Below are 57,671 nucleotides of genomic sequence, written 5' to 3'. Positions count from 1 at the left end.
GCCCAGGGTGACCCCATCTTTCAGCAGGCCCGCATCCGCCACCCGCTTTTCCAGCTCGGCCTGGTATGCGAACGGATTGGGGCCGCCGTCCACGATGTTGAGGTTCAGGGTGGCGGTGTAGGCCTTGTTCAGGCGGCTGAGGGTCGCCGGAGCCTGCGCAACCTGAAAGGTGCCCAGTCCCGAGAGCGGCAGGTTGGCTCCCAGCGCCTGGGAATACACCGTCTGGGACAGCAGGCTCTGCTCGTCACGAATCAGGGAGGGGTCCAGCCGCACCACGATGTCCACGCTGCGGTCGCCGTCACGCACGCTGCCCGCCACGGTGCCGTCGTTGTAGGTGCGCAGGGCCTGGGCCACATCGCTGGCACTCAGGCCGGTGCCCGAGAGTCGGGAGGTGTCGGGCACGAAGGTCCGTTCCTGGCGGGTGTCGCTCAGGCTGCTGTCCACCGAGCGCAGGTTGGAATCGCGCCGCAGCAGCTGCACGACCTCGCGGTTGCGCTCGATCAGCAGGGCCTGATTGGGGGCCGTAAGCGCCAGCGTGATGTCGGCGCTGCCGCCGGGTCCGCCCTGCTGCGAGGCCACAAGCAGGTCGGTGTCGGGCACGCGGTCCACGAGGGGCTGAAGGTCTTTGAGGTAGCGCGTGGTCAGGGTATCAATGTCCGGGCGCTCCTCTTTGGGCACCAGCGTGACGGTCAGGCTCGCGGCGTTGGCGCTGCTGCCCCCCGTCAGGCTGCCGCTGCCCACGCTGGTCTGCACCAGCCGCACCTCCTCGCGGGACAGCAACCGGTCCTCTATCTGCCGGGTCAGGGCGTTGGTGGTGGCGAGGTCCGTGCCCACCGGCAGATTCAGGTCCACGTTGAGGATGCCGCTGTCGGTCTGCGGCGTGAAGGCAAAGCCCAGCCGGGGCGCGATGAGCACCACGCTGCCCATGAAGGCGGCGGCCACGAGCATCACGGCCCACGGTCGCCTGAGCGCCACCGACAGGCTGCGGGCATACGCCCGGGCGGTGGCCATCACGGCGCGCAGGGTCAGGCCGTGCAGCGTGCCGGTCAGGGCCTCCAGCACGGCGTACAGCACAGTCAGGACGTAGCGCACCACCGTCAACACCACCGGAGCGAGCAGCACGGCGAGCACCAGGGCCGCCGCCAGGGGCAGTCCGCCACGCGACAGGCCAAAGGCCGTGGCCGCGCCCGCCAGCGCCAGACCCAGCAGGCCCGGCAGGGTGTGGACCCCCAGCAGCGAGTGCCGGAACAGGGCGGGCAGGCGGGCCAGGATGCGCGGCAGGTCACTCCACGCCACCGCCCTGGTCTCGGTGGTGTAGGCCATGCGGACCGTCAGAAACAGCAGGCTTTCGAGCCAGCTGAGCACGATGGCCGCCGCGATGCCCAGCCCGAACTGGCTGAAAAACTGACCCAGGATGCCCGGCATCAGGCTCAGGGGAATCAGCACGGCGAGCAATGAGAAGCTGGCGGCGGTCACGGCAGAGAAGACCTCGCTGGCCCCCAGCAGCACGCTGCGGACCGGGCTGTAGCCCAGGTCGCGGTAGCGCTGCACGTTCTCGGCCACCACGATGGAATCGTCCACGACGATGCCGATGGCGACGATGATGGCGAGCAGCGAGATGATGTTGAAGGTAAAGCCAAGCACCCCGAAGAGCAGCGGCGCGGCGCTGATCGAGATCGGAATCGCCAGGATCACGGCGAAGACGGTGTTCAGCCGGCCCAGAAACAGCAGACAGATCACGCCCACCGCGCCGATGGCGATCAGGAACTCCTTGAAGGTGTCCGAGACGGTCGCGCGGGTTTCGCGGGTGGTGTCGCTGGCGAGCTTGAGGCTGTAGCCGGGGGGCAGCGGCTGTTCCTGCATGGCGGCGCGCACGTTGTCGGTCACGGCCACCGAATTCGTGCCCGAGGCCTTGCGCACCGAGAGCAGCACGGCGGGCTGGCCGTTGACGCGGGCGAACGAGCTGGCGGCCGCGCTGCCGTCGCGCACGCTCGCCACGTCCGCCACACGCAGCCCGGTGGCCGGGTCCACCGTGATGCGCGCCACGTCGGCGGCGCTGCGCGGCGTGTTGCGGGTGCTGAAGCCGGTGGTGCTGCCACCCTGGGTGACGTTGCCGGCAGGCAGGTCCAGCGCCGAGGCGCTGATGGCCCCGGTCACGCGGGCGGGGGTCAGGTCAAAGCTCTGCAGGCGGGCAGGATCGAGCAGCACCTGAATCTTGCGCTCGGGACCGCCCGAGAGACTCACGTCGGCCACGCCGTCCACGCGCTCCAGCCGGGGAACCAGGGTGTCCTCGGCAAAGGCGGTCACGTCCTCGGCACGGGCGCTGCCGCCGAGCAGGGCCAGCGACAGAATGGGCGTGGCGTTCGGGTCGAACTTCTGAACCACCGGCGCGTTGCTGCCATCGGGCAGCGCGGCGCGGATGGCCGCCACCGCCTGCGAAACGCTGTTGGCCGCCGAATCGATGTCTGTGCTGTCGGTGAAGGTGATGACCACCGCCGACTGGTTGCTCACCGAGGTGGTGTTGATGTCGACCACACCGGCCAGGGTGCTCACCGCGTCCTCGATCTTGCGGCTGACCTCGCGGTCCACCTGGTCGGGGTTCGCGCCGGGATATGACGTGCTGACCGCCAGGATCGGCACCTCGAAATTGGGCAGCAGTTCCACGCCCAGGCGGAACGCCGACACCAGCCCGAGCAGCGCCACGAGGATGAAGATGCCGATAGAAAAGACGTAGTTGCGCACGCTGAAGCGCACGAAAGGATTGACGGCAGGTTCGGGCGTGCCGTCGGGCAGGGTGCCGCGCGGAGCGCTGAGCTCGGCCGGATCGTGGGTGCTCATGGCGCCTGTCCTTCCGGCGGGGCCGGCGAAGTGGATTCAGGCGCTGACGTGGAGTCGGGAGCCGTGTCCACACGCACGCCCGCCCCGTCTTGCAGGCTGGTGGGCAGCGGATTGATCACTGCTTCCCCGGCCTGCACCCCGGTCACGGCCAGTTGCCCGCCCGATTCGGCCACCACCGAGACCACCCGGCGCTCGGCCCGGCCACCCGCCGCAATGAACACCGCGTTCTCGCCGCCCTCGACCCGCACCGCGCTGCTCGGCACCAGCACACCCTGGCCGAGGCTGGCACGGTAGCGAACCTGCGCCGCCGCTCCCACCGGCAACTGCTCGCCGCCCTGCACACGCGCGGTGATGGGCACCAGCCGGTCGCCGCCCGCGATGCCCGGGCTGCCCTGCACGACCGCCACGTAGTTCACGCCGCCGTACCCCAGGTTCAGCCGGGTGCCGCCAGTGAGCGTGGAGGCGTCACTGCTCGGTACGTTGAACTTGGCGCGGATGCTGCCCGGATCGACCAGCCGGAACACCGGCGTGCCCTGGGCGGCGAACTCGCCCTCCCGGGCGCTGATGCTCGCCACCATTCCGGCAAAGGGGGCCTTGACCCCGGTGCGGGCCAGGTTCTCCTCGGCCTGACGCACGCTCGCCTGGGCACTTCGAAGCTGAGCTTGCTGCAGCGGCACACTGCCCTGGGCGCTGCGCCCGTTCTGCTCCAGATTGTTCCTGGCCGCCGCCAGCCCCGACTGGGCCTGGGCCAGCGTGGCCCGCGCGGACTGCAGGTCAGACAGACTGATGCCGCCGAGCTTGTACAGCGACTCGGCGCTCTGGGCTCCCTGCTGCGCCTGGGCCAGCGTGGCCTGCGCGGACTGCACGGCCGACTGAAGGGGCGAGCCGGCCTGCGAGGTGGTATCGCGGGTCTGCTGCAGGGTGATCTCGGCCTGCTGCACCTGCAGGCGGGCATTCTCCAGCGCCTGACGCGGCACGGTGTCGTCGAGCTGCACCACCACCTGCCCGGCGCTGACCTGCTCTCCCTCATCGGCGAGCACGCGCATTACCGTGCCGCCGCTCTGGGTGGCCACCTGGGAGTCCCTCTGCGCGGTGATGATGGCGCTGGCGCTGCGCTGCACGGTCAGTGTGCCCTGCCTCGCCGGAATGATCGTTACCCTCAGGACCGTGGTCTTGTCCGGCGCGGTGTCCAGATCATTGGCGACCGTATCGCCGCCCCCGCCCGGCGGCGTGCAGGCCACCAGAGAGACGCTCAGCGCCACCACACACATCAGCGGCTTCATTTTGCGAGTCCCGTCACGTCCACCCCGGACGCCACGCCCAGCGCCGCGAGCGCCCGCCACAGGCCCCCCTGCGCCTGGGTCACGCCAAAGGCGGCCTGCTGGGCCTGCACCTCGGCCTGCTGCACCTCCACGGCGGCGGCGGTCCCGGCCTTGAGACGCGCGCGCGTCTGGGCCAGCGTCGTCTGGGCGTTGGCGAGCTGCTGGCGGGCGATGTCCACCTGCTCCTGCGCGTTCTGTACGGCGCGGTAGGCGTCGCGCACGCCGGTGCCGGCGGCTTTCGTGGCGTCGTCCAGGCTGCGCTGGGCGTTGGCCTGCGCCACCTGCGCGTCTTCCAGGGTGCGCGCCGGGGTGTAGTCGTTGTCGGCCAGCCGGACCTGCAGGGCGGCGAAGCTCAGGCCGTTGGCCGCCTGGCTCAGCGAGGGCAGACGTTTTTCCAGTCCGGCCTGCAGCGTGGCGAGGCTGCTGCCCAGCTTGGGCGGCGCCGGCGGGTCGGCCAGGGCCAGGTCGGTGCCGGTGGGCAGGCCCAGCGTGCGCGCCAGTTGAGCCTTGAGGACCGGAAACTGTGCCTGGGCATCGGCGAGCTCCTGGCGGTTGCTGTTCAGGCTGGTCTGGGCACGGTTCACGTCCAGGGCGGTGGCTACCTTGGCGGCGAGCCGCGCCCGGGCAATCTGCAGGTTGCGGGTGTCCAGGGCCACCTGGGCCGCGTTCAGGTCAATGCGTCCGCTGGCCTCGTAGGCCGCCAGATACTGCGCGATCACGGTCTGGGCAACGTTCAGCTTGGTGCCGTCCAGGGTGACCGCCGCCGCCGCGTTGTCCTGCTCGGCCTGGGTCAGCGTGGTGATGATGGAGGTGGGGTCCGAGCGCACGGCGCGCACATTGGCCTGGGCCTTTCGCAGGTTGGCGCGGGCGGTGGTCACGTCCGGTCCGCTGGCCAGGGCGCGGGTCACGGCCCCCTCCAGGGTCAGTCGAGTGGTCTGCGCGCCGGCGGTCTGGGCGGCAGCGACGCTCAGGGTCAGGGCCAGCACGGTCAGGGTGGGGTTCACTTTCATGGTCGTTCTCCGGTGGGGGGGGCGAGGTCGGGAAGGCGGGGCACAGCGCCCAGCAGAGCGGGATCAAGGTCAGCGGTGGCCTGGGCGAGTTGCAGCGCGGCCAGGGCCACCGCGGCGAGCTGGGTGTCCACGGCGTTGCGCGCCTGCACGACCCCCAGCTCGGCCTGCATCACTTCCCATGTCGTGCCCAGACCCGCTTCCAGGCGGGCACGGGCGCTGTTCACGGCCGTCTGGGCCCGGACCAGCGAGGTCTGCAGACTGGTCAGGCCCTCCTGCGCATCCTGAAAATCAGACAGACGGGTGCGCACTTCCAGCTCAATGGCCTGCCGGGCCGTGTCCAGGCCCAGCTGTGCCTGCTGCACCCCCAGACGGGCCTGGGTCAGGGCGTCACGCGCAGGACTACCCAACAGCGTGAAGGTGCCGCTCAGGGACAGCGCCACCCCGTTCGGCAGGGCGCTGGTGTCCTTGAGGGGCACGCTGAGCTGCGCTCCCAGCACGCCCGATTTGCTGTTGAGATTGCCACTCACCACCCGGCCCGCGCCGCCCTGACCGCCGCCGAGCTGGCCCGCGCGGACGCTGGCCGTCAGATCCGGCACACGGGCATCGAGTTCGGCGGCGCTCAGGCCCGCCCCAGCGTCGGCCAGGGCCACCTCCGCGCGCGCAATCTCGGGACGGGCGGCGAGGGCGCGGGCCAGCAGGGCGCTTAGGTCACCCGCCGGGGCGAGCAGGGGCAACGCCCCGAAAGCGGCGGGGTCTCCGGGCAGCGTGATGGGCTGGCCCAGCACCCGCGTCAGCTGAGCGGCGGCCAGCGCCACCCCGCGGGCGGCCCCGTCCCGGCTGGCCTGCGCCGACTGCAGCGCCGCCTGACGTTCCAGCAGGGCCTCGGCCGTGATCAGGTTCTGTGTGTGCTGGTCGGTGGCGATGGCCAGCAACCGGGTGTTCAGGGCCAGCTGCGCGTCGGCCAGGGCCAGCGTGGCGGCGGCGCTGCGCGCTCCTGCATAGGCCTGCACGGCCTGGACCGTCAGGCTAGCGCGGTCACTGCGCAGCGCGACCGCCGCCGCCGCCAGCGCCCGCTCAGCGGCGCGCACCGCCTCACGGGCCGCCGACCACGGCAGCACGGCCAGGGACGCCCCCACGGTCACGGTGGTGCTGCCCTGCCACTCCCCACCGCTCCACGGAACCTTGACGAGGCTGCTGTCCGCGCCCACGGTCAGCGACAGTCCGGCGCGGGTCCGGGCGCTGTCCAGAGCCAACTGGGCGGCGCGGTAGGTCAGGTCGGCGCCGCGCCATCCCGGCGACCCGCGCAGCGCCGTCAGGACGTCTTGCAATGACTCCGCCGGGGCCAGGGCAGGTGCGGACAAAGGGGCCGGGGCCACGGTGGACGGGCCGGGCGGCGTGACCTGCGCGGCGACCGGCGCACCCAGCAGGCCCAACGCCAGCAGCGCCGTGAGAAACAGGGAACAGGACCGATCAGGCATGAACAAACCTCGGGAGACTCGCAGGACGACTGGAATGGTGTTTTTGAAGTGGGCACTTACTTATGAGCAAAGGGGAGGGCAATCGCGTCGGTCCGGCCACTCCCCGAAACCGCGGATCTGACCGGACCACAGGAACGGTCATGGAGCCAGCCCCGGCCACAGCACGTCCAGCAGCCCACGCACGAAGCGGCCGGCCTCCAGCGGTTCCCGCCCGATCTTCACCATCATGTGCTCCTGATGCACATAGGTGGTGAGGGCGCCCATGATCATCAGGGCCGTGACCTCGGCGTCGAGCGGACGCACCCGGCCCAGATCCAGTTCGGCGCGCAGGTACTGGGCAATAGCCTCGGCATCCTGGCGCACCGGATTGCCCAGCCGCTCCAGAATGGGGTTATGTTCGGGGTTGTGCCCGCGCGAGAGAATGGTCATCAGGTTGGGAATAATGGCGGCGGCCTCCTTCAGGAATTCCATGAAGGCCCGCTCCAGATTGCGCCGGACCTCCCCCTGACCCAGCTGAGACAGCAGTTCGGAGCGCCAATGGGCATAATTGTGCAGCCCCACGGCCGCCTCGAAGAGGTCTTCCTTGCTGGCGTAACGTTTAAAAAGCGTGCCCTCCGAGACCCCGGCGCGGCGGGCAATCTCGGCGGTGGTGGCGGCAAATCCCTGCTGAAGAAAGATCTCGCGGGCCGCCTCGACAATCTGTTCATCGGTGATGGTGCGGGGGCGGGCCATAAGTGAGTATCTACTCTCTTATCTGGCCTCCTGTCTGTGGGGAGGGGCACACACGTCTGAAAACGCCCTCGCGGCGGACCCCAACGCGGGGCCCCGAGGGGTCTGCTGCCTCGCCCTCTGAAGTGGGCAGGATTAAGAGCGCAGCTCTCCCCCATCACCGCTCAGCCGGCCCCTGGTGGCAACACGGCAGACCAGCCTGCCCCAAACCTGAGCCTGGGGCGGCTGGAGCAGAAGACCGGCTGGAGGGGGTGGGCGGCGGGGCCCTCAGCCCTGGCCGGTCTTCACCTGGATCTTGCGGAAGGTCACTTCTGCCCCCCGCGCATACCGCTGGCCGTTCTGCTTGTCATGGCGCATGAAGGTCGGGGCCTCCACACGTACTGTGAGGTCATACTCACCGTCGCCGGGAACGCGGATGTTTTTGCCGTAATGGTACAGACCCGGATGCCACAGAAAAGGCACCTCGAAGGGCCCGACCGTTTCACCCTGACCGGTCAGGGTGGCATGGATGGTCAGCTGCGGAAGGAAACGGCCGTCGCTGGCATCACTGACGCTGACCTCTATGTGGCAGTTCTCGTCGGTGGGGGCCGTCCACTCCAGCGTTCCCTCTTCGCGCGGGGCATACATGCCCTCGGCTTTCTCCTGCGCGTAGCCGATCAGGTAGTCGCCGTCGCGCTGGACCGCGCCGCTGTCGGCAACCTCCTGGACCATGTAGTTCAGGGATTCCTGATAGGCGTCCCCCTCGCGGCGGGCGAGCTTCAGCTGGTGGGCGTCGGCCTCCTCACTGGGCTTCATGCTGTGGGTGGGCTGGGTCATCCTGATCCCTCCTGTGGTCTCAGAGCGGGTCTGATTGAGCTGGGTCAGCCGTCCTCGTTGTCGGGAATGATGCCAGAGGTCCGCTGCCGCTGCAGCCGGGCCGCCCGTTCGGTGGGCGTTTCGTTGTGCGGGTCCCCCTCCGGGATGTTCACGGCATCCGAATCCAGCTCCGGCACCGTGGTCTGCACGATCTCGCCGCGCTCCTGCTCGGTTTCCCCGGAATCTTGGGGGCGTCTGGAGTCTGAAGTCATAACTTCACCCTAGGCCCGGGGTCCCTTCCATGGATGGCAACCGGGGTCATGCGGCCTTAATCACAGCGAGAAATACAGCGATTCACCGGAAACCAAGCCTCTATGCTGCGCTCGTCGGCCTTCCACCCCACACACCGCGTTTCAACCCCTCAGGTGAACCCCTATTCCACCCACCACGCCGCTGCCAGACGATCCGGCCGAACTGCATTTCCGCCCCCAGGGGCGGACGGCCCGCCTGCGCTTTGAGCTTCTGGGGCGGCCCCTGCTGTGGTGGAGTATGCGCGGTGCCTCGCGGCTGCCGGCGCACCTGAATCCTGCGCAGAGGCAGCAATTTCAGCGGCGACTGGGCGAACGGTTTCTGCGGCACCTGGACGTGCATCTGCAGGTCCGGGGCACCGGGAACATCGGGGCCGGGCCGTATCTGGTGGCTTCGCTGCACGAGGGCATCGCGGACGTGCTGTGTCTGCTGCGGCTGCCGCTGCCGCTGCGCTTCGTGGCGCGGCGCGAGATCTTCGGCTGGCCCGCCATCGGCCCCGCGCTGCAGGGACTGGGACACGTCTCGATCAATCCTGAACACCCGCTGGGGGGCTTCCGGGGGCTGTGGCGCAGCGCCGAGACCATTCTGGCCGGGGGCGAGAGTCTGGTGGTCTTTCCGCAGGGCACCGTGGCGGGCATCCAGAGCGACTTCCAGCGTGGGGGGTTCGAGGTGGCCCGGCGGGTGGGGGTGCCGATCCTGCCGGTCGCGATCACGGGAACGCACCGCGTCTGGGAGCATCCGTTCTCGCCCACGCTGCGCTACGGACAGGCGGTCACGGTTCAGGTTCTGCCGGCCATCTCCGTCGAGGAGATCCGGGACGCATCCCTGGACGCCCTGCGCGTGCGGACCCGCCGGGCACTCAAGGCGGCGGCCCTGGCCCCGGGCATGCCGCCCGCCCGGTTCTTCGAGCCGGAACGCGACGGGTACTGGGACGGCTACCGCCTCGACATCGACCCGGATTTTCCGGAACTGGCCCGCCGGATGGCCGAACACCGCGCTGCCCTGCTCAGAGACGCCGGCTGAGTCGCTTCAGAAGCTTCTACCTTCCGGCCAGTGCTCTGAGCCGCTCACGCACCGTGTTCTGGTCATCACGCTGCCAGTAGGTTTGCGGCGTCAGGGTCAGGGCCGCCTCCAGCACCGTGCGGGCTTCCCGCCTCAGCGCGTCGGCGCGGCGCGGCTGGGACCCGGCGAGCAGCAGCAGGCTGTCGGCGTAGCTCAGCCGAAAAAAGACCTCGTTCGGCTCCAGGGTGATGGCGCGCTGATGGGCGGCACGCATGGCCGTCTCGCTGGCTCCGGAAGCCAGGGCGACCAACCCCCCCATGCCCAGCGCCTGCGCGTGCCAGGTGCCCAGACCCATCCACGCCCGCGCCTGCCCCGGATCGAGCGCGGTGGCCCGCTCGAACAGCCGCCGGATTTCCGGGCCGACCTGGGTGGCCCGCAGGAGGCCCGCGCCCGGCAACTGAAGCGCCAGCGCATTGGCGAGTTCCACGTGTGCGGAGGCCCACTGCGGATCGGCGGCCAGGGCGGTGCGCGCCGCCGCTTCCGAGCGGGCATAAAGCTGCCGCTTGCGCTCGGGCGTGGATGCGAACGCCGCCTGCCCGACATACACCCGGGCCAGCAGGGCCAGCGAGGGTGCGTCGGAGCGGCCCGCAAGCAGGGTGAAGGCCGCGTCGGGCTGGCCGCGCAGCAGGGCCGCCAGGGCGTCATCGGTGGCGGCCGAGAGGACACCCGGCAACAGCAGGCTCACGGCGAGCCACAGGGTCGTGGGGATTAGACGGCGCACGGCAATTCTCATTCCTCCGGAGGGCGGGCCAGGTAACGGTCAAGCTGCTCGGCAACCGCCCGGGCGTCCGGCCCAGCGGCGCGCACGGTTCCGGACGCGATGGTCCGCTGCCCGGGCAGGCCTACAAAATACAGCCCGGCCACCGTGGTGCTGGCCCCCAGGTGTTGCCGGGGCTCTCCCCGTTCATCCAGCGCCGCTCGCGGCAAGAACCCACCGTTCCAGCCGTAACCGGTGGCGAAGATCACCGTCTCGACCGCCTCCTCCTGGCCGTCGGCCCAGCGGACCCCCTCGGGCGTGAAGGCGGTGAACATGGGCCGCATGTCGGGGTTGCCCCCCCGCAGGGCCGCGCGCAATCCCGGCACGGCGATCACCGGCTGGGCATCGGGCACCCGCCCGAACACTCCCAGGGGCAGCCGCTCCACGCCGGACCAGGCCAGCCAGCCGGTGAGATCGTGGCCCAGTGGGCGCTGGGGAACCAGCCGCGGCGGACGCCGCACGGCCAGCGTAACCTGCGTGCGCTCCCCGGCCCGCAGTCCCAGTTCCGCCGCGATCTGCGCCGCCGAGTTGCCGGCTCCGACCACCACCACCCGCTGCCCGGCGAAGGGTTCCGGATGACGGTAGGCCGAGGAATGCAGGCGCGTGCCGCCAAAGTGTTCCTCACCCGGCAGCCGGGGACAGTGCGGCTGCCCGAAGGTGCCGGAAGCGGCCACCACGCTCCGGGCAGACCAGCGGCGGCCATCCCGGGCCACGACGGTCAGGCGGCCCTGGTCTGCCGTTACCCGGATCACCTGCGTCCCCGTCTGGACCGGCAGGTGAAAGTGCGCCGCGTAGGCCCGCAGGTAGGCGGCCATTTCGTCACGCGGGGGATAGTGGTCCGGATCGCCCGGATACGGCAGCCCGGGCAGGGCCGAGTGCCGCGCGGGCGTGAACAGGGTCAGGCTGCTGTAGTACGCAGGCCACGATCCCTCCGGAGAACGGCCCGCTTCCAGCACGGTGAAGGACAGCCCCCGCCGCTGCAACCAGTAGGCCGTCGCGAGTCCGGCAGAGCCCCCACCGATCACGACGGCGTCCAGCATGTGACTGGGTTCCATCTAGGTGGTCGCCGGACGGGCCAGACCCGCTTGCTGGCCGGAGGCTGCGCGGCCCGCCCGGCGCCGACCGAAGGCCGGGCCGTCGGTAAACAGCCCCAGATAGGTCTGCCGGACCGCCTCGGCGTAGGTGGGGTAAGAGACCGGCAACAGCGCCAGCCGCAGCGGATGGATGTTCAGCCGGGCGGGCAGGCTCAGGGCCTGGATCAGTTCTCCGGCGCGGGGTCCCACAACCTGCGCTCCCACCACCTTCAGGCCCAGCGGCGTTCCGAAGACGCCGCCCACGGTGACGAGTTTGACGAACCCCGTCTCGTTCTCAGTGGCCGCCCGGTCCAGCTGGTGGAAGTCGTAGTCCACGACCACCACCCGGTCGCCGTGGCGTTCCACGGCCTGCACCTCGGTCAGGCCCCAGTGCGCCACCTCGGGATCGGTGTAGGTCACCCACGGAATGTCCTCGACGTGGGCGGCCGGGGCGCGCAGGGCCGCCGCCGCCCGGCCCCACCACGCCAGCGCTCCCAGCCCTGCCAGAATGCCGCGCTCGGTGGCTCCGTGAGTGAATTTGGGCCCACCCACCACGTCGCCCGCTCCCCACAGCCACGGGCAGCTCACCGACTGCATGTTCGCGCCTACTTTCAGGCCATGTCGGTCGTAATCTGCGCCAATCACGTCCAGCCCCAGCCCCTCGACCCGGGGACGCTTGCCGGTGGCGATCAGCAGGTGCGTGCCCTCCATGGACGTGCCAGACGCCAGATGCAGCCGCATCCCCCCGGCGGTGCCCTCCACCCGAGCAGCGGTGGCGTTCAGATGGACCGCCACGCCCTCCCGGCGCAGGGCCTCCAGCAGCGCCCCGGAGGCCTCGGGTTCATCCTGGGGCAGCAGCCGTGGACCTTCCTGCACGGTCGTCACGCGGCTGCCCAGGCGGGCGAAGGCCTGAGACAGCTCGCAGCCGATGGGCCCACCCCCCACGACCAGCAGGTGCTCCGGCCGCTCCGGCAGGTCAAAGACCGTCTCATGGGTCAGAAACGGTACGCGGTCCAGGCCAGCAATGTCGGGCAGGGCCACCTCCGAACCGGTGGCGAGAATGAACTGCCCCGCCATGACCGTCCGGGTTCCGTGGGCGTGCCGCACCTCCAGCACGTGCGGAGAAACGAACGTGGCCTCGCCGCCGATCACGGTGACCCCCCGGCGCTCCAGAGCCTGTGGACTGTCCACCTCCTCGAAGCTGTCGATGACCCCGCGCAGTTCACGCTGGACCACCGACCACTCGGGCAGCCCACCGACTTCCAGGCCCAGACCCCGGGCCGCGTGGGCGGTGTGAACCCGTTTTGCGAGGGACAGCAACGTCTTGGACGGCACGCACCCGGTGAACAGGCACTCGCCGCCGGTCCGGTCGCGCTCGACCAGGATGACCCGGCGCTTCATGGCCGCGGCCAGGGTCGCCGCCGTGAGCCCCGCCGACCCGCCGCCAATCACCACCACATCGGCCTTGAGGGGAGTGGTGCCCAGATCGGTCGGGTGGGCCCAGGCGGGCCGGCGGTCCGCCTGGGAAGAGCCGTCTGCAGAAACTGATGTCATGTGAACCTCCTGCTCCCAGTGTGCCGTTTCACCACAGCGGCCACATACCTGCGCCGACGCACGGCCTTCATCAAAAGTCAGGCGGGGCCTGCTTCCGCGGATGGCCCCGCCTCTCCCCTATCCTGAGACGCTCCCTGTTCTGGCACCTTCCCAGCCCCCCATCGCTCAGACCTCGATCCTCAGGGTCGCAGGCTGATCGGTGACTTCAAACAGCTCACTGTGCGGAGAGATGGTGATCTGTCCGAAGTTCTCCAGCAGATTGCGCTAGGCCCCGGCCACCGGATGGGGCTGGCGGTCCAGGTCATACAGGCCGTTGATATTGACGGTTCCCCTCTTCTCGGCCAGCTCTCAGTCGATCTGGTCGGTCAGGCTGTACCACGTGAAGCCCACCACGGGGGTGCCCTCCTGACGCAACCGCAGCACGTTCATCCACTGCTTCCACAGCCAGGTGGGGGCCTGCTCCGCGTCGGCGACGTTGGTCTCGGTATGAAAGACCGGCTTCTGATAGCGCTGGTAATAGCCCTTGACGATCTGATACCACCCGAAGACGTCCTCGGCCATCAGCATCTGATCGTCGGGCGTGATGATCTTCTCGTTGTGGCCGTAATAATCGCTTCCCATGATCTGGTGGCCCGGCGGTTCCCCGGCCATGAACCACTCGTATTCCTCCCGGGTCAGGCCGTTGTCCATCAGATACAGCAGAACGTCCGCGTCGGGAGCAACGGCGTAGTTGAGATCCAGTGCCAGAAAGCGCAGGCGGTTTTGCATCGAGATCTCGGGCCGGGGCTGGGGGCTGGCGTCGTGCAGGTATTCGGCACTTTCGGCCTGCACAATGATCGTATTGGACCGCACCCGGGCGATGGCCTGACAGGCCAGGATATTGGCCGCCACGCCATGTTTCAGGGCAGTTACGAAGCCGCGTTCGGATTTGAGCTGTTCGTTCCACAGCCCGTCCTGCGCGCTCGCCTTGGCCGTGACGTAGATCTCGTTGACCGGAGTGTAATGACGCACCCAGGGGTAACGCCGGGCCACGGCCTCGGCGTAGGCCGCAAAGTGGATGGGCAGTTCCGGGTTCTGGTAGTTGCCCAGCCAGTCGGGAACACCGAAGTGCATCAGGTCCAGAATCGGCGTGATGCCCAGGCGCTTCATCTCGGCCATGACCTGATCGGCAAATTCCCAGTCATATTTGCCAGGACCCTGATGAATCCGGTAGTACGGCAGCCCGTAGCGCAGGTACTGCAGGCCCAGATCCTTGACGAGGTGCAGGTCCTCCTGCCAGCGCTCGTAGTGGCGGCACTCTTCCAGCTCGTCGCGCCGGACCTTGCCCTGCTCAATGGTGGGGTACGAGCATTCGATGCCGGTGGCGAACATGAAGTTGCTGGGTTTACCGGTGGGCAACCCCTCGCCGCTGCTGCCGGCGGCGCCCCCGTACTCGTCTCCGGCGTAGTTACCGTCTCCCAGTTCCCTCTTGATGACCTCCAGAAAGCCCCGGCTCACCGGCGTCCCATCATGAATCGCTCGAGAGCTTGCCGCCGGTCACGTGCAGCAGCGAACCGGTCACGAACGAGCTGTCCTGGCACGCCAGGTATACGTAGGCCGGGGCCAGTTCCTCGGGTTGTCCGGGACGGCCCAGCGCGACCTCGTGGCCGAACTTCTGGACCTCCTCCAGCGGCATGGTGCCGGGGATGTTGGGGGTCCAGACCGGCCCGGGCAGCACAGCATTAACGCGCACGCCGTTGCCCAGCTGACCGAACTGCAGGGCCAGCGATTTGGTCAGCGCGTGGATGCCGCCCTTGGACGCCGTGTAATCCACCAGGATCGGGTTGCCGGTTTCACCCACGATCGAACCTGTATTGACGATCGCGTCGCCGTCCCCGAGGTGTGGCAGCGCCGCCTGCACCATGAACACATATCCGAACAAGTTGGTCTCCACGGTGCGCCGCAGCTGCTCCTCGGTGATGTCCAGAATGCTGTCCTGGGTTGCCTGAAAGGCCGCGTTGTTGACGAGCACGTTCAGGCCCCCGTACGCGTCTACCGTCTGCTTCACCGCGTCCACACACGCGGCCTTCTGGCGCACATCCGCCCTGATCACCAGGCACTGGCCGCCGCGCTCCTCGACCATCTGCCGGGTGGTCTGGGCATCGTCATCATTCTCGTTGTAGACGATGGCGACCCGCGCCCCTTCCAGCGCGAAGGCCAGCGCCACCGCCCGGCCAATGCCGCTGTCGGCCCCGGTGATCAGCGCCACCTTGTCCTTCAGCTTGTCGGCGGCGCGGTACCCACGCAGTTCAGTCTGAGGCTGAATGTCCATTTCAGACTGCTTGCCCGGGTAGGGAATCTTCCTGGCGTCCTTGAAGTCCTTCGAGGTGGGTCTGTCGCTCATGGCTTCCTCCTGAGGTCCATCCTGGCCATGTGGCCGGCGCGAGTATGTTGCCCGGCCCACCGGCCCGCCTGCGTCAAGGAAAGATCAAGGAACAGGCGTGGCCCCCGTGGACGGCCCGGTTTCGACCTGCTGGTGGGACGATCAGTCTCCTTCCACCCCGCCTCTTCCAGAGAGGCTTTAGCCAACCGGCTCATGGAGCTCATCTGCCGGCCGTTTGCTGGGATATGGCTCCCAATCCCTGGCTGCGCGCGCTTGGAACTTCCCTGGCCCTGCTGACGGCCCTGACCTCATGTGCCATCATGCGTGGTCCCAACACGGCGGCCCCCAACCTGGGACTGACGCTGCCTCCGGGCTTTCACGCGGAGATCTATGCAGAGGGCTTCAAGAAACCCCGCCTGATGGCTCTGGCCCCCAATGGCGACATCTTTGTCAGCGACGAGAAGGGCGGCACCGTCACGGCGTTGCTCGACCGGGATGGCGACGGTCGGCTGGACCGCCAGCAGGTGTTTGCCTCGGGCCTGAATACGCCCCACGGATTGGCCTTTCATGACGGCGCACTGTACGTGGCCGTTACCGATGCCGTGCTGCGTTTTCCCTACAGCAGCGGAGATGTGACGGCGAGTGCCCCGCCGCTGGTGGTCACGGCCCTACCGGGTGGGGGCCGGCATTATTCGCGCACGGTGGTCTTCGGACCGGACGACCGTATGTATGTGGCGGCGGGCAGCACCTGCAACGTCTGCGAGGAGCAAGACCCCCGCCGCGCCGCTGTGTGGGTCTACGACGCCGACGGACAGAATGCCCGCCCCTTTGCTACCGGACTGCGCAATGCGGTCGGTCTGGAATGGTTCGGGGACGCGCTGTATGCCACCGCCAACGGCCGCGACCTGGCCGGCAATGACCTGCCTCCCGAGGCCTTTTACGTTCTGAAAGAAGGCCAGAACTATGGCTGGCCCTACTGCTATCCGGTGGCTCCAAACACCCCGCAGGTATGGGACCAGGACTTTGGCAAGAAAGGTCCGGCGTACTGTGACCAGGCTCAGCCCGCCTTCGCCACCACCACCGCCCACGCCGCACCCCTGGGCCTGGCCTTCTACACGGGTACGGCCTTTCCCACCGAATACCGCAACCTGATGTTCGTGGCCCTCCACGGATCATGGAACCGCGAGCCGAAATCCGGCTACAAAGTCATCACCGTCCACCCCCAGACGGGAGAGGTCAGAGACTTCGTCAGCGGATTCCAGAGCGGTCCAGTCACCACCGCCCGGCCGGTGGATCTGCAGGTTACCCCCGACGGCGCCCTGCTCCTGACCGACGACGGCAACGGCCTGATCTACCGACTAAGCTACCGCGCTCCCTGAGGCCAGGCCCTATACGCCTTTCCTCGTCCAGACCGCCAAACCGTGTGGGCCTGCAGAACTCCACGTTCCCGTTTCACCCCTGTCGCCTCCGGCCCGGGCAGAGGCGGCACCGCCGGGAATCCATACACCTGCCGGCCGAGCGCCATCCCACGGCCACCGCCTGAGCCCGGAGTTCAGCAGCGACGCAAAGTTCAGCGTCACCGCCAGACACCACATCGTTATCTCAGGGGCCGTCGCAAATTGCTGCGACGCCAGATCCAGTCCGTACCATTCGGTCAGGCACAGGAACCCCACAGGGGCCAAGTGCCGGAATGAGTGAATCTGTTTCCTCCTGCCTGGCGCAGGTGTCCGGTCAAAGGTGCGGGTCTGCCGCCGTCTCCCCTTGCGTGTCCAGCTCGCGCTGCAACCGGCGCAGCAGGGCCACCACACGTTCCCGGCGGCGGGGATCGAGGCGGTCGAGTTGCCGGACCCCCAGGCGGCCACGCACATCGGCGGCCAGCCCCCGCCACGCCTGACCCTGGTGCAGGTCCACCACACGGGTCAGTTCCTTGAGGGGCGCTCCCCCCAGGGCCCGCTTCAGCAGCTCGGCGCGCAACACCTCATCGTCCTGACGGTGAATCAGCAGGGCGCTGCGGCCGGCCATCTTGCCGTCACGGACCGCTCCCAGCAGTTCGTCGGGAAGCTGAAGCAGCGGCAGGTGGTTGGTGGCGAACGATTCCCAGCTCAGCGTGCCCAGCTGACCGAACAGCCGGCGCAGCGTCTCCACCTCGTCCCGGGCGGAGTCCGGCGCGTTGCGCAGGGCGTGCAGGCGCCGGCCCACCTCCTGTGCCAGACGCGACAGGCTGGTGCCCTCCCGGACCTGCAGGCCCAGGGCGTCCTGCACCAGCAACAGCCGGTAGCTCGCTTCATCGACCGGGTCCAGATTCTCACGCTGCAGGTTCTCGACCGCACTCAGGCGCCGGGCATCCACGTCGTCGATGTTCAGAATCAGGCACGGCAGGCTGGCCGACACCTCGCCACCCAGGGTGGCCTGCTCCTCCTCGCTCAGCCCCAGTTGTGCGGCCACTCCCGGATCGGCGGCCCGCCAGCGCCGTTCCCCGGCGATGATCTCGTAGTGTCCGCTGCGCTGCGGATGCGGGCGCACCAGCAGGTTCTGACGTACCCCCTCTGCGCGGATGCTGCGCGCCAGGGCCAGCAGGCCCGCACGGTCAAAACTGCGGCGCGGCTGCCACGCCGCAGGAATCAGCAGGTCCCGGCGCACGGCCCGCACGGTGCCCTGGGCCGCCACCTGCGCCAGCCCGCTGCCCAGCAGGTCCTCACGCGCCACGGGGCACTCCCGCGACAGGAGCCGTGCCTGTGACTTCCAGAAAACGCCCGGCCACCGCCATTACCTCGGCGCGGCCCTCCCCCCGGTTGAGGTGGGGCACCGGGATCGAGCGTTCCATGGCCGCTGGATACAGTCCCGGACGGTGCTTGATCACCCCGAGCGTGCCCCCGAACAATTCCTCGATCTCGGCGAGGTACTGCCGGGCCAGCACGGTGTTGGGAGCCTGGGTAACCACCGGCGGCAGCACCTGCAGGCCCGGATTCAGCCGCTGATAATGCCCCTTTTCGACCCGCGAGCGAATGAACGATCCGGCCCGCAGGCCCTTGCGGTTGGGTGGCATGGGCAACAGCACCCGGTCGGCGGCGAGCAGCGCCAGCGTCGCCATGTCCCCCAGCGTCGGGTTGGTGTCGATGATGACGTGATCGTAGGTTCCTGAGGCACGCACCTCGTCGAGCGCGTAGCGCAGGCCCACCACCATGCTGATGTCTGCCTTCAACTCCTTTTCCAGGTTGTAGAGGGTGATGGAGCTGGGAATCAGGTCGACGCCGAACACGGACAGTGGAGTGGGCAGTGGTCCGGTTCCCAGCACCGCCGGTCCGATGGTCTGGGCAAAGGAGTCCTCGGCCCGCTCGTACTGCTCGTCCATGTCGGCTCCCAGGCTGACACTCAGGTCCGCCTGATGGTCGGCGTCTATGAGCAGGACGCGTTGCCCCAGCAGGGCCAGCGCGGCGCTGAGGTCGCGCGCCGTCGCGCTTTTCGCCACACCTCCGGCATAACTGTGGACTGTGGTGATCAAGGTCATGGACCCTCCTGACGTTCTAGAATCACGTGATTCTAACCCGATGCGTTCTCTGGATGCGGCGGCGGCGTGCCGCTCCCCAGGGCGCCTCACTGTTGCGCTGCGGAGCGTGCGGCACACTTCAGCCCTATGACCGACCTGAAACAGCGGGGCCCGCCCGGCGTGCCCTCCCCCACCGGCTCCGTCGAGGAGGCGGTGGGCCTGCGGCGGCGCCTGGGCGACCTGCGGTCCACCCTGACGCTGGTGTGGCGGGCCAGCCCGGGACACGGCGCAGCCTACGTGCTGAGCAGCCTGAGCGCCAGCGGCCTGCCCGCCGCCAACCTGTATGTCGGCAAACTGCTGCTCGATGAGGTGGCCCGCGCAGCCGGGGGCAACGTGACCTATCTGGCCCTGCTGACCCTGCTGGGCATTCAGGTGGCCCTGGGCATCCTGGGCAATGTTCTGTCCACTGTACAAAACGCGTCTCAGCAGCTGCTGGGAGACAGCCTGCAGTACACCGTCAGCCAGCGCATCCTGAACAAGGCGGCGGGGTTGAGTGTGGAGGCCTTCGAGAACGCCGAGACCTACGACCGCCTTCAGCAGGCCTACCGCGAGGTGGGCTCACGGCCCCTGGGGGTGGCCACCCAGCTTGTGGCGCTGGCAGGGGCGGTCGTCACGCTGGTGTCGGTGGGGGCGCTGATGGCCCGGCTGGGGCTATGGGTTCTGCCGCTGGTGCTGCTGGCGAGCGTGCCGGGGGTGATTGTCAGCAACCGCTTTGGCGTCGAGGGCTACCGCATGCTGCGCCGTCAGACGCATGACGCGCGCGTACAGAACTACCTGGGCAGCCTGCTGACGTCCGACACGCTGGTCAAGGAGGTGCGGCTGTTCGGCTTCGAGGGCCATCTGTTGGCCCGCTGGCAAAGCTATTATCAGGGCTTCCGGCGACAGCTCGTGCAGCTGGTGCGGCGCCGCTCGGCGTGGGGACTGGCGGCCTCGCTGTCATCAGCGCTGCTGATCGGACTCGCCAGCGCCCTGATCCTGCGCCGCGCCGCCGCCGGACAGATCAGCGTGGGAGATTTCAGCATCTTTGTTCTCGGCATCGCACAGGTCCAGGGCACGGTGGGCAGCCTGCTCAACGGCGTCAGCGGCATCTACCAGAACCTGCTGTACATGCGCAACCTCTACAGCTTTCTGGAACTGCCCAGCCGCGATCTGGACGCCGGCGACCCCTGGGAGGGGGCCATCGAGACCATTGAGTTCCGCAACGTGGGCTTTCGCTACCCACTCACCGACCGCGACGTCCTGCGCGACGTCAGCTTCACGGTCCGGCGCGGCGAAGCGCTGGCGCTGGTGGGGGAGAACGGAGCGGGCAAGACCACCCTGGTCAAGCTGCTGACCCGGCTGTTCGAGCCGAGCAGCGGCACGATTTTGCTCAACGGCCTGGACGCCGCCCGCTTCAGTCCGCGCAGTGTTCAGAAGCAGATGAGCATCATTTTTCAGGATTTCGGGCAGTACCAGATGAGCGCCCGCGAGAATGTAGCGCTGGCCGAGGCCGACCGGCTGACCGACGAGGACGGGGTTCAGGCGGCGGTCCAGCAGGCGGGCGCAGGTTTTGTGGACGGCCTGCCCGCCGGTCTGAACACCCCGCTGGGCCGGCTGTTTCAGGGAGGACGGCAGCTGTCGGGCGGCCAGTGGCAGCGTCTGGCCCTCGCCCGGCTGTACTTCCGGGACGCCTCGGTCCTCGTCTTCGATGAACCCACCGCCGCCCTGGACGCCCGCGCCGAGGCCGAGACCATCGAGGCGCTGCGTGCCCAGACCGGGGACCGCATCACCCTGCTGATCTCGCACCGCTTTTCCACCGTCCGCCTGGCCGATCAGATCGTGGTGCTGGAGGGCGGCGTGGTGGTGGAGGCCGGCAGCCACGCTGAACTCATGGCGCGGCGCGGCCAGTACGCGGCGCTGTACGAGTTGCAGGCGCGGGGCTACGCGGCCCCATCATGACCCTGGCGAAGGGCGTTCGGCCGCGGTCCCCTGGGAGGATGCCAGCGCTGGGTCGCCGGTAGGGGCCTGAAGCGACGGCAGGGTGAAATGAACGGCCGTGCCGCCCCCGGCCCCGGGGACCGCCTCGATCCAGATGCGGCCCCCGTGCCGTTCCACGATCCGGCGGCATACCGCCAGACCAATGCCGTTGCCACCGACCGATTTGCGCGAATGCAGGCGCTGAAACAGCACGAAGACCTTGTCGGCATGCTGGGGTGCAATACCGATCCCGTTGTCGCGCAGCACGAAGTGAACCCGGTCCTGCTCGGGGTTGCCGGAAAGCTGCACGTGCAGGGGGGCGGCCGAGCGGAACTTGAGGGCGTTGCCCAGCAGGTTCGCCAGCAACTGCCGGACCTGGGCCGGGTTGGCCGACGCCTGCGGCAGGTCCGCGCCGCATTCCACGCGGCCGTCGGACGGCCACGGCAGCGAGTCCCGGACCTCACAGCAGATGGCCGCGAGGTCGGTGGGCTCGCGCGGCGGATTGGGGGCCACGTCGGAGAGGGTCAGCACGTCGCGGACCAGCTGCCGGGCACGGTCGACCTGCTGGGTGATGCGCAGTAGATAGGTGTCGGCCCGCTCATCGAGCTGCTGACCCCGGTAACGGTGCCGCAGGATATCGGCGTAGGCTCCCAGGATTCTCAACGGCTCTTGCAGATCGTGCGAGGCAACGTACACGAATTGCGAGAGCTCATCGTTGCGCTTTATCAACTCGGCATTGGTGCGCTGCAGGGCCTGCTCGCTGGCCTCCAGCGCCACGGTCCGCTCACGCACCCGGGCCTCCAGGGTGACGTTCAGCGAGATCACTTCCAGCTCGGCCAGCTTGCGCCGGGTGATGTTCTCGTGGGCGACCAGGGCGTAGCACTCTCCATCTTGCCGAAAAGCGGTCACGCGGGCAACGTAATACCGCTGCTCGGTCTCGGAATGACACGGATATTCCAGCTCGAACATCGCCTGCCCCGCGAGCACTGCTCGGATGCCCGCAGCGACGGCGTGGGCGTGGGCGGCGCCGTCTCCCACAGCCGCGTCGCACAGGTGCAGGTAATTGGTCCCCACGTCATCGCCGCCGCCGTTCGCTCCGGCAAACTCCACCCAGGCCCGGTTGACCGTGACGATCACGCCGTTCTCGTTCAGGATCGCGAGGTTGGCCGAGAGAGCGTCCAGGGCCGCAGACGCGAAGTGAACGGGCGGCGGACGACGGGACATGCCCGCACGTTAACATCCCGTGCCCGACCATCCGGCGAGCGAAACGACAGTCTCGCTGGCCGCCGCACCCTCCCTTATGCCCTGTTTTCATAAAGACGGCTAGGCCTTTATAATCGGGCCAATGGACCGACCGCCCTTTCATTTGCTGCTGGTGGAGGACGAGCCGGCAGACGCCGCGCTGTTCGAGGACATGCTGGCCGAGCAGGACCAGGAGATCATGGTGCACCATGTAGAGAACGGTCAGGAAGCCCTGGACTACCTGCTGGGGCCCGTTCCCGGTCCGCGGCCGCAGCTCGTGGTGCTGGACCTGAACATGCCGGTCATGGACGGCCACGAGTTTCTGGAACGGGTCAAGGGGGCGGCCGAAGTTCGGACCATTCCGGTGCTGGTCCTGTCCACCTCCGAGCATCCTGACGACATCGTGCGGGCCTACGACGGACAGGTCAGCGGCTACGTGGTCAAACCCGGCAGCTATGAGGACTACACCCGGGTGCTGGAGACCATCCGGGCATACTGGCTCGGGCTGGTGCGCCTGCCGCGGCTGGAAGACCTGTCGCTGGACCGGATGCGCCATTGAACCTGCGTCCGGTCGCGCCTGTGCCCGACCGCTCTGTCCTGGACCGGCTGGCCGGGCAACTGGTGGTCTCGTGTCAGGCCGATCCCGGCAGTCCGCTGCGCGATTCCCAGACCATCGCCCGGATGGCTCTGGCGGCGCAGCGGGGCGGCGCGGCGGGGCTGCGGATTCAGGGCTTTGAGGATGTGGGTGCGGTGCGGGCCGCCTGCGCCCTGCCCATCATCGGTCTGACCAAGACCGACCGGGCAGACACCGACGTGTACATCACGCCCACCGCCGAGGAAGCCGCCCGCCTGGGTGAGCTGGGCTGCGCCCTCGTGGCCCTGGACGCCACCGGGCGGCCCCGGCCCCAGCCGCTGGCCGAACTGTTCGCCGCCGTCCACGCGGCGGGCGCGCTGGTCATGGCCGACATCAGCACCCTCGACGAGGCCCACACCGCCATGACGCTGGGCGCCGATGTGGTGGGCACCACGCTGGCGGGCTACACGCCCCACAGCCGGCAGCTCAGCACGCCCGACTGGCTCCTGATGGACGAGCTGCGGGCGGCCGGGGTGCCCTTCGTGGCTGAGGGCCGGATTCACACCCCACACGACGCGGCCCGGGCGCTGGACCACGGCGCGGCCTTTGTGGTGGTCGGTTCGGCCATCACGCGCCCGGATGTGATCACGTCGTGGTTTGCCGGGGCGCTGCGGGGCGAGTAGGGGAGAGGAGAAGAGGACCGGGCACGCCCGGGCGGTACAACATTTGCCCTTTCGGGCGGCCCCAGGCCTGAGGACGCCTGACCTTGTGTCGCCCGGTCCGGCAGCGCAGGCTGCGGCCATGGCATTCCAGACGCGGGTTCAGCGGGTCGGGATTCAGCGGGCGCCGCCCACGCGCCCGGCGCTGCGGGAGCTGGCAGTTTCTGCGGGGGTACGCCGCCGGTTGCTGCTCAGCGCCGCCTTCAGCACGCTGGGTCTGCTCTGCACGGCGCTGGCCTTCGTACAGATCGCCGGGGCCATCGCAGCGTCCCTGCTGGGCGGCTCCCTTCCGGCGCCGGACACCCTGGCCCTGATCGCGGCGCTGCTCGCGGGCCGCGCCCTGGGACGAACGGGCCGTGAGTGGACCGGACAGGCGCTGGCCGCGCAGGAGGTGCGGGTGTGGCGCGGGCGACTGACCTCCCGGGCCCTCGCGCTGGGACCGGTGGCGCTCTCGGGCCGGCGCGGCGCCGATCTGGCCGCACTGGACGCCGAGCTAAGCCCGCACCTGACCCCATACTATGCCCGCTACCTGCCGGGCGCGCTGCACGCGGCGCTCGCGTTCGTGGTGGTGCTGGCCTTCACCTTCCGGCTGGACCCGGCCACGGCTGGCCTGCTGCTGCTGACCGGGCCGCTCACGGTGGGCTTCCTGGCCCTCGTGGGGCTGGCGACCGGGACAGCCACCGAGCGGCAGTGGGTCGCCCATACCCGCCTCTCGGCACGGCTGCTGACCGTGACCCGGCATCTGCCCACCCTGCATGCCTTCGGAGCGGTGGCGGCGTACCGGGAGGTGCTGGCGCAGTCCGCGGCCCGGCAGCGTGCCACCACCCTGGGCGTCCTGAAGGTGGCGTTTCTCAGCGGCTTCGTGATGGACTTTGCGGCCACCCTGGCCACCGCGCTGGTCGCCGTATGGACCGGCGTGCGGCTGTTCGGCGGAGAGGCGGCGCTGGCTCCCACGCTCGCGGCGCTGATGCTGGTGCCCGAGTTCTTCGGACCGCTGCGGCAACTGGGCGCCGACCGGCACGCAGCGCTGGACGCCGAACCGCTTGCAGGACGACTGTGTGACCTGATGGCCGCCCCGGTCGCGCCGTCGGGGACCGCGCAGGTCGGACCGTCCGTTCCCCATCTTCAGCTGGTGTCGGCCCGCGCCGAACTGACCCGCCCCACCGCGGCGCTGACCCTGGACCTTCCCCCCGGAACCCACGCCGCCCTGCGCGGCCCCAGCGGCAGCGGCAAGACCACCCTGCTGCACGCCCTGCGCAAGCATGTGCCGTATGCCGGCACGGTGCAGGTGGACGGCACGCCGCTCGACGCCCTGGAGGCCGCCGGCTGGCAGGCCCGGGTGGCCTTTGTGCCGCAGTATCCGCGCCTGATCGCGGCCAGCGTGACTGAGAACCTGAAGCTGTGGAACCCGGACGCCACCGAGGCCGAGGTCCGCCGCGCGGCCCAGGCCGTCGGGCTGGCCGAGGTGCTGGACGCCCTGTCTGCCGGCTGGAACACCCCGCTGGGCGAGGGAGGCGTGCAGCTCTCGGGCGGCGAGACGGCCCGGCTGGCCCTGGCCCGCGCGCTGCTCTCGGGGGCCTGCCTGATTCTGCTGGACGAGGTGACCGCCCACCTCGACGCCGGCAGCGAGGCGGAGGTGCTGGCGGCGGTCGGATCGGCCTTCGCGGACCGCACCGTGGTGCTGGCCACCCACCGCCGCGCTCCGGCGGAGTGGCTGGACGTGGCCCTGCAGCCCGCGCATGCGGGGGCCGCCGCGTGAGGGCCCTGAATCTGCCCACCGTGCTGGGCGTGCTGGCCGCATGTGCGGGCGTCGGGCTGGCCGCGACCTCGGGCGTGCTGATCTCGCGCGCCGCGCTGCGTCCGGCCGATTTCCTGAGCCTCACGCTGCTCGTCACGGCGGTGCGGGCGCTGGGCCTGGGCCGGGCGGGCCTGCGCTACGCCGAGCGCCTGACCGGCCACGCGGCGGCCCTGAAAGCCGGCGAAGGACTGCGGCTGCGCCTGTTCGATACCGTCTCGCGCTTCGGGCGCGACCTGCTCGCCTTCGAGCGCGGCGGCGACCTGCTGTCGCGTGCGGGACCCGATGTGGACGCTGCCCAGTTCCGGTTCCTGCGCGTGATCCTGCCGCTCGCCGCCCTGGCGGGGGTGCTCACGGTGCTGCTCGCCGGGCTGGTAGGTCTGGATCCGGGCCTGGCGCTGCTCGCAGTGGGGCCGCTGGGGCTCGCGGCCGGAGCGGTCTGGGCGGTGCGTCCCCGGGTGGCCCGGCTGGCGCGTGAGGAGGTCACCCTGTCACGCGAGCACGCCGCCCGCCTGCTGGACGCTCTGGCCGGGGGCGGCGACAACGCGGCCACCCACCACGCGCCCGAACTCGCCCGGCTCTCGGAACGGCTGGCCGGGGTGGCCCTCCGCCTGGGCCGGGTGAATGCCGGGCTGGCGCTGGCCCAGGAAGCGGCCTTCGCCCTCGCCGTCACGGGGGTGCTGTGGCGTGGGGCCGCGCTGGTGGGGGCGGGCGAGCTGAGTGGGGTGTGGCTCGCCGGCGTCGTGCTGGCCGCCGCCGCCGCCTTCGACGCCGCCGCGCCGCTCTCGGCCGTGCCCGCCGCTGACGCCGTGGCGGGGGCCGCCGGGCAGCGCCGCCTCGCGTTGGAGGCCCTGGCTCCAGCCGTGACCTCGCCCGACACCCCGGCGACCGTGCCCACCGGTCCCCTGCACCTGCGGCTGGAGAACGTCACGGTGCGCCGGGCGGGGCGCACCGTGCTGGACAGCCTGAACCTCGATCTGCGGGCGGGCGAGACGCTGGCGATCTCTGGCCCCAGCGGCGGCGGCAAGACCACCCTGGCGCGGCTGCTGTCCCGCGACCTCGATCCGGACGGGGGCCGCGTGACGCTGAACGGAGCCGATCTGCGCACCCTCGACCTCGCCGGGCTGCGTGCCCGCCTGAGCCTGCACGAGCAGGACGCCCCCCTGCTGGACGGTACCCTGCGCGAGAACCTGCACCTGGGCGACCATCGGGCCAGCGATGAACGCCTGCGCGCCGTGCTGGACGGGCTGGGCCTGGGCCACCTGGACCTCAACGCCTGGGTGGGCGAGGGCGGTACCCGGCTGAGCGGCGGCGAACGGGCACGGGTCAGCGTGGCGCGCGCGCTGCTGCGGCCCGCCGAGATGCTGCTGCTGGACGAACCCACCGCCCACCTCGACCCGGAAACCGAGCAGCGGGTGCTCGCCTTCATCGCCCGGGAATGGTCCGGGCGTGGTCTGCTGATCGTGACCCACCGCACGGCTCCGCTCGGGCTGGCCCAGCGGCACCTGATCCTGCGGGCCGGTCAGCTTGTGCCCGCGCCTGAATGCCCCGCTCAGACGCCCCCCACCCGGAGGCAAGCGATATGAACGAGATTTTTGGCCTGTCCACCCTGGATCTGTCGCGCTTTCAGTTCGCCACCACCAGCATCTTTCATTACTTCTTCGTGCCCTTCACGGTGGGGTTCGCGCTGATCATCGCCATCCTCCAGACCATGGCCTACCGCTCGGGCGACCTCCGGCTGGAGAACCTGACCCGCTTTTTCGGCCACCTGTTCTTTATCAATTTCGCCGTGGGTGTGGTTACCGGCATCGTGCAGGAATTCCAGTTCGGCATGAACTGGCAGGGCTTTTCCAACTTCGTGGGCAACATCTTCGGCGTGCCGCTGGCGCTGGAAGTGCTGATGGCCTTCTTTCTGGAAAGCACCTTTCTGGGGCTATGGTGGTTCGGCAAGGACCGGATTCCCGCTTGGGCGTCCCTGGCAAGCATCTGGATCGTGGCGGTCGGCACGGCCATCAGCGCCTTCTGGATCATCATCGCCAACGCGTGGATGCAAAACCCCGTGGGCTTCGAGCTTCAGGGGGGCCGCGCCGTGCTCACCGATTTTTCGGCGGTGGTCTTCAATCCCAAGGGGCTGCAGTGGTTCTCGCACATCTTCACCGGCGGCCTGACGGTGGCGGCCTTCTTCGTGCTCGCGGTCAGCGCCTACCACCTGCGGCGCAGGCACAACCCCGGGGCCTTCCGCACCAGTTTCAAGGTCGCCCTGCTCGTCGCCTCGGTGGGGTCGCTGGGCGTGCTGGCCTCCGGGCACGTGCAGGGGCAAACCGCCATTCAGGACCAGCCCATGAAGTACGCCGCCTTCAGCGCCCTGTGGGATACCCCGAAGGGCGTGGGCATGCCCGAGAGTCTGGTGGCCCTGCCCAGCAACGCCCTGCGCGAGAACCGCTTTGAGATCAGCCTGCCGTATCTGGGCTCGTTTCTGGCCTTCAACAACTTCACGGAAAAGGCCAGAGGCATCAACGAGTTGCAGGCCGAGTACGAGGCCCGCTACGGCCCTGGCAACTACATTCCCTGGGTCTGGCCGGTGTACTGGGCCTTCCGGGTAATGATCGGGCTGGGAGTGATCATGCTGCTCGTCAGTCTGATTTACGTCTTTCGCTGGCGACAGGGCAAGCTGGATGATCCGGGCCGGCTGTATCCGGTGCTGCTCGTCATGCCGCTCGTGCCGCATCTGGCGAATTTCAGCGGCTGGATCACCACCGAGATGGGCCGTCAGCCGTGGATCGTGCAGGGCCTGCTGCGCACCCAGGACGCGGTCAGCCCCCTGAATCCGCTGTGGGTGTTCGTGTCGCTCACCGCCTTCTGGGTGGTGTACCTCACCCTGATCGGCCTGGACATCTTTCTGCTCACCCGCACGGCCCGCGCCGGCATGCACGAGCCGGAAGTGGAGGCCCCCTCGCTGCCGTCGCCGCACTACCTGTCGGAAGGAGCGCGGCCATGAGCGCCGACCTGCCGGGCACGCTCGCCTCGGTATGGTTCTTCCTGATTGGGCTGACCTTCACCATCTACTTCTTTCTGGACGGTTTCACCTTCGGCGAGGGGCTGCTGCAGCCGTTTCTGGCGAAGAACGAGGCCCAGCGCCGCGCCATGATCGGCACGGTGGGGCCGTTCTGGGCGGCCAACGAGGTCTGGATCATCCTGGGGGCCGGAGCGATCTTCGCGGCCTTTCCGCTGTGGTACGGCACACTGCTGACCGCGCTGTACCCGATGTTCGCGCTGATCCTGCTCGCCCTGATCGGACGTGGGGTGGCCTTCGAATACCGCGCCGAGATGGACAATCCCCGCTGGCGCATCTTCTGGGACGTAACGGCCTTCGTGTGCAACGCGCTGCCCGCCTTTCTGTGGGGCATGATCATGGCAAACATGGTGCGGGGCCTGCCCATCGGTGCCGGTGGACGCTACGGCGGCGGCGTCAGCGAGACCATTGACCTGTTCAGCGTCATGGGCGGCCTAGCGACGCTGAGCCTGTTCGTGCTGCACGGCGCGACCTTCTTGCTGCTGCGGCTGGACCCGGCGGGCGACCTGCACCGCAAGGCCCGCCGCGCCGCCCTCACCTTCGGGGCGTTTGCCACGGTTCTGGTGCTGGGCTTCGTGCTGCTGGGCTTTGTGGGCCGGGAACTGTTCAATGCCTTTGGCCTCAGCGAGTGGCTGTTTCCGGCGCTGGCCGCCCTGAACCTGGGCCTGATCTGGTTGGCCCTGACGCTCAGGCGCGACGCGCTGGCCTTCGCTGCCACCGGCCTGACCATCGTGTTCTCCACCGCCACCATCTTCGTCAGCCTGTTTCCCAACGTGATGCCCAGCACCCTGGGCGCGGCCTATGACCTGACGGTGGTCAACGCCGCCTCTGAGCCGTATACGCTGCGGCTGCTGAGCTGGGCCTGCGGCATCTTCCTGCCACTGATCATCGCCTACCAGGGCTGGAACTTCTGGGTCTTCCGCCGCCGGATGCAGGGCAGGGACCACGCCGAGGACGGCCAGATGGTGTACGGCCAGGACGGACCCTAGAGCACCCCCAACAGCACGAGGGGGATCAGGACGTCCGTCCTGATCCCCCTCGTGTGATCCCCTGGCCTCAGTGAGGCAGCCGGTTCTGCAGGGCGCCGTACAGCCAGGTGCCCAGCAGCGCAAACCCCAGCACAATCAGCATGGGCCAGACGCCCGCCCCCAGCAGGGTGAGAATCGGGCCGGGGCATACGCCCGCCAGCCCCCAGCCCACGCCGAAGGTCAGGCCCCCGTACACGTACCGCTTCCAGCCCCGGGCCTTATCGGTCACCTTGATGGTCTGATGATCACGGCTCTTGACACCGCTGCGGCGCAGCAGCGCGGTGGTGATCATCCCGGTCACGACCGCCGCGCCGATCACCCCGAACATATGAAACGACTCGAAGCGGAACATCTCCTGGATGCGGTACCAGCTCGCCGCCTCGCTCTTGACGAGCACGACCCCGAAATACAGCCCAACGAGCAGGTAGACCGGTAGGGCCGTCGCGGAGCGGGGGGTGGACGCTTCCGAGTGAACGCCCGGAATGTCGGACATGGATTTCGTGGTCACAGGATTACCGCCAGGAACAGGGGAAGAATGAAATTCGCGCTGAGGATGCCGCCCACAAAAAAGGACACGGTGGCAACCAGGGAGGGAAGTTGCAGGGTACTCAGGCCCGTGATGGCATGACCGCTGGTGCAGCCGCCCCCATAGCGGGTTCCGAAGCCCACGAGCAGCCCCGAGACCGCCAGCAGCAGCCACACGCCGGGCCGGGACAGGTCGCTGAGTTCAGCGGGCACCAGGCCGGGCCGCACCTGCACGCCCAGGTCCTGAATGGACTGCACGCCCGCCGCGCTGAGCTGTGTCGGCTCCGGGTTGGCGAGCAGGCCGCCGGCCACCAGACCGCCCAGAAGCAGACCGGCGGCGAACACCAGGTTCCACTTCTCGGCACGCCAGTTGTAACGGAAGAAGTTGGGCTTCACAGGATCCGGCAGCAGAATGGCGCAGGCGTGGCGCAGGTTGGCGCTGATGCCAAACCCCTTGTTGCCCAGCCACAACAGCAGCGGCACCATCAGGCCGATCAGGGGACCGGCGACATACCAGGGCCAGGGAGAACGCAGAACATCGAGAAATTCAGTCATAAATCACCTCAAAAAAGAAACCGGGACCCGGAAGGGCCCACGGTCAGGCACAGAAGGTCAGTGCGCGGAAGAGCCGGCGGGACGCGCCTCAATAGACGGAGCGGGGTGCAACACCTTCGGAACGTTGGTGGCCAGCACATACAGGCCCATCACGACCAGGAAGCCCGCAAAGCCGCGTTTCAGGCTCGCATTGGAAATGTTCTTGCCCACCCGGGCACCCAGGAAGCTGCCCGCGATCCCGATGGCCGTGAAGAGCCCAATCAGTCCCCAATTCATCGAAAGGTTCTGTTCAGCGAGCACATGCATGTACTTGTAGAACCCGGCAAAGCTCTTGGCAGCAATGATCAGCAGACTGGTACCCACCGCGAGACCCATGGGGAGCCCACCCAGCAGCACCAGGGCAGGAATGATTAGGAAGCCGCCACCAACGCCGACCAGGCCAGTCAGAATCCCGACACCGAGCCCCTCGAGCGCAATCTTCACAGGTGAGCGCTGGTGGGCGACGGCGTTCTCAGGTTCCACCGCCGTGGGGCGGAACATCATGACCGAGGCCAGCAGCATCACACCGGCGAACAGCAGCAGTTGCACCACACCGGAGAGGTAGACACTCAGCGCCGCGCCCCCGTAGGTCCCCAGCACGCCGGGAATCCCGAACCACAGCACCGAGCGCCAGTCAATCTTCTTCTTGAGCGCATAGGGAATGGCTCCAAACAGGCTGATGCCGCCCACTATGGCCAGACTCTCCGCAATGGCCAGTTTCTCCGGTTCTCCCACCAGATAGACCAGCACCGGTACAGTCAGAATGCTGCCGCCCGATCCCAGCAACCCCAGACTCAGTCCAATCAGGGCGGCCCCGATCCACGCGAAGATCACGGTTGCTCGCCTCCCGTCAGTTCGCGGCCCTCGCGGCTCCAGGCCACCGTACCGCCCGAGAGGTTCATCAGGCCGGTCTTGCCCAGGCTGACCAGGTAGGCCGCCGCCTGCGAGGAGCGGTTGCCGCTCGCGCAGATCAGCACCGTGCCGGGTTCGATCTCGTCTTCACGCCCCCGCAGTTCGCTCAGGGGCAGGTTCTGGGCCCCGGGAATGTGTCCCGCCACGTACTCGTCGCGCTCCCGCACGTCCACGAGGCGGGCGCCGTTGCGCTTGTTCTGCTCCAGTTCTGCAGTAAAAATATCCTGATAAGTCATGGGGTTCTCCTGACATGAAAACGGAGACGGCAATGTGGAGGCCGCCTCCGGAAAGAGTGTGTTATGCCGTCTGTGGGTTGCGCTGGCTGTTCGCCCAGGCTTCGTAGCCTCCGGCAAGCTCGGTCACGTTGAAGCCCTCGGCGCGCAGCAGGCTGGCGGCGGCCGCGCTGCGGGCTCCGCCCTGACAGTGCACGACGATCTCGCGGTCCTGCGGAAGCTGGCCCAGCTGCCACGCAAGGCGTCCGGCATGAAGCTGCTGGCTGCCCGGAATCGCGCCGTCATGGTGCTCGGTCTTGTTGCGGACGTCCAGGATCAGGGCACCCTGGTGGGCCGGCAGTTCGGCTGCCGGGAAGGGCAGGGCGGGGGCAGTGGGCAGCTCGGCGGCGCTGGGGATGAACCCCACGACCTGATCGAGGCCGACCATCCACAGCTTGCGGCGCAGCTCTGTGGCACGCTCAGGGCTCGCCAGCAGGATCAGCTCGCCCGGCTTCAGCAGCCATCCGGCCCAGGTCTCGAAAGTATTGCCGTCCGGGATGTTGACGCTGCCCACGGGTGCGGCGGCCTGATGTGCATCGCGGCTGCGGGTATCGACGAGGCGGGCACCCCCAGCGAGTTTCGCCTGTACGGCTCCGGCGTCCAGCTCCGGCAGCGCACCAACCTCGCCCAGCACGGCGGGGCCATCGCGGTTCTCGGTCTTCATACGTCCGTAGTACAGCGGGGCGTCAGGCTGCCCGGCGAGCAGTTCCTCGGTAAATGCCTTCTCGTCACCCTGCTCGACGAGCTTGCCCCACCAGCTCAGGGCCCGCTCGTAGCCGACGGTGGTGGTGGGCACCGCGCCCAGGGACTTGCCACACGCGCTGCCCGAGCCGTGACCGGGCCAGACCTGCACGTAATCGGGCAGGGTCAGAAACTGGTCGCGCAGGCTGGCAAACATCTGCCGCGCGCCCTCAAAGCGGGTGTCTGTGCCGCCGGCCGCCTCATCCAGCAGGTCCGGGCGGCCCAGGTCACCCACGAACACAAAGTCGCCGGTCAGCACCATGCTGGGCGTGTCGCCCCGGGGAGTGTCGGTGACCACAAAGCTCAGGTGTTCGGGGGTGTGGCCCGGGGTGTGCAGCACTCCCAGGCGGACATTGCCCACCATGAAGCTGTCGCCGCCGTGCAGGGTCTGCACGTTGCCGTCGTCGTAACCGTACTGCCAGCCCTCGCCGCCCTCGCCCGAGAGCAGCAGTTTGGCGCCGGTGGCCTGCGCGAGTTCGCGGCTGCCGGACAGGAAGTCGGCGTGAATGTGCGTCTCGGTGACGTGGGTGACGCGCAGCTTCTGGGCCCGCGCCTCTTCCAGATACTGGGCAATGTCACGCACCGGATCGACCACCAAGCATTCACCGGTTTTCTGGCAACCCACCATGTACGAGGCCTGTGCGAGGTCCGTGTCGTAGAAGCGTTTGAAGTACATGGCGACAGCATATACCCCCTCCCCCTATTCTGTCAAATACCCCAGGGGGTATACTGAAGCGTGACCATGACCGTTCCCGTCAGTGACCGTGAAGCCGAGAAGACGAAGATCCTCAACCGTCTGCGCCGCCTGGAAGGACAGATCCGGGGCCTTCAGAAGATGGTGGAGGAGGAGAAGGGCTGTGTGGAGGTGATGACGGTGTATGCCAGCGCCAAGAGTGCTTTCCAGGCCAGCGGAGATGTGATCCTGGAAACGTATGTGGAGATGTGCCGCGCCCGCGGGGACGAGCCCACCGAGCTGGTGCGGCTGCTCAAGCTGGCGCGCTAGAGGCGGGGGCCGGGGAGGCCACCGGAAGCCCCCCGCCCGCTGTTCTTCTGCCTCGGGTACCCACGGCCAGCTGCCCTCAGGGGGCCGACTCCCGTTGGATCCTGTCCGCTGGGACCACTTCCTCGTGTTGACTCCCGGATTCCAGAGCGCTGGCCCAGACCTGTACCCGGTTGCGTCCGGCCCGTTTGGCCGCATACAGCGCTTCATCGGCCCGCTGGACGGTCTCTGCCGCCGTCACCTCGCCGCAGGCCGACACCCCCACCGACACGGTGATGCCCCGGTCGCCCAGATTGGCAAAGCGCTGGGCCGCGAGGTGGCGCCGGATGCGCTCTGCCACGTCCTGCGGTCGGCCCGATACCCGCCGCACGATGGCGGTGAATTCCTCACCGCCGTAGCGGTAGGCCACATCATGCTGGCGCAGCGCCGACTGCAGGGCCTGACCCACCCCGACGAGAACGCGGTCGCCTTCGGCATGACCGTAGGTATCATTGACGCTCTTGAAATGATCGATATCGATCATCAACAGCAGGTCGCCCGGCCCGGCCCGGCAGATGTCGCGGTCAAACTGCCGGCGGTTGGCCAGTCCGGAAAGCTGGTCCTGATGGGCCTGCTCGCGGAAACTGGCGGTCAGCCGCAGCAGCCGCAGGCGGCTTTGCACAATCGAGTTGGCCGTGAAGAATCCGGCCAGATTCAGTGTCAGGAGGGGCAGGTAGATCTGGTTAAACAACGTCAGGCTGCTGGTGAGCAGCGGCAGGGACAGCAGATTGGGCGCAAACATGGTGGCCGCCAGAGCCAGGGTCCTGGGCACGTCGCCGGCAGCCTCCGCGAGATGCCACCGGCGGCGCAGCACAGACACCACCACGATGACGCTCAGGAGACTGATCACCGCCACCGGCACACCCACCCCGCCCAGCACGGCCCGGTACAGCAGCACCGGCAACGCGACGAGCAGCCCGGCCCCCGGGCCATAGCGCAGGGTCGCCATCACCACTGGAACGGTCCTCAGGTCAATGATGACTCCCGTTTGCAGATGCGCGGGAAAACTCAGCAGAATCAGCGCCATGACGGCCTTGAACGCGAGACGCAGCAGCATGGGGCGGCCACACCTCGGCTCTGTCCAACTCCGGTAGGTCACGCTGAGCAGATAACTCAGCGTGACCAGCAGACAGAAGTTGAGCAGCAGCTCTTGGTTCACAGGTTTTTCCCCACATCCTTCCAGTGACCCAGAGTTCGAATCGCGCTTCCACGCTGACAAAACCGGCCTGTCGCAACTCTGACACCCTGTGTGGGGCCCGCACATGAAGTGCCGGAGCCGCGCGGCCCGGCAGCGTTGACAGCCCGGCGGCAGACGCCCGAAGATGGCGGGCGATTCTCTGCCGCCGCGAATGTCCGTGCCCCCGTTTCTGTCGCCCTGCACCGCCCGATTGGAGGCCTTGCGCTGTCATGTCCCATACGCCTGAATCCCTGTCCGATGCCTCCCTGCCCGAAGAGGCCTACGCCGCCGTGTTCGACGCGGCCATCAACCAGGAGTACATGCCCAGCCAGCGTGTGCCGCAGGCCGCCGCCTACTTTAAGGCGTGGGCGCAGGACAGCGCCGCAGCGCGGGCCGCGCATCCGCCACAGGTGCTCGCCTATGGCCCGGGGGCGCAGGAGCGGCTCGACATCTTCGCGGAGGAGGGCGCACGCGCCACGGTGCTGTTCATTCACGGCGGCTACTGGCAGGCTTTCCACCGGGACCACTTTTCCTACCTGGCCCCACCCCTGCTGGCGGCAGGACTCCGGGTGGCGGTCATGGATTATGACCTGATGCCCGCCGTCACGCTGGACCACATCGTGGATCAGGCCCGGCGGGCCACGGTCCGGGTGGCGCAGGAGTTCCCGGAGCCACTGATCGTGGCCGGTCATTCCGCCGGCGGCCACCTCGCTGCCATGGTGCATGCCACCCGCTGGGCCGAGCACGGCCTGCCGCCCGTGGCCCTGGCGGGCGGCATCGGCATCAGCGGGCTGTATGATCTGGGGCCGCTGCGCCTGACCGAACTGCAACCGGTTCTTCAGCTTTCAGCGGCGCAGGCCACCTCGCTCAGCCCAGCCTTCACGCCGCCCACCAGCCCCGCACCGTTTGTGGTGGCGGTGGGTGAACTGGAATCGGCCGCTTTTCATCAGCAGTCGCTGGTATTGACGCAGCAGTGGCCCGGCGTCGCCCACGGCGTACCGCCCCTTGTGGGCCGGCACCACTTCGATGCGCCCGATGAGCTGCTCGCACTGGCCCTGCCTCTGCTTGCCGGACATTAACCTGCTGCCCGGCCGCTCCCACCCCCGGGGCGGCCCGGGTCCCGCAACGGGCGTGGGCGTTGTTCTGGCTCCGGACAGCGGCGTTGAGCCTGCCGGGCCGGGCCGTCACCACACACACCAGACAGGAGTCGCCCGGAACAGGAACATCGTCCGAATCTGGGGGGGGTGGGTGAACCACCCCGGAGTGAAAAATCCCGGAGTGGTCCGCCGTCCACGGCTGTTAGGCTGGCGAATCTGGCGGTTTGTGCAGACCTCCCCATGCTGACCCTGCTGATCATCCACCTCGGCCTCGTGACGCTGCTGGCGTTTGCGGGCAGCCTGCTGTTCCGGGACTGGCCGCCCCGCCATCAGCTGGTGAACAGGGTGGGACGCAGCGTGGCCGGCGGGGTGGCGGGCCTGATGCTGATCACGGTTCCGTCCGTGCCTACTGCGGAGTTGCCGCTGGACCTGCGCCTCGTTCCGGTTGCCCTGATGGCCACCACCTACGGCCCGTGGTGGGGCGCGCTGGCGGCCCTGCCCGTTCTCCTGTGGCTGTTTCTGGTGCAGGGAAGCGGGGTGGAGGCGGCGCCCCTGCTGTCCACCGCCGGCGTGCTCGTGACCTCGGCGCTGGTGGGCCGGGTGTCGCGTCGGTCGGCCGGCCATGACCGCCGGCTGTGGTGGACGGTGCCCCTGCTGTTCTCGCCGGTGATGCTGGAGCCCCTGCTGACGGGCGGAGCGGCGCTGGAGCGTTCGGCGGGGTCGCTCCGCGAGGCCCTGCTTTTGCTCGTCGCCAACAGCCTGGGCTTCGTGCTGGCGCTGCTGGTCATCCAGTCGCGCCTGCGCCTGCTGCAGGCCAGCCACATCTACCGCGAGCAGGCCCAGACCGACGCCCTGACGGGTCTGGGCAACCGCCGGCAGTTCGATCAGGCGCTGGCCGGCCTCGCGCCGGGTGACCACCTGCTGGTCATGGACATCGACCACTTCAAGAAGGTCAATGACCGGCTGGGACACGCCATCGGTGACCTCGTCCTCAAACGGGTCGCCGGGGCGCTGGGCGGAGCGGCGCAGCCCGGCGACGCGGTGTTCCGCATCGGTGGCGAGGAATTCGCCGTGCTGATGCGTTTTCTCTCCCCTGATCAGGCGCAGCAGATCGCTGCACGCTGCCTGAACGCCGTGCGCATCCTGGACAGGGGACCGGCGGGAGAACCGAAAGTCACCCTTTCGGGCGGCCTCAGCGCCCATCTGGCCGGAGAATCCCCCCTGCAGACCCTGGCGCGGGCCGACACCGGACTGTACGCCGCCAAGGCCGCGGGCCGCGACCGGTTGGTGATTCAGTCGGACGCTCTGCGCACCCAGGGAGCGGAGGCCGACCCCTGGACGGCCGTCCGGGAGACCCTCGAACTGCTGTCCATGAACCATGAACCGCAGGCCGAGGACTGGCACACCCTGCTGCGCGTCGCCATCAGCAGCGTGCCCGAGGCGGAGGCAGGCACGCTGTACGTGGAGGAGGACGGCGACTTCGTGCTGCGGGCGCAGGTGGGGTTCGACGATTTGTTGCTGGGCCGGCGCCATTCTCCCGCCGCGCAACAGGCATGGTATGCCCGTTCTGAAGCCGCCTGGACCAGTGGGCAAGCCCGCGTGCTGCGCGGCGCCGAGGTGATCCAGGCCACCCGCGCTTCCAGCGCCATCGACCACAATTCGGCAGAGCAGGAGACCTACGAACAGGCCGGGCGCATCACAGAGCTCGGGGCCAGCCTGGGAGTTCCGGTGGCGGTGGACGGCCACGTCGTCGCCTTCCTCAACGTGGACCGTCTGTCGGATGCGGGGGGGATGGGCGCGCGGGCGCAGGCCACCGCCACGGCCTTCGGGGCGCAGGCCGCCGTCCTCCTCGCGGCCCACGCACGCCACCAGCGGGAAGCGCAGCGGCGGCGCGAGCTGGAGGCCCTGGCACGCATCACGGTGGCGCTGCGCGACGCCCCGGACCAGGCCGCCATCATCTCGGCCATCACCCACATGACCTGCACGCTGCTGGACGCCGAGCAGGTGGTCTTCCTGGCCCACGACGCTCAGCTCGGGCAGCTCGCCTCACGCGACATCCTGGGTCTGCCCGAGGGAGAAGGCCAGATTGTTCTGCCCAGGGGCCAGGGACTGGCCTGGGCCGCCGCAAATGCCGGAGATGTCATGCGGGTTTCGGACATTACCCAGGACTCCAGGGTCTACCGGCCCGTGTACCTCACGGGCGGCTCGATGCTGGCCGCCCCACTGATCGGTCAGCGCGGGCTCCTGGGTGTTCTGACCATGATCCGCCCGCGGCCCTTTGGGGAGGACGATGCCCACCTCGCCCGCAGTCTGGTGGCTCACAGCGCGACTGCACTGGAACGGGTCGCGTACATCCAGGAACTTGAACGCGCCCGCGAGGGTACCCTGCTGGCCCTGGGACTGATTCTGGAGGCCAGAGATTTCGAGACCAGCGGCCACACGCAGCGGGTCGTGCAGCTGGCGGCGCGGCTGGCCCAGCACCTGAACCTGACCGGGCCGCAGCAGCTGGCCCTGCGTGAGGGAGCCTACCTGCACGACCTGGGCAAGGTGCACATTCCCGATACCGTGCTGCTCAAGCCCGGCCGGCTGACGGACACCGAATGGATCCTCATGCGCCAGCACACCGTGACCGGTGAAGTGCTCGCGCGGCACATTCCCGGTGTGTCCAACGAGGCGCTGCAGGTCGTCCGTTCCCACCACGAACGCTGGGATGGTACAGGCTATCCAGATGCGCTGCGCGGTGCAGATATTCCGCTGCTGGCTCGGGTATTTGCTGTGTGCGACGTCTATGACGCCTTGACCAGCGAGCGTCCCTACAAGGCGGCCTGGACTTCCACCAGCGCCCTGCAGGAAATCGAGGCTCAGGCGGGACTGCACTTCGACCCGGAAATTGTTACGACCTTCATCAGCGTGATGAGCCCTGAACCGGACTGGGAAAACATTCCAGAGCACTGGGTCTCGGTGGTGCCCTGAAGCCACTGGTTGGAGTTCGGTCTTCCGGCTCACAGGAGCGTCAAGAAGGGGCCTCGGATGGGTCGGCAGGTATCACAGTCGGGCTACCCCATTCTAAAGGCTTCAAGCGCCTTCTGAGGGCTTGACTTAACCGGCAGATAATCAGCTCTGACGGCCTATAGCGTCCAGCAACAGGCGATCGAGAAGCACCTTTATTTAGACCCTGTTTGAAGTTTCCCGGTGTTTCCTCTATGCCGCAGATCGCCCCTGATGTTGATCTTTTAAGAATAAAAGCTTTTATAACTACATGATGATCATCATCAGGGGGCAGACCAGAACACGATGAACACGGCATTTTTCAGGTTTTTCGCCTGAGTTGTCCGGTAGTTTCGCCTGAGTTGTCCGGTAGTTTCGCCTGAGTTGTCCGGTAGTTTTCCGCCTCAACCGCCTGAGTTGTCCGGTAGGCGTTTTTGCAAACCGCCTGAGTTGTCCGGTAGTTTTCCGCCTCAACCGCCTGAGTTGTCCGGTAGTTCCCGGCCCAACCGCCTGAGTTGTCCGGTAATGGTCTGGATTGGCTTCTGCACAATCCGTGCCTCGATGCGGAAAACAAAAAACCTCGGTCTGGTGGGACTCTTTCCATTCCACATCCGGATTGGTCTGGCCCGATCGCCTGAGTTGTCCGGCAGTGGAGATTGTTCAATCGCCTGAGTTGTCCGGTATGGCTCCGCAGGGGCCCAGACGGGTATCATGGCGGGTATCTGAACAGGAGGCCCGAGGCGTTGACACGCAGCAAGCGTTCCCAGAAGTCCACCCCCGCGTCTCCCAAAGAGATCTCGCGAATTGATGAGGCGAATGTTGGTCGTCTGGGCCTGATCAGTATTCAGGAGCGCGTCCCGGAGACCTTCACGTCATGGACCATCGACTTTCATGTCGAGGGACGGCCAGCACGGTTGAGCTGTGACGCCGTGCCCAAGTACGGTGGGGTTCCGCATGGCCTGGACGGAGACATCTCCACTGCCCTGATTGACCTGTACGTCGAGGACGGCTGTCCGGAAGACGGTGTCCTGCACACCACGGCGTATCAGATCCTCAAGCGCGCCGGACTGCACGACTCGGGTCGCTATTACCAGAATCTGCGCCAGACGCTTTTCCGGCTGAGAACGGCCACCTACACCGCCTCCGAGGCGTGGCGGGACCACCGCCGGGGCAACTGGACCACCGTGACTTTCAATTATCTGGAGGCCCTGGAGTTCACCAGCGGGGATGAGGACCTTGGCCTGAGCCGCAGCAGCACCCTCAAGATCCGGCTGGCCGAACCCATCGTCAAGTCCATCCGGGCGCGCTACACCAAGCCCCTGGACCTGGAGTTTCTGACCAGTCTGGACCGGCCCCTGACGCGGGCGCTGTACCGCCTGCTGGACGCCCGGCGTTATCCCCCGGAAGACCCGCGTGAGCCGTTGCCCTCCTTCACGGTCAACCTGATCGAGTGGGCCGAGGCCTGCAAGATCGTGGACCGCCGCAGCAACAAGATTCGCTCGACCCTGCAGGGAGCGCACGAGGAGTTGATGGAGCGCCACTACCTCAGCGCCGTGGAATACGAGGGCCGGGGGCAAAAGCAGCAGTTGACCTACCGCTTCGCCGATCTTGACGTTCTGGCCGCGTCACCGGTGCCCGACGGCCCTCTAATCGCCGAACTCGCGCGGCACCGCGTCTCTGCGGCGGTGGCCCGCCGACTGGTTCTGGAGTACGGCGAGGACCATGTGCGCCGTCGCCTGGAAAAGTTTCGCCGGTTGCTGGACGGCGGATACAAGGCGCGCAACCGCTCGGCGGTGCTTGTCGATGTCATTCGCGATCAGGACAACAAATATCCTGAAGCCGCCGCCGAGGGGGGAGAGCGGCGGGTGGTGGCCCCCTCGTACATGCCCACCCTGGTTGAGGCCACCGACGATCCACAGCCGCTTGAGGCCCAGGTAGACGCGGCGCTCAAGACGCTGCAGTTCCTGCTGCGCGAACGCCTGAGCGTCAGCGAATACGCCCTGCTGCGCATGGGCATGATCGTCGGTCAGCCGGATCCTCAGGAGATCACGCGCGCCGCCTCAAAGGCCAAGGTGGACGGATTGCTCACGGAATTCACGGCCGAGTTGCTGCTCCACCTTCAGCACCTGCAGGCCACCGCTTCCTGAAAAGGTGGCCTGCAGGCGGCGCTGCGTTATCACCGGATTACCGGACAACTCAGGCGGTTTGTGTCGGGCGCGGCGTGTTTCGGGACAAAGCAGGCGGCGGTCCGGGGCCGGTCTACTCCTCGCCGGACCCCTCGATCCCGTGCTCGTGTCCCGTCCCCCCGGTGAACCGTTTGGTGAGCCAGCGGTCGAAACGGGCCAGGTTGTCGGCCTGCCGCGCATAGGCGGCGTTGATGGCACGCAGGCGGGTCTGCAGGGCCTGAAGCCGCAGGTCATCCAGCGGTACGTCCTCCCGGCGCCAGTCACGCCGGTAGTTGCCCTGGATGTCGTGGGTGGCGCGGCGCAAGATCACCATGTCCCGGGCTTCTTCCAGGGTCATGCCCAGGGCGCGCATGTCGATCAGGTCGCGCAGCAGCCGCAGCGAGTAGGGGCCGTACAGGGACCGCCCGGAGGCCGTGACCAGATCGGGCGTGAGCAGCCCCAGCTCGGCGTAGTGCATGACGGTGCGGCGGGTCACGCCCGCCTCGCGGGCCAGTTCGGCAGTGGTGTACAGCTCCGGCGGTGGGGCGCTCAAGGCGTAATGACCACCTTGCCGGTCACGCGGCGTTCCAGCAGGTCGCGCATGGCCTGCGGGCCGCGTTCGAGCGTGTAACGCTCGCTGACCAGCGGCCGGACCTGGCCCTCCAGGACCCAGCCCGAGAGCCGCGCGAGGTTGCGGGCGTTGGCGGCCGGATCGCGTTTGGCAAACTCGCCCCAGAACACGCCCACCAGCGAGGCCCCCTTGAGCAGCGGCAGGTTCAGCGGCAACCTGGGAATCTCACCGCCCGCAAAGCCCACCACCAGATAACGTCCACCCCAGGCGATGCTGCGGAAGGCCGGCTCGGCGTAGCGGTCGCCCACGGGATCGAAGATCACATCCGGCCCTTTGCCGTCCGTCAAGGCCTTGATGCGCTCGCGCAGGTCCTCGCTGGCGTAATTGAAGCCCTCGTCTGCGCCGTGGTCCAGGGCCAGTTGCAGCTTCTCGTCGCTGCCGGTCGCTGCGATCACCCGGGCGCCCAGCGCCTTGCCGATCATCACCGCCGCCAGCCCCACACCGCCCGCCGCGCCCAGCACCAGCAGCGTCTCACCCGCCTGCAGCCGGGCACGGTCTACCAGCGCGTGCATGGTCGTGCCGTAGGCCAGGGGCAGGGTCGCGGCGACCTCGAAGTCCAGTCCGTCGGGCAGCGGCATCACCGCCCCCGCATCCGCCTTGAGGTGCGAGGCGAAGGCGCCTGTCCCCGTAAAGGCCACCGCCCGCTGTCCGACATGCAGGTGTCTCACGTTCTCCCCGACGGCCACAATCACACCCGCCGCCTCCGCGCCGGGGATAAAGGGCAGCGGGGGCTTGATCTGGTACTGCCCCATGACCATCAGGGCATCGGGATAGTTCACGCCGGCGGCGCGGACTTCCATCACCACCTCGCCGGGGCCGGGGGTGGGGTCGGGCTGGGTCTGGACACTCAGGGCTTCGGGCTGGTCAAACGTCTGGCAGATAAGGGCACGCATGGGCAGAACCTCCGGAGAATGGGGGCGAGAAAATCAGGTGAATGGCCTATATTAACGCCAACGTTCAAAGTAGACGTGCGCGGACACCCGCCCCGTGAAATTGCCCTGTGTAAAGCCGTCCTGTGTGACGAAGGAGAATTGACATGGCCCCCTTTCTGAGCAAACGCGACCTGCGCTTTCAACTGTTCGAGGTGCTGAACAGCGCCGCCCTGCCCGAGCGTCCCCGCTTCGCCGACCACAGCCGCGAGGTGTACGAGGACGTGTTGAACTTGGCGTACAACGTGGCCGACCGGTACTTTGCCAACCACGCCCGCGAGGCGGACCTGAACGAGCCGCACGTGGTGGACGGCAAGGTCCAGCTGGTGCCCGGCGTGGCCGAGGCCATGAAGGCCTTTCGCGAGGCCGGATTTTTTGGTGCCCACCACGACGAGGAACTGGGCGGCCTGCAACTGCCGTGGGTGATCCTGCAGGCGGTGCAGGCCCACTTTCAGGCGGCCAACGTCGGCAGCAGCGGCTATCCCTTCCTGACCATCGGCAATGCCAATCTGCAGCGCGAATTCGCCTCGCCCGAGCAGCAGCGCCGGTACATGCTTCCGCTGATCGAGGGCCGCTGGTTCGGCACCATGGCGCTCTCGGAGCCGCACGCCGGCTCGGGGCTGGCCGACATCACGACCACCGCCACGCCCCGGGAGGACGGCACCTACAGTCTGTCGGGCAGCAAGATGTGGATCTCGGGCGGCGAGCACGAGCTGAGCGAGAACATCGTCCACCTGGTTCTGGCCCGCATCAAGGGCGGTCCGGCCGGGGTGCGGGGCATCAGCCTATTTCTGGTGCCGCGTTACCGCATTCGTGAGGACGGCACACCCGGCGAGAGCAACCACGTCGTGCTGGCGGGGCTCAACCACAAGATGGGCTACCGGGGCACCACGAACACACTGCTCAATTTCGGCGAGGGCGGCGAGACCATCGGTGAACTCGTCGGCGAGCCGGGCCAGGGCCTGCGGCAGATGTTCCACATGATGAACGAGGCCCGCATCGGCGTCGGCATGGGCGCGGTGATGCTGGGCTACGCGGGATACCTCGCCAGCCTGGAATACGCCCGTGAGCGCGCGCAGGGCCGCCTCGCGAGCAACAAAGACCCGCACAGTCCGGCCATCCCGATCATCGGCCATGCGGACGTCAAACGTCTGCTGTTGCGTCAGAAGGCCATTGTGGAGGGGGGACTGGCGCTGGGCCTGTACGCGTCCAGTCTGGTGGATGACCTGCAAACCGGGCGGGAAGAGCAGCGCGCCGATACGGGCCTGCTGCTTGACCTGCTCACCCCCATCGTGAAGTCGTGGCCCAGCAAATACAGTCAGGAAGCCCTGAGTGACGCGATTCAGGTCATGGGCGGGGCCGGGTACACCCGCGACTATCCGGTCGAGATGTACTACCGTGACAACCGCCTGAATCCTATCCACGAGGGCACCGAGGGCATTCAGGGCAACGATCTGCTGGGCCGCAAGCTGACGCAGGCGGGTGGGCGCGGCCTGGAAATTCTGCTCTCCCGGATGGAGGCGGACCTGCAAGAAGCCCAGCAGCTCGAAGGACTCGATGAGATTCGCGCCGCCCTGGCCACGGCGCTGAAGCACAACCAGAGCGCCCTAAAGGCCATCCTGGGCCGCGCCACGGACCTCGGACCGGACCTCTTTCTGGCGAATGCCAACAGCGCGCTGGAGATGCTGGGGCACACGGTGGTGGGCTGGATGTGGCTGCGGCAGGCCGCAACGGCCGCCCGCGCCCTGCCGCAGGCCAAGAGTGACGACGCTGATTTCTACCAGGGGAAGTTGCAGGCCGCCCGGTTCTTTGCCGTCTATGAGCTGCCCAGGATCGAGTTTCACGCCGAACTGCTGGCGAGCGCCGACGCCACCACGCACGAGATGCAAGACAGGTGGTTCTGATGTCCGCTGCACACCCGAAGATTCCCGAACCCCGCCTGTGCAATATCGGTCCCCGCACCCTGGCCTACGACGAGGTCCGCCCCGAACAGCCACAGGGCAACGTCCTGTTTCTGACCGGGCTGGGCAGCAACCGCCTGGGCTGGCGCGGGCAGCTGCCGGTGTTCGGGGAAAAGTACCGCAGCTTTGCGATAGACCACCGCGATACCGGCGACAGCGATCCCGCCGAGGCCGACTACGCCACCACCGATCAGGCCGATGATGCCGCCGCCTTCCTGCGGTCCGTGGACGCCGCGCCCGCGCATGTGGTGGGCATCAGCATGGGGGGCTTCATCGCCTTAAATCTGACCGTGCGCTGGCCCGAACTGGTGCGCAGCCTCACGCTGGTCAGCACCTCGGCCGGGGGAGAGGGTCATGTCAGGCCGGACCCGGCGGGGCTCGAGTCGTTGCGCCCCGATTTCACGCTCTCTCCCGGCGAGCGCGCCCGGCGCACCTATGGCCTGATGATGGCCCCCGGCTTTCTGGACGCCCATCCGCGGGCCGCCGACGCCATCGCCGCGAATGCCGGGTACCGCCCGCAGACGCCCGAGCAGTACGCCCGGCAGTTCCGCTCCACGCGGACCCATGACGTGACCGCCGAATTGGCCGGATTGACCGTGCCGACGCTGGTGGTCCACGGGGACGCCGACCCCCTGGTGCGCTACGAGAACGGGCAGCATCTGGCCGCCAGCATTCCGGGGGCGGAGTTCATCACCTACCCGGGCACCGGCCACATCCCCACCGTGGAGCGGCTGGAGGACTTCAACCGGCAGGTCCTGGCGTTCATGGCCCGGCACTGACCTGTGGCCGGAGGGGTCGGGACCGACGTGAAACCAGCCCCGACCCGGCCACTGGGGGGCAGGCCCTATAGTGGCTGAAGCTCGGCCCCCTCCACATGACCCATATTTCCCCTCCAGAACAAAATTCTGACGCGGCAGCCCAGCGTCTCCTGACACTGGCCCTGCAGGTCTCTGCGGCCTCCACCCGGAGCAGCGTCGGAGAGACCCTGCTGAGCGGCGCCCTGGACCTGACCGGGGCGGCGGCGGGGGCCGTCTTCCTGCTGGATGAATCGGCCGGTGGGCTGGAGACTGTGGCCTTTCAGGAACAGGAAGCGGGGTTGGGTGGGCCGGCGTGCCTGGCCACCCTGCGGGCTGCCGTTGAAGCGTGGCCGCCAGAGGTTCAGTCCTCCGGGACTGCGGGCCCCTGTACCGTCGTACCGCTGAGCATGGCGGGGCAGTTGCTGGGGGCGCTCGTCCTCGACCTCGGCGCGGCCCAGGCCCAGGACGCGCCAGCGGACCGCGCGCTGCCCGCGGCCCTGCATCTTCTGGCGGCCCACGGAGCGCTCGCCCTGGACCGGGTCCGCGTGGCGGACGAACTGCGTGTCCGGACCAAGCGCACCCGTGAACTGGAAGAACGCCGCGCCGCTCTGGACGCCTTTGTGGCTTTCACGGAAGTCTCGGCGGGTACCAGTCAGGGCTTGGAACTCGCCACCCACGCGGTGGACGTTCTGCGTGCCACCCTGGGCGACCTGAGCGTGGCGTATTACGAACGGACCGATGGTCTGTGGAAGGCGCGGGTCTGGTCGGATGACCTTACGCCGGAGGTGGTCGCCTCCATCACGGCGGGCGTGGCGCCGGAGGCTCCCAGTTTTGCCCGGGCCGTGGATAGCCGGGATGTCCTGTTTATTCCGGGCTGGGACGCGGGCTACGAGGAAGTGGCGCAGACCGAGAGTTACGGAGCGGTGGCCCTGTATCCCTGCTTTGTGGCCGAAGAAGCCCGCGGAATGCTGGCCATGGGCATTCAGCGGGCCGGAGAATGGAGTGAGCGGGAGCAGGCTGTGTTCCGCGCCGTGGGCAGCAGCCTGCGGCTGGCACTGGAGCGCGCCGAGGATGCCCGGCAGTTGCAGGTGCAGAATGCCGAGCTGGCCGCGCGGACGCGCGTGCTGGAGGCCTTTGCGGACCTGACGCGCCGCCTGACCCTGCACGGCGATCCATACGCCCTGATTCACCGCGCCCAGGACGTGGTGCGCTCGCTGTTGCCCGACGGCGCAGCCACCTACTACGAACCCGAGGGACCGTTGTGGCGCGTCAAGTCCCAGAGCGGGGATCTGCGTCATGCTGAGCTGCAGGCCGCCCTGGATGCGGGGTTGCCGCTGGACAGTGCGCAGAATCTGAACGTACCGTATACCAGCCATCAGCCGTATTACCAGGATGTCTACGACCTGGATACCGATCAGTTGCACGAGCACGTGCGGCACATCGGAGCGACTGCCACCCTGCCGGTGACGGTCCGGGGAGAGGTGCGCGGCGTTTTCGCTGTGGCCCTGTTCGGGCGACGCCGGTGGTCAGAGACAGACCGGGCCATGCTGGACACCGTGGTCTATAGCCTGGGGCTGGCGCTGGAGGGCGCGCAGGCGCTCAGGGAACTGGACCGCACGCAGCACTACCTCAAGGTGGTGGCCGAGAATGCGCCGCTGTTGCTGTTCGCCACCGACGCCCAGGGTGTGTTTACCCTGTCGGAAGGACGGCTGCTGACCCGGCTGGGCCTGCAACCGGAGCAGGCGGTGGGTCAGTGCGCGACCACCCTGTTCCAGCATGAGCCGGATCTGCGGGCGGGCACGTGGCTTGCGGGGGCGCTGGCCGGCGAGAGCACCCATGGCCTGATGCAGGTTGAGTCCAGCGGCATCACGCTGGAGACCTGGTTCGTGCCGCTGCGCGATGAGAAGGGGCAGGTCAGCGAGGTGGTGGGCGTTTCCCTGGACGTGACCGAACGCCTTGAGGCGCAGCGGCAGGTCGAGCGGGCCAACGAGGAACTGCGCCGCAGCAACCATGAACTGGAACAGTTCGCCTACGTGGCAAGCCACGACCTGCAGGAGCCGCTGCGCACCGTGACCAGCTTCTCGCAGCTGCTGGCGCGCAAACACGGCGGTCAGCTCGACGAGAAATCCGAGCTGTACCTGCGCATGATCGGTGAGGGCAGCGCCCGTATGTCCCGCCTGCTGCAGGACCTGCTCGCGTTCTCCCGGGTGACCACCGGCGCACGCACATCGGTCCGGGTGGACACCGCCGACGTGCTGGCCCAGGTGGTGCAGGACCTTCACGGTCAGATCGAACAGACCAGCGCCGACCTGCAGGTCTTCCCGCTGCCCACCGTGCAGGGCGATCCCACCCAGGTCCGGCAGATCTTCCAGAACCTGATTGGCAACGCCCTCAAATTCAGCGTGCCGGAACGGGCTCCGCGCATCACTGTCACCGCGTGCCGTATGGGGCGAGAAGTGCAGTTCAGCGTGCAGGACAACGGCATTGGAATCGCGCCAGAGTTTTTTGAACGCATCTTCACGATTTTCCAGCGCCTGCACACCCGCGATCAGTACGAGGGCAATGGCATCGGCCTGTCGATCACGCACCGGATTATCGAGCGGCATAGAGGACGGTTGTGGCTGGAATCCACTCCCGGCCAGGGCAGTACCTTTTTCTTCACGCTGCCGGCCGACGGCTGACGCCAGTCTGTGCGGGGCAAGGTGGGGCTGACCCCTCGGGGCCGCGCCCGCGCCGCTTCCGAGGGGCGCAGAACAAACGGGGCAGTCCCACCTTGTCGAAGAGAGACTGCCCCCGTCTGATGTCACTCAGTTCAGGGTCTTTTCACGGCGGTTTAGGGTGACCACGGTGTGGCCCTGCTGCACCTGGAAGGTGACCTGCCGGCCCGCGTAGCTCAGGGTCACGGCCTGCAACTCGTCGCCCAGCAGCGCCTGCCCCACCACCTGCGCGGTCGTCATGAAGAAGCGGATGTACATGGGCCACTGTGCGGCCAGCTCGGAGGTGGGCTCATCCCCGGCCACCACGCTGAACTGTGCGTCGAGCACCAGCACGGCTTCCACATCCGCGCGTTGACGGGCTTCCGCCACGAGCTGCGCGAAGCCGTCGGGCAGGTGGGTGGGAGTGGGCGCGTGGGGTTCGGCCTCGGCCCCGGAGGGCTCGGCCGGCGCGGCGGCCACCGGCACGGCGGCGAGCAGCTCCTCGACCATCGGAATCAGTTCCTCGGGGCTGAAGGGTTTACGCAGCACGCCGTTGGCTCCGACCTCCCGGGCTTGGCGCCGGATGTCCTCGTCGATGTTGCCGCTCATGAGCACCACCGGCAGGTGCTGAAACTGGGGATCGCGGCGCACCGCGCGGCACAGTTCCAGGCCGCTCATGCCGGGCATGATCACGTCGGCCATCAGCAGGTCGACCGTGGGGCGGCCCTCCAGGGTTTCCAGGGCCTGTTCGCCGCTGACCGCGCTGAAGCTGCCCAGCGAATGCCGCTTGAAGGTGATTTCCAGCGCCTTGCGGACACTGATGCTGTCGTCAACGATAAAGATCTGGGGCATACGGTTCCTCGGCTTGTGCGGTCGCCGCGTACAGCGGGCAGAAAGGGAGATGGAGTGTTTGGGGCCCGGTGCGGGGCCGTGGTCCAGACCGGAACTCAGCGGACCCGGGGAGCGGCCTCGTCGAGGGTGACGGCCAGCTCGATCAGGAGCCGGGAGGTGGACTGGGTGAAGTCGGGATGCGAGGTGGCCGGCAGTTGGGCGCATTGATAGAAGCGGAACTCGCCTCCGCTCCGCTGTTCCAGACAGGCGAGCAGTCCCAGCAGGGCCGCCTTGCCCGAGCGCCCGCCAAACTCGGCGTAGTTCAGGCGGCCGGCCTGCATGGTCAGGTGCCCGCAGGGTCCGGGGCGCTGTGGGGCGCCGGCGGTCACCAGCCAGTGGCCGGTGTAGCCCAGCTCGGCGACCCAGTTCAGGAATTCGGCGAGTCCGAACGCGCCCAGCTCGCCGCTGAGCTGGGTCGGGGCATTGCAGTTCAGCGGCACCGGATAGCGCCCGGGCTCCAGTCCCAGCCCCTCGAAGGCCCGGATCAGGACCTCGGGACCCCCGGCGCGGCCCGCTTCCCCGTCCCCCGGCACGTTGGGAATCAGGTAGACCGGCAGGCGGTCCGGCTGTCCGTCGCCCTCCAGCACGCTGCAAAACTCCTCGCCGGTCATGTCGGGCAGGGTGGTGTCGCAGATGATCGCGTTGACCGGGGTGCGTTCCAGCTGGGTGAGGGCGTGCAGCGCTCCCTCGGCCTGAATCACCTGCACGCCGGCGAGCTGGGCCAGATGACCGTACATGGCGGCGCGTGCCGGGTCGTTCAGGACGGTCAGGACCGAGGGCACGTTCATCGGAGCGGTCATGCCTCCACCGCCAGCACGTCGCCGATGCGGCGCAGCAGCAGCGCCTCGTTCACCGGCTTGGTGAAGTAGTCGTTCGCGCCCAGTTGCAGGGCGAGGCGCTGGTGTTTCTCGCCGGCGCGGGTGGTCATGATCATCAGCGGCAGCCGCGCGGTGGCCGGACGTCCCCGCACCGCCGAGAGCAGTTCGTAACCGTTCATGCGCGGCATTTCCAGGTCGCTGATCACTGCTCCGAACTCGGCGTCAAGTTGCAGCAGGTCCAGCGCTTCCTGACCGTCGTTGGCCGTGATCACCGTGTAACCGCCGCGTTCAAGCATGCGCCCCACCAGCTTGCGTACGCTCAGCGAGTCGTCGACGAGCAGCAGGCGGGTGCGTCCCCGGCCCTGCCCCACGCTGGCCTGCGGCTTGAGGAAGTCCTGTGGGCGGCGGGCCAGGCGGATCAGGCCGGAGGGATCGAGCAGGGAGAAGGCGTCTCCGGCTGCAGACAGCGCCGTGCCGGCCAGATACTCCAGCCCGCTGAGCAGCGAGCCCAGGGGCGACACGCTGACTTCCTCGATCTGCCCAAAGCTGTCCACGCGGGCCGCCACGTCTCCGGCAGGGGTGGCGAGGATGACCAGGCGGTGCAGCTCGCCGTCGTCCTCCGCGTCCGGGGCCAGTCCCCAGATGGCGCGCAGATCCACCACCGGCAGGCTGCGGCCCTCGAAGGGCACCTCGAAGCCGTGTTCGCCTATGCCGAGTTCATGGCTGTGCAGTTCGCGCAGCGCCCGCACCACGCCGACGGCAAAGCCCAGCTCATGCCCCGCGGCGCGCACCGGCAGCACGTCCACGATGCGCCGGGTGGTGGGCAGCCGCAGCGTGAAGGTCGTGCCTGATCCGCGCACCGAGCGGATCAGCAGCTCCCCCCCCAGCTGGCGGGCGGTGGTGGCCACCACGTCCATGCCCACGCCGCGTCCGGCCACGGTGCTGACCCCCTGCGCGGTGGACAACCCCGGCAGCAGGATCAGGCGGGCGCGGTCGTCGTCGGACATGCGGTCCAGTTCCTGCACGGACCTCAGGCCCTTTTCCAGGGCGCGGCTTGCAATGGTGTCCAGGTCCAAGCCCTGACCGTCGTCCTGCACGCTGACTTCCAGAAAGTTCTGGCGCTGGGCGGCGCGCAGCCACACCCGGCCGCGCCCGCTCTTGCCGGCCCCGGCCCGGCCCTCGGCGCTGCCGATGCCGTGGTGCAGGGCGTTGGTCAGCAGGTGCATCAGCGGGTCAATGAGGCGCTGCAGCACGGCGCTGTCCACCTGCACCTCCTCACCCTCGACCAGAAAGTCGAAGCGCTCGGCGTGTTCGCGGGCCCAGCGCCGCAGCCGGTTGGCCGTCTGCGCAAAACTGACCCGGCTGGTCTGGGTCACGTCCAGGCGCAGCTGGCGCAGCAGCTTGCCCAGCAGCTCGTTTTCTCCCTGCAGTTCGCCCACCGTCTCGCTCAGTCGGCGGCGTACCTCGGCAAAGTCGGCGCTCAGCTCGGTGATGCTGCGGGCCAGGATGTTCAGGTCGTTGTACGTGTCGAATTCCAACTCATCGAACTGCTGGGTCAGGTTCGCGTCGCCCATGCCGCCCATCGGTTCGGAGGCGGGGTGTTCGGCCGCGCGCACCATGTCCGGGTTGAGGTGCCGTTCCTCGAAGTCGCGCACCGTGCGCTGAAAGCGAACCTGACTGCCCAGCATGGCCTGCTGCAGCTCGTCCAGCCGCGAGAGGCTCTGTCCCAGCCGGGAGCGGGCGGTCACGAGTTCGCCCAGCTGATCCATCAGGCCCTCGAGCTGCCGGGCAGGCACGCGGATCGAGGCGACCTCCGGGCTGAGGCTGCCGGCCGGTGCGCCGCCCTCGGGGCTGGCCGGAGTGCTGTCCGCCTGCGCCGGGGGCGTGTGGTCCGGGGTCTGTCCTCCCGCCAGGGCCGCCATCTGGGAGCTGAGCGCGGCGAGCTGACCCGCCACCGGGGCGCTGCCCCCCTCGGCCGCCTGCAGCAGGCTGTCCATGCCGATCAGGGCCAGGTCCAGCACCTCCAGCACCGGGGCGTCCAGCCGCAGCACGCCGTCGCGCACGCCGCCCAGCAGGTCCTCCATGCCGTGGGCAAAGTCGCCCAGGCCCGGCAGCCCCACCATGTACGAGCTGCCCTTGACCGTGTGCGCGGCGCGGAACATCACGTCCAGATCGGGGTCCGCGCCGTCCGTGGCCGCGTCGAGCTGGGCCCGCAGGCCCCCCAGGTGCTCGCGGATCTCGGGGGCAAAGTATTCCCAGATCTCGGCATTGTCGCGGTAAAACTGGCGCAGGCCGTCCTCCAGCGAGGCGCCCTCTTCCGCCGCGTCTGCGGGGCCAGGGGTCTGGTCGTCCGGGGTCTCGGTGATCTGGCTCAGCCGGTGTTCCGGCGGACGAGGCTTGAAGGCCGCGGGATTCACGCTCAGCAGGGCCTGCAGCTGGGCCGCGCCGCCCGAGCGCGCGAAATTCAGGCCCAGGTCGCTCTCGCGTTCGCCGCGCCCGATGCGGTTCAGGCCCTCGCGTAGGGTCGCGTGGCTGGTGTCCAGCAGCGCCAGGTACTGCTCACGCTGCTCACCGTGAAGCAGGGGTCTGGAGTCCAGGATCCGTTCAAGCAGGGCGGCCATCTTGGACAGCTGCGAGTAGCCGTACAGTCCGGCGCTGCCCCGCAGGCGGTGGGCCAGCAGGCCCAGCGTGCCCAGGCCCTCGGCGTCCTGCGGGCCTGCCGGGGCGCGGCGCAGCGTCCCGATTCCCGCCTCCATGCCGTCCAGAACCTCCCCGGCCTCCTGGATAAAGCCGCTGATCAGGTCACTGTGGTCGCTGTCGTACTGGGCGCTGTCGCGGTGTGGCATCGTCGTCTCCTTGTGCCTGGCCTACGAGGGCAGCCGGAAGCGGGTCAGGCTGGCGTTCAGGCCCTGGGCCAGCTGTTCGAGCTGCTCGGCGGTGGCGCGGCCCTGTTCCACGGAGCCCTGGGACTGCTGCGCGACGGCGGCGATCTGCTCCACCGCGCTGCCCATCTCCTCGACGCCCGTTACCTGCGCCTGGCTGGACGCGGCGATGCTCTCGGCAAGCTGCGCGGACTGCTGCGTCAGCGTGCCGATCTCGCGCAGACGTTCCCCGGCGCTGCCCGCCACGCGGTAGCCTTGTTCCACCTCGCGGGTGCCGTCCTCCACGCTCACGATCACGTCCTGAATCTCGGCCTGCACGTTCTTGATGAGCGTGGCGATGCGCGCGGTGGCCTGCGAGGACGTGTCGGCGAGCTTGCGCACCTCGTCTGCCACGATGCTGAAGCGTCCGCCGGCCTCGCCCGCGCCCGCCGCCTCGATGGAGGCGTTCAGGGCGAGCAGGTTGGTCTGGCGGGCAATCTGGGAGATGGTGTCCACGATTTCCTGAATTTCCAGCGAGCGGTCCCCCAGGCCCTTGATGCGCTTGGCCACCCCCTGCACCTCCCGGCGGATGTTCTGCATGCCGCCCAGCGTGCCGGTCACGGCTTCCTGTCCCTGCTGCGAGGCGAGCAGCGCGGCGCGGGCGGTCTCGGCCGAGTTCTGGGCCTGCGCGGCCATCTCGCGGATGGCCGCGGTGATGTTCTGAACCTGCCCGGCCACGCGGGCGGCCTCGGCGGCCGTCAGGCGGGTCGCGTCACCGATCTGGGAGGTGGTGTTCAACATGGCCTGCGAGCCGTCGGTGACGGACTGTGAGGCGTGCTGCACATCTCCCAGCACTCCGGCCAGCTCGGCGGCCATCAGGTTGATCGAGTCCACCACGTTGCCCAGCACGTCCTCGGTGACCTTGCCGCGCCGGGTCAGGTCGCCGTCGGCGATGTCCATGGTCACGTCCAGGAAGTCGCTGATGTTGCTCTGCAGCTGCGCGGCTTCCAGGCGTTCCTGCTCGGCTTTCTGCTGGTTGCTGTGCAGCTGGGTGGCCGCCTCGTTAAACGCCCCGGCGACCAGCCCCAGCTCGTCCTGGCTGGTGACCTGCACGGTGGTGCTGAAATCTCCCTGCGCGAGCAGGCGGGCCGAGCGCGTCAGCTGGGTCAGGGGGCGGGTGATGGCGCGGCTGACCGCCACGAGCAGCAGCGCGGCGAGCAGGGTCAGCAGGCCGACCGCCATCAGCTCGAACAGCTGGGCGCTGCGCTCCACCGCGACGCGGTTTTTCAGAAGCCGGTTGATCTCCTCGGTGCCGATGCTGATGGCGGTGGCCACCTGCTCGACCGAGGCCTGAACAGCATTGAGGTTGGCGCGCTGGTTGACGTTTCGCAGCAGGTCCGCGTTGGCCGCGCTGGCAATGGTCTGGCGCACCGGTTCCAGGTTCCGGACCGCTGTGCCCAGGGTGGGCGTCAAGCTTTCGTCCTGGGCCTCGGCACGCTTGATCGCGCTGAAGGCGGCGTCGAGGGCCACCCCGGCGCGGACCGCCAGATCGCGGTACTGCGGCGCGATGATGTCAACGAGGTCCGGCTGACCCTTGACCTGCTCCAGAGAGGCGGCCAGGGCAGAGAGCGCCGACAGCCGCGCGCGCACCTCGGGCAGTTCCACCAGTGCCGACTGAATGGCGAAGGAGGAAGCGGCGGTGGGGTCCAGCAGCAGGTTGGATTCCTGCAGCAGGGTCTCCAGACTGGGCAGCACCTGATCTTCATAGAACTGCTTGTAGTTGGAGGCGAGCAGCAGCCCGCTGGGCCCGATGTCGCCGGCCTGCAACTGCTTCCACTGTCCGGACAGCGCGGCCACGGTGGCCTGGGTGGCGGGCAGATTCAGGGCCTTGGTGCTTTGCTGCAGGTTCTTCAGGGCCTGGGTGGCGGCGGCCTGGGCAGTGGAGGCGGTGGTCTTGTTGCCCCGGTTGCGGGCACTGACGTAGTTGGCGATTTCCGACTGGAAACGCTGGTAGTCGGCGATCTGACTGACGCCGGCCTGCTCACGCTGAATGAAGTTGATGTCGTGCTGCCGGCCGCTGACGGTCAGAAACAGCAGCGCCGTGATGGGCAGCGCGAAGATGCCGGCCGTGAGGGCCAGTTTGCGGCCCACGCCGATGCGGCCCAGCACGCCGGTCCGCGTCTGTCCGGACGGAGCGGTGGAGGCGGCTGCCTTGCGGCGTCCCTGGGTGGGCTTCGGAGTGCTCAGGAAGGGATCGAGACGGGCGTTCTGGGACATGTGCGGGGCTCCTTTGGGTCGGCTGGATGAATCCGGTTCGGCCGGTGTGGACGGATCGTGGGGGTTCAGGGCAGGCGGGAAAGGTCAGCCCGGCAGACGGAAGCGTGCCAGGCTGCGGCCCAGGCGGTCAGCGAGCTGCTGCAGGCCCTCGGCGGCGTTGCGTCCCTGCTCGGCCGAGTGCTGCGACTGCTGGGCCACGGCGGCGATCTGACCGACCGCACCGCTCATGTGTTGCACGCCCTGCACCTGTTCCTGGGCGGCGCCCGAGATGTCCTGGGCGAACTGCGCGGTGACCTGGGCCAGCTCGCCGATCTCGCGCAGACGTTCACCGGCCTGCCCGGCCACCAGGTAGCCCTGCTCGACCTGTGCGGTGTTGGCCTGCATGCGTCCGGCCACGTCCTGCACGTCGGCCTGGATACCGGCGATCAGCGTGGCGATGCGCGCCGTGGCCTCGGTGGACAGGTCGGCCAGACCGCGCACTTCCTCGGCCACGACGGCGAAGCGGTAGCCGGCCTCGCCCGCACCCGCCGCCTCGATGGAGGCGTGCAGCGAGAGCAGGTTGACCTGGGACGCGATGTGGCCGATGGAGTCCACGATGTCCTGAATCTGCTCGGAGCGTTGGGTCAGCGACTGCACGCGCTCGGCAACGCCGCGCGAGGATTCGCGGATGGCCGATATGCCCTCCAGGGTGCCGGTCACGGCCAGCTGTCCCTGCTCGGAAGCTTCCAGGGCGCGGCGGGCCGAGTCGGCAGACGCCTGGGCGATGGCCGACATGCGGCGGATGCCCTCGGTCATCTCGTGGGCCTGCTGCTGGGCGCGCTCGGTTTCCTGGGCCGTGACCAGCAGGCCCTGGCGGATCTGCTCGGTGGTGTCCAGCATGGCCTGTGAGCCGCCGGTCACGGACCGCGAGGCCTGCTGCACGTTCTGCAACACCCCGGCCAGCTCCTCGGTCATCAGGTTGATCGAGTCCACCACGTTGCCCAGCACGTTCTCGGTGACCTTGCCGCGCCGGGTCAGGTCGCCGTCGGCGATGTCCATGGTCACGTCCAGGAATTCCCCGACGTTGGCCTGCAGCTGCGCGGCTTCCAAGCGGTCCTGCTCGTTCTTGAGTTCGTTTTCCTGCAGCTGCGCCGCCGCCTTGTTGATGGTGCGTCCCAGCTGGCCCAGCTCGTCGGTGCTGCCCAGCTGCACACGCGCGCTGAAGTCCCCGGTACTCAGGCGGCGCGAGGCGTCGGTCAGGCCGCGCAGGCCGCCCAGCAGGTGGCGCAGAATCGCCAGAAGCAGCATGATCGCCAGCGCGACCAGTGTCAGGGTCAGCGCCGCAATGCCCAGCCCCGAGCGCTGCCCGGCGTACTGCACGGCCCGGGTCTCGCCCACCAGGGCGCTCAGGGACGCTCCGCTGAGCGTCTGGGCCTGTTGCAGGGCGCGCGTCACCGAGGCGTTGGTAGCGCTGACGGTCTGGCCCTCGGTGATGAGCGACAGGTTGTCTACGGCGGCCAGCGTCGAGGACTTCAGGCGCCGGGCCTGGGCCACCAGGTCCTTGGGCAGGGTGGCGCTGGTTTCCACGGCGTTGGACACCCCGTCGAGCACCTCGTTCGCCGCCGCCCGCGTCAGCGGAATCAGCGCCGTGAGCGCCGTGACCTCGTTGACCGCCGCGCCCCGGTTGGACTGGATGCTGCGGGCGAGCAGCTCGGCCTGGGTCAGCTCAAAGCGCAGGGTGGTCAGGTGATTCAGGCTGGCCTGCTGCAGGGCGAAGATGCTGCTGCGCCCTGCCCCTACCTCCAGCTGGCTGAGGCGGGCAATGTCGGCGAGCATGTTTTCCAGGCCGGGTTGCAGGGTGCCGTAGCTGCTCGCCACGTTGCCCGGCGAGGCATACTGCACCGACCGGCGGAAATCGTCCCAGGCCAGTTTGAACTTGTCGGTGGGCAGTTCCTGGCGCAGCTGGGCGCGCAGCTGCGCGTTGGCGCTGCGTCCGTCCTGGGCCGAGAGCAGGTCCTGCAGCTGTTGCAGCGCCTGGGTCACGTTCTGACCGGCTGCATCGCGAGCCTTGCGCTCGGCGGCCCCGCCGCCCTCGACCGCCCCGGCACTCAGGGCGTAGGCGCTCAGGCTGGCGTGAAGGCTGTCGACCGCCTGTGCGAACGGCAGGGCCTGGTGGGCCAGGTTCACGGGCTGCAGCAGCTGGCCCTGCAGCCGCGAGGTGGTCACGCCCAGCACCACAGTGGGAATGGCGAACAGGATTCCGGCCAGCCCCAGCTTCTGGGCCACGCTCAGGCGGTCGAGCAGCCCCAGCGCGCGGCGCGGCTTCCCGGCGGCGCGGCCGGTGTTGGGGCGCGCGTCAGTGAATGGGCGCGCGGCACCTGCTGGGCTCGGAAGACTGGTCGGGTCGGCGGTGGTGGGCAACTTCTGTAGCATGGGTGCTCCTGGTGGGGCGGGGGCGGAACGCGGCGGGCGGCTTGACCGGGGCGGTCTTCAGGCGGGCTGGAGGCGGGTGCCGATGGCCCCGACCAGGGCGGTGAGGTTCAGCAGGGACGCCCGGGTCGCGCCGAAGGTGGCGTCTTGCAGCAGGGCCGCGCCGGGAGTGGGCGCGGTCTCCTCGGTGACGTTGCCCAACACTTCCTCGATGGGCAGAAGCAGCGCCTCGCCCGCGTGGTCACACAGCAGGACCAGCGGGGCGGCTTCCTGCGGCTCTGCGGACAGTTCGGCGAGCAGGGCCAGATTGACCAGCGGAACGGCGCGGCCCCCCGCGGGCATCAGGCCCAGCAGGCTGCCCCCGGTGGCCGGCAGCGGCGAGACATGGCCCAGCGGCAGCACCTGCCGGGTCTGCCGGGTGGGCAGCGCCAGCATCCGGGATGAACTGCGGAACAGCAGGAAGGTCTCGGCCATGGAAGTCAGACGTGCCGGTCGATCAGGCTCAGCAGCTGCTCGGGGGTGTAGGGCTTGATCAGGTAGTCGACGGCGCCCTGACGCAGCCCCCACTTCACGTCGGATTCCGCCCCCTTGCTGCTCACGAACACGACCTTCATGCCCTCGGCGGCGGGCAGGCGCTTGAGGGCGCGCAGGGTCTCATAGCCGTTGCG

General features: G+C 68.4%; 46 protein-coding genes (2 of these 46 cut by a window edge). 16 read left to right on the top strand and 30 right to left on the bottom strand.

All coding sequences use genetic code 11. The annotated features are described in order from the left end of the window. The 7 genes from IEY21_RS02255 to IEY21_RS02225 all read right to left on the bottom strand — a co-directional run. Positions 1-2,838 carry the 5' portion of an efflux RND transporter permease subunit gene (locus tag IEY21_RS02255; protein WP_188900914.1) on the bottom strand. Its footprint begins 582 nt before the window's first position, so the window shows 2,838 of its 3,420 coding nt (coding positions 1-2,838); its start codon is at positions 2,836-2,838; the stop codon falls past the left edge of the window. Beyond that, positions 2,835-4,121, bottom strand: a complete 1,287-nt coding sequence (locus IEY21_RS02250; RefSeq protein ID WP_188900912.1) for an efflux RND transporter periplasmic adaptor subunit — start codon at positions 4,119-4,121, stop codon at positions 2,835-2,837. Before IEY21_RS02250 ends, IEY21_RS02255 begins: the two co-directional genes overlap by 4 nt. After that, the gene (locus IEY21_RS02245; RefSeq protein ID WP_188900910.1) at positions 4,118-5,170 is read right to left on the bottom strand and encodes a TolC family protein; all 1,053 of its coding nucleotides are present in this window, start codon (positions 5,168-5,170) and stop codon (positions 4,118-4,120) included. The genes IEY21_RS02250 and IEY21_RS02245 overlap by 4 nt, the downstream gene beginning before the upstream one ends. After that, positions 5,167-6,648, bottom strand: a complete 1,482-nt coding sequence (locus IEY21_RS02240) for a TolC family protein (protein ID WP_188900908.1) — start codon at positions 6,646-6,648, stop codon at positions 5,167-5,169. The genes IEY21_RS02245 and IEY21_RS02240 overlap by 4 nt, the downstream gene beginning before the upstream one ends. 138 nt (positions 6,649-6,786) lie before the next feature. Further along, on the bottom strand, positions 6,787-7,380 hold the full coding sequence (locus IEY21_RS02235) for a TetR/AcrR family transcriptional regulator (RefSeq protein ID WP_188900906.1): 594 nt from the start codon (positions 7,378-7,380) through the stop codon (positions 6,787-6,789). 264 nt (positions 7,381-7,644) lie between these two features. Beyond that, positions 7,645-8,193 (bottom strand): iron transporter, encoded by a 549-nt coding sequence (locus IEY21_RS02230; protein ID WP_188900904.1) that lies wholly within the window; start codon positions 8,191-8,193, stop codon positions 7,645-7,647. Positions 8,194-8,237: 44 nt separating this feature from the next. After that, positions 8,238-8,444 carry a hypothetical protein gene (locus IEY21_RS02225; protein WP_188900902.1) on the bottom strand — a complete coding sequence of 69 codons (207 nt, stop codon included), beginning with the start codon at positions 8,442-8,444 and terminating at the stop codon, positions 8,238-8,240. A 277-nt stretch (positions 8,445-8,721) separates the two neighbouring features. Between IEY21_RS02225 and IEY21_RS02220 the strand changes: the two genes are divergently transcribed. Further along, a complete protein-coding gene (locus IEY21_RS02220; protein WP_188900900.1) occupies positions 8,722-9,504 on the top strand; it encodes a lysophospholipid acyltransferase family protein in 783 nt (260 codons plus the stop codon). Between the two features lie 16 nt (positions 9,505-9,520). On the opposite strand, the gene IEY21_RS02215 is transcribed toward IEY21_RS02220, so the two are convergent. From IEY21_RS02215 to IEY21_RS02195, 5 genes are all read right to left on the bottom strand, one after another. Beyond that, on the bottom strand, positions 9,521-10,264 hold the full coding sequence (locus IEY21_RS02215; RefSeq protein ID WP_188900898.1) for a tetratricopeptide repeat protein: 744 nt from the start codon (positions 10,262-10,264) through the stop codon (positions 9,521-9,523). 8 nt (positions 10,265-10,272) lie between these two features. Continuing rightward, positions 10,273-11,340: a flavin-containing monooxygenase gene (locus tag IEY21_RS02210; protein WP_188900896.1), complete on the bottom strand. Its 1,068-nt coding sequence runs from the start codon at positions 11,338-11,340 to the stop codon at positions 10,273-10,275. A gap of 15 nt (positions 11,341-11,355) precedes the next feature. Continuing rightward, positions 11,356-12,927 (bottom strand): dihydrolipoyl dehydrogenase family protein, encoded by a 1,572-nt coding sequence (locus IEY21_RS02205; protein ID WP_188900894.1) that lies wholly within the window; start codon positions 12,925-12,927, stop codon positions 11,356-11,358. 348 nt (positions 12,928-13,275) lie between these two features. Continuing rightward, positions 13,276-14,424 (bottom strand): family 1 glycosylhydrolase, encoded by a 1,149-nt coding sequence (locus tag IEY21_RS02200; protein WP_229752795.1) that lies wholly within the window; start codon positions 14,422-14,424, stop codon positions 13,276-13,278. Positions 14,425-14,434: 10 nt separating this feature from the next. Continuing rightward, positions 14,435-15,310 (bottom strand): SDR family oxidoreductase, encoded by an 876-nt coding sequence (locus tag IEY21_RS02195; RefSeq protein ID WP_188900892.1) that lies wholly within the window; start codon positions 15,308-15,310, stop codon positions 14,435-14,437. A gap of 224 nt (positions 15,311-15,534) precedes the next feature. On the opposite strand from IEY21_RS02195, the gene IEY21_RS02190 reads away from it, so the two are divergent. Next, positions 15,535-16,668, top strand: coding sequence for a PQQ-dependent sugar dehydrogenase (locus tag IEY21_RS02190; RefSeq protein ID WP_229752794.1), 1,134 nt, complete (start codon positions 15,535-15,537; stop codon positions 16,666-16,668). A 352-nt stretch (positions 16,669-17,020) separates the two neighbouring features. On the opposite strand, the gene IEY21_RS02185 is transcribed toward IEY21_RS02190, so the two are convergent. Both IEY21_RS02185 and IEY21_RS02180 read right to left on the bottom strand, forming a co-directional pair. Then, positions 17,021-17,995, bottom strand: coding sequence for a ParB/RepB/Spo0J family partition protein (locus IEY21_RS02185; protein WP_188900890.1), 975 nt, complete (start codon positions 17,993-17,995; stop codon positions 17,021-17,023). After that, positions 17,985-18,797, bottom strand: coding sequence for a ParA family protein (locus IEY21_RS02180; protein WP_188900888.1), 813 nt, complete (start codon positions 18,795-18,797; stop codon positions 17,985-17,987). The genes IEY21_RS02185 and IEY21_RS02180 overlap by 11 nt, the downstream gene beginning before the upstream one ends. A 126-nt stretch (positions 18,798-18,923) precedes the next feature. Here IEY21_RS02180 and IEY21_RS02175 point away from each other — a divergent pair, with 126 nt between their 5' ends. After that, positions 18,924-20,774 (top strand): ABC transporter ATP-binding protein, encoded by a 1,851-nt coding sequence (locus IEY21_RS02175; protein WP_188900886.1) that lies wholly within the window; start codon positions 18,924-18,926, stop codon positions 20,772-20,774. On the opposite strand, the gene IEY21_RS02170 is transcribed toward IEY21_RS02175, so the two are convergent. Next, the gene (locus IEY21_RS02170; RefSeq protein ID WP_188900884.1) at positions 20,769-22,016 is read right to left on the bottom strand and encodes a sensor histidine kinase; all 1,248 of its coding nucleotides are present in this window, start codon (positions 22,014-22,016) and stop codon (positions 20,769-20,771) included. The two genes, IEY21_RS02175 and IEY21_RS02170, sit on opposite strands and share 6 nt — an antisense overlap. A gap of 121 nt (positions 22,017-22,137) precedes the next feature. Here IEY21_RS02170 and IEY21_RS02165 point away from each other — a divergent pair, with 121 nt between their 5' ends. The 6 genes from IEY21_RS02165 to cydB all read left to right on the top strand — a co-directional run bounded on the left by IEY21_RS02165 (position 22,138) and on the right by cydB (position 29,184). After that, the gene (locus IEY21_RS02165; RefSeq protein ID WP_188900881.1) at positions 22,138-22,593 is read left to right on the top strand and encodes a response regulator; all 456 of its coding nucleotides are present in this window, start codon (positions 22,138-22,140) and stop codon (positions 22,591-22,593) included. A gap of 20 nt (positions 22,594-22,613) precedes the next feature. Next, on the top strand, positions 22,614-23,291 hold the full coding sequence (locus IEY21_RS02160) for an N-acetylmannosamine-6-phosphate 2-epimerase (RefSeq protein ID WP_188900879.1): 678 nt from the start codon (positions 22,614-22,616) through the stop codon (positions 23,289-23,291). A 118-nt stretch (positions 23,292-23,409) separates the two neighbouring features. Then, complete coding sequence (locus IEY21_RS02155) at positions 23,410-25,086, top strand: ATP-binding cassette domain-containing protein (protein ID WP_188900877.1); 1,677 nt, start codon at positions 23,410-23,412, stop codon at positions 25,084-25,086. After that, a complete protein-coding gene (cydC, locus tag IEY21_RS02150) occupies positions 25,083-26,708 on the top strand; it encodes a thiol reductant ABC exporter subunit CydC (protein WP_229752793.1) in 1,626 nt (541 codons plus the stop codon). The genes IEY21_RS02155 and cydC overlap by 4 nt, the downstream gene beginning before the upstream one ends. Beyond that, positions 26,705-28,120, top strand: coding sequence for a cytochrome ubiquinol oxidase subunit I (locus tag IEY21_RS02145; RefSeq protein WP_188900874.1), 1,416 nt, complete (start codon positions 26,705-26,707; stop codon positions 28,118-28,120). Before cydC ends, IEY21_RS02145 begins: the two co-directional genes overlap by 4 nt. Next, the gene (gene cydB / locus IEY21_RS02140; RefSeq protein ID WP_188900872.1) at positions 28,117-29,184 is read left to right on the top strand and encodes a cytochrome d ubiquinol oxidase subunit II; all 1,068 of its coding nucleotides are present in this window, start codon (positions 28,117-28,119) and stop codon (positions 29,182-29,184) included. Before IEY21_RS02145 ends, cydB begins: the two co-directional genes overlap by 4 nt. 67 nt (positions 29,185-29,251) lie before the next feature. Here cydB and IEY21_RS02135 read toward each other — a convergent pair whose 3' ends face one another. The 5 genes from IEY21_RS02135 to IEY21_RS02115 all read right to left on the bottom strand — a co-directional run bounded on the left by IEY21_RS02135 (position 29,252) and on the right by IEY21_RS02115 (position 32,943). Then, entirely contained in the window at positions 29,252-29,716 is a 465-nt protein-coding gene (locus tag IEY21_RS02135; RefSeq protein WP_188900870.1) for a YeeE/YedE family protein, read from the bottom strand. Positions 29,717-29,727: 11 nt separating this feature from the next. Further along, complete coding sequence (locus tag IEY21_RS02130; RefSeq protein WP_188900868.1) at positions 29,728-30,303, bottom strand: YeeE/YedE family protein; 576 nt, start codon at positions 30,301-30,303, stop codon at positions 29,728-29,730. Positions 30,304-30,360: 57 nt separating this feature from the next. After that, positions 30,361-31,176, bottom strand: a complete 816-nt coding sequence (locus IEY21_RS02125) for a sulfite exporter TauE/SafE family protein (protein ID WP_188900866.1) — start codon at positions 31,174-31,176, stop codon at positions 30,361-30,363. Beyond that, complete coding sequence (locus tag IEY21_RS02120) at positions 31,173-31,490, bottom strand: rhodanese-like domain-containing protein (protein ID WP_188900864.1); 318 nt, start codon at positions 31,488-31,490, stop codon at positions 31,173-31,175. The genes IEY21_RS02125 and IEY21_RS02120 overlap by 4 nt, the downstream gene beginning before the upstream one ends. Before the next feature lie 61 nt (positions 31,491-31,551). Then, entirely contained in the window at positions 31,552-32,943 is a 1,392-nt protein-coding gene (locus IEY21_RS02115) for an MBL fold metallo-hydrolase (RefSeq protein ID WP_188900862.1), read from the bottom strand. A gap of 66 nt (positions 32,944-33,009) precedes the next feature. Here IEY21_RS02115 and IEY21_RS02110 point away from each other — a divergent pair, with 66 nt between their 5' ends. Then, complete coding sequence (locus IEY21_RS02110) at positions 33,010-33,270, top strand: metal-sensitive transcriptional regulator (RefSeq protein ID WP_229752792.1); 261 nt, start codon at positions 33,010-33,012, stop codon at positions 33,268-33,270. Between the two features lie 76 nt (positions 33,271-33,346). On the opposite strand, the gene IEY21_RS02105 is transcribed toward IEY21_RS02110, so the two are convergent. After that, positions 33,347-34,465 carry a GGDEF domain-containing protein gene (locus IEY21_RS02105; protein ID WP_188900858.1) on the bottom strand — a complete coding sequence of 373 codons (1,119 nt, stop codon included), beginning with the start codon at positions 34,463-34,465 and terminating at the stop codon, positions 33,347-33,349. A gap of 248 nt (positions 34,466-34,713) precedes the next feature. On the opposite strand from IEY21_RS02105, the gene IEY21_RS02100 reads away from it, so the two are divergent. From IEY21_RS02100 to IEY21_RS02090, 3 genes are all read left to right on the top strand, one after another. Further along, the gene (locus IEY21_RS02100; RefSeq protein WP_188900856.1) at positions 34,714-35,562 is read left to right on the top strand and encodes an alpha/beta hydrolase; all 849 of its coding nucleotides are present in this window, start codon (positions 34,714-34,716) and stop codon (positions 35,560-35,562) included. Positions 35,563-35,820: 258 nt separating this feature from the next. Beyond that, positions 35,821-38,553, top strand: a complete 2,733-nt coding sequence (locus IEY21_RS02095) for an HD domain-containing phosphohydrolase (RefSeq protein ID WP_188900854.1) — start codon at positions 35,821-35,823, stop codon at positions 38,551-38,553. 758 nt (positions 38,554-39,311) lie between these two features. Next, positions 39,312-40,715, top strand: coding sequence for a replication initiator protein A (locus IEY21_RS02090; protein WP_188900852.1), 1,404 nt, complete (start codon positions 39,312-39,314; stop codon positions 40,713-40,715). A 112-nt stretch (positions 40,716-40,827) separates the two neighbouring features. Here the strand turns inward: IEY21_RS02090 and IEY21_RS02085 are convergent, their stop codons facing one another. After that, positions 40,828-41,286: a MerR family transcriptional regulator gene (locus tag IEY21_RS02085; protein WP_188900850.1), complete on the bottom strand. Its 459-nt coding sequence runs from the start codon at positions 41,284-41,286 to the stop codon at positions 40,828-40,830. Then, positions 41,283-42,257 carry an NADPH:quinone oxidoreductase family protein gene (locus IEY21_RS02080; RefSeq protein WP_188900848.1) on the bottom strand — a complete coding sequence of 325 codons (975 nt, stop codon included), beginning with the start codon at positions 42,255-42,257 and terminating at the stop codon, positions 41,283-41,285. The genes IEY21_RS02085 and IEY21_RS02080 overlap by 4 nt, the downstream gene beginning before the upstream one ends. Positions 42,258-42,400: 143 nt before the next feature. Between IEY21_RS02080 and IEY21_RS02075 the strand changes: the two genes are divergently transcribed. The 3 genes from IEY21_RS02075 (at position 42,401) to IEY21_RS02065 (ending at position 47,732) form a co-directional block, all read left to right on the top strand. Further along, positions 42,401-44,197 carry an acyl-CoA dehydrogenase gene (locus IEY21_RS02075; RefSeq protein WP_188900846.1) on the top strand — a complete coding sequence of 599 codons (1,797 nt, stop codon included), beginning with the start codon at positions 42,401-42,403 and terminating at the stop codon, positions 44,195-44,197. Further along, entirely contained in the window at positions 44,197-45,033 is an 837-nt protein-coding gene (locus IEY21_RS02070; protein ID WP_188900844.1) for an alpha/beta fold hydrolase, read from the top strand. The genes IEY21_RS02075 and IEY21_RS02070 overlap by 1 nt, the downstream gene beginning before the upstream one ends. Positions 45,034-45,128: 95 nt before the next feature. After that, entirely contained in the window at positions 45,129-47,732 is a 2,604-nt protein-coding gene (locus tag IEY21_RS02065) for an ATP-binding protein (RefSeq protein WP_188900842.1), read from the top strand. A 126-nt stretch (positions 47,733-47,858) separates the two neighbouring features. On the opposite strand, the gene IEY21_RS02060 is transcribed toward IEY21_RS02065, so the two are convergent. From IEY21_RS02060 to IEY21_RS02030, 7 genes are all read right to left on the bottom strand, one after another. Then, a complete protein-coding gene (locus IEY21_RS02060; protein ID WP_188900840.1) occupies positions 47,859-48,599 on the bottom strand; it encodes a response regulator in 741 nt (246 codons plus the stop codon). Between the two features lie 95 nt (positions 48,600-48,694). After that, positions 48,695-49,438 carry a DUF4388 domain-containing protein gene (locus IEY21_RS02055; RefSeq protein WP_188900838.1) on the bottom strand — a complete coding sequence of 248 codons (744 nt, stop codon included), beginning with the start codon at positions 49,436-49,438 and terminating at the stop codon, positions 48,695-48,697. Continuing rightward, positions 49,435-52,302 carry a hybrid sensor histidine kinase/response regulator gene (locus tag IEY21_RS02050; RefSeq protein ID WP_188900836.1) on the bottom strand — a complete coding sequence of 956 codons (2,868 nt, stop codon included), beginning with the start codon at positions 52,300-52,302 and terminating at the stop codon, positions 49,435-49,437. Before IEY21_RS02050 ends, IEY21_RS02055 begins: the two co-directional genes overlap by 4 nt. 21 nt (positions 52,303-52,323) lie before the next feature. Continuing rightward, positions 52,324-54,594: a methyl-accepting chemotaxis protein gene (locus IEY21_RS02045; protein WP_188900834.1), complete on the bottom strand. Its 2,271-nt coding sequence runs from the start codon at positions 54,592-54,594 to the stop codon at positions 52,324-52,326. A gap of 84 nt (positions 54,595-54,678) precedes the next feature. Further along, a complete protein-coding gene (locus IEY21_RS02040) occupies positions 54,679-57,006 on the bottom strand; it encodes a methyl-accepting chemotaxis protein (protein ID WP_188900832.1) in 2,328 nt (775 codons plus the stop codon). A 57-nt stretch (positions 57,007-57,063) separates the two neighbouring features. After that, on the bottom strand, positions 57,064-57,477 hold the full coding sequence (locus tag IEY21_RS02035; RefSeq protein ID WP_188900830.1) for a chemotaxis protein CheW: 414 nt from the start codon (positions 57,475-57,477) through the stop codon (positions 57,064-57,066). Between the two features lie 5 nt (positions 57,478-57,482). After that, a protein-coding gene (locus IEY21_RS02030) for a response regulator (protein WP_188900828.1) crosses the window boundary here: on the bottom strand, positions 57,483-57,671 show its 3' portion. The gene runs 171 nt beyond the window's last position; 189 of the gene's 360 nt are visible here — the last part of the coding sequence; its start codon lies beyond the right edge, outside the window; its stop codon occupies positions 57,483-57,485.

It is taken from the genome of Deinococcus aerophilus, assembly GCF_014647075.1.
Classification (GTDB): Bacteria; Deinococcota; Deinococci; order Deinococcales; family Deinococcaceae; genus Deinococcus; species Deinococcus aerophilus.
This window is presented reverse-complemented; position numbering and strand designations above follow the sequence as displayed.

Excerpts from the sequence above, each read along its gene's own strand:
- IEY21_RS02250 (WP_188900912.1), bottom strand. The coding sequence starts at position 4,121 with ATGAAGCCGCTGATGTGTGTGGTGGCGCTGAGCGTCTCTCTGGTGGCC.
- IEY21_RS02245 (WP_188900910.1), bottom strand. The coding sequence starts at position 5,170 with ATGAAAGTGAACCCCACCCTGACCGTGCTGGCCCTGACCCTGAGCGTC.
- IEY21_RS02240 (WP_188900908.1), bottom strand. The coding sequence starts at position 6,648 with ATGCCTGATCGGTCCTGTTCCCTGTTTCTCACGGCGCTGCTGGCGTTG.
- IEY21_RS02235 (WP_188900906.1), bottom strand. The coding sequence starts at position 7,380 with ATGGCCCGCCCCCGCACCATCACCGATGAACAGATTGTCGAGGCGGCC.
- IEY21_RS02230 (WP_188900904.1), bottom strand. The coding sequence starts at position 8,193 with ATGACCCAGCCCACCCACAGCATGAAGCCCAGTGAGGAGGCCGACGCC.
- IEY21_RS02225 (WP_188900902.1), bottom strand. The coding sequence starts at position 8,444 with ATGACTTCAGACTCCAGACGCCCCCAAGATTCCGGGGAAACCGAGCAG.
- IEY21_RS02220 (WP_188900900.1), top strand. The coding sequence starts at position 8,722 with ATGCGCGGTGCCTCGCGGCTGCCGGCGCACCTGAATCCTGCGCAGAGG.
- IEY21_RS02210 (WP_188900896.1), bottom strand. The coding sequence starts at position 11,340 with ATGCTGGACGCCGTCGTGATCGGTGGGGGCTCTGCCGGACTCGCGACG.
- IEY21_RS02205 (WP_188900894.1), bottom strand. The coding sequence starts at position 12,927 with ATGACATCAGTTTCTGCAGACGGCTCTTCCCAGGCGGACCGCCGGCCC.
- IEY21_RS02195 (WP_188900892.1), bottom strand. The coding sequence starts at position 15,310 with ATGAGCGACAGACCCACCTCGAAGGACTTCAAGGACGCCAGGAAGATT.
- IEY21_RS02190 (WP_229752794.1), top strand. The coding sequence starts at position 15,535 with ATGGCTCCCAATCCCTGGCTGCGCGCGCTTGGAACTTCCCTGGCCCTG.
- IEY21_RS02180 (WP_188900888.1), bottom strand. The coding sequence starts at position 18,797 with ATGACCTTGATCACCACAGTCCACAGTTATGCCGGAGGTGTGGCGAAA.
- IEY21_RS02175 (WP_188900886.1), top strand. The coding sequence starts at position 18,924 with ATGACCGACCTGAAACAGCGGGGCCCGCCCGGCGTGCCCTCCCCCACC.
- IEY21_RS02170 (WP_188900884.1), bottom strand. The coding sequence starts at position 22,016 with ATGTCCCGTCGTCCGCCGCCCGTTCACTTCGCGTCTGCGGCCCTGGAC.
- IEY21_RS02165 (WP_188900881.1), top strand. The coding sequence starts at position 22,138 with ATGGACCGACCGCCCTTTCATTTGCTGCTGGTGGAGGACGAGCCGGCA.
- IEY21_RS02155 (WP_188900877.1), top strand. The coding sequence starts at position 23,410 with ATGGCATTCCAGACGCGGGTTCAGCGGGTCGGGATTCAGCGGGCGCCG.
- IEY21_RS02145 (WP_188900874.1), top strand. The coding sequence starts at position 26,705 with ATGAACGAGATTTTTGGCCTGTCCACCCTGGATCTGTCGCGCTTTCAG.
- cydB (WP_188900872.1), top strand. The coding sequence starts at position 28,117 with ATGAGCGCCGACCTGCCGGGCACGCTCGCCTCGGTATGGTTCTTCCTG.
- IEY21_RS02135 (WP_188900870.1), bottom strand. The coding sequence starts at position 29,716 with ATGTCCGACATTCCGGGCGTTCACTCGGAAGCGTCCACCCCCCGCTCC.
- IEY21_RS02130 (WP_188900868.1), bottom strand. The coding sequence starts at position 30,303 with ATGACTGAATTTCTCGATGTTCTGCGTTCTCCCTGGCCCTGGTATGTC.
- IEY21_RS02120 (WP_188900864.1), bottom strand. The coding sequence starts at position 31,490 with ATGACTTATCAGGATATTTTTACTGCAGAACTGGAGCAGAACAAGCGC.
- IEY21_RS02115 (WP_188900862.1), bottom strand. The coding sequence starts at position 32,943 with ATGTACTTCAAACGCTTCTACGACACGGACCTCGCACAGGCCTCGTAC.
- IEY21_RS02110 (WP_229752792.1), top strand. The coding sequence starts at position 33,010 with ATGACCGTTCCCGTCAGTGACCGTGAAGCCGAGAAGACGAAGATCCTC.
- IEY21_RS02100 (WP_188900856.1), top strand. The coding sequence starts at position 34,714 with ATGTCCCATACGCCTGAATCCCTGTCCGATGCCTCCCTGCCCGAAGAG.
- IEY21_RS02095 (WP_188900854.1), top strand. The coding sequence starts at position 35,821 with ATGCTGACCCTGCTGATCATCCACCTCGGCCTCGTGACGCTGCTGGCG.
- IEY21_RS02080 (WP_188900848.1), bottom strand. The coding sequence starts at position 42,257 with ATGCGTGCCCTTATCTGCCAGACGTTTGACCAGCCCGAAGCCCTGAGT.
- IEY21_RS02075 (WP_188900846.1), top strand. The coding sequence starts at position 42,401 with ATGGCCCCCTTTCTGAGCAAACGCGACCTGCGCTTTCAACTGTTCGAG.
- IEY21_RS02070 (WP_188900844.1), top strand. The coding sequence starts at position 44,197 with ATGTCCGCTGCACACCCGAAGATTCCCGAACCCCGCCTGTGCAATATC.
- IEY21_RS02065 (WP_188900842.1), top strand. The coding sequence starts at position 45,129 with ATGACCCATATTTCCCCTCCAGAACAAAATTCTGACGCGGCAGCCCAG.
- IEY21_RS02060 (WP_188900840.1), bottom strand. The coding sequence starts at position 48,599 with ATGCCCCAGATCTTTATCGTTGACGACAGCATCAGTGTCCGCAAGGCG.
- IEY21_RS02055 (WP_188900838.1), bottom strand. The coding sequence starts at position 49,438 with ATGACCGCTCCGATGAACGTGCCCTCGGTCCTGACCGTCCTGAACGAC.
- IEY21_RS02050 (WP_188900836.1), bottom strand. The coding sequence starts at position 52,302 with ATGCCACACCGCGACAGCGCCCAGTACGACAGCGACCACAGTGACCTG.
- IEY21_RS02045 (WP_188900834.1), bottom strand. The coding sequence starts at position 54,594 with ATGTCCCAGAACGCCCGTCTCGATCCCTTCCTGAGCACTCCGAAGCCC.
- IEY21_RS02040 (WP_188900832.1), bottom strand. The coding sequence starts at position 57,006 with ATGCTACAGAAGTTGCCCACCACCGCCGACCCGACCAGTCTTCCGAGC.
- IEY21_RS02035 (WP_188900830.1), bottom strand. The coding sequence starts at position 57,477 with ATGGCCGAGACCTTCCTGCTGTTCCGCAGTTCATCCCGGATGCTGGCG.